Origin of the sequence: Sphingomonas panacis (genome assembly GCF_001717955.1) — a bacterium.
In the GTDB taxonomy this organism is placed as follows: Bacteria; Pseudomonadota; Alphaproteobacteria; order Sphingomonadales; family Sphingomonadaceae; genus Sphingomonas; species Sphingomonas panacis.
In genome coordinates this window covers 4,643,588-4,700,333 of the sequence record NZ_CP014168.1, presented here as the reverse complement: position 1 = coordinate 4,700,333, position 56,746 = coordinate 4,643,588, and the positions used below count along the sequence as shown (strand labels likewise).

The window sequence follows — 56,746 nt, the reverse complement described above, 5'->3', positions numbered from 1 at the left end:
CATGAAGGAGAAGCTCCAGGCGCAGCTCAACATCACGCCGCCGATCGACGACTGGCTCGCCGAAGAGGCGATCGACCCCGAGATCGTCGTGGAGCGCACCCGCGCCGCCGCAGACGCGCATGTCGCCGCCAAGGCCGAGGGGCTCGAGCCGGAGACGTGGGTGCAGATCGAGAAGTCGATCCTGCTCCAGAATCTCGATCATCACTGGAAGGAGCATCTCGCCACGGTCGAGGCGTTGCGTCAGGTCGTCCACTTGCGCGCCTATGCGCAGAAGACGCCGATCAACGAATATAAGCAGGAGGCTTTCCAGCTCTTCCAGCGCATGCTCGACATGATCCGCGAGGAAGTGACGCGGACGATCGCTTATGCTGAATTCCAGTTCCAGGCCCCGCCGGAATTGCCCCAATTGCCGGACTTCATCACCACGCATTTCGACCCGTTCACCGGCGAGGACGACACCTACGATTTCGACGGTGCCGGCATGGTGACGAGCGCGATCCCGACCTTGTCGATCCCGCGCCCGGACGGCCACGAAATCGGCCAGGACCCGGCGCAGTGGGTCGGCAACGTCAGCCGTAATGCGCCATGCCCGTGCGGCTCGGGGCTGAAGTATAAGCACTGCCACGGCGCGGTTTGAGGGGCACAACGTCGCCCCGGCGCAGGCCGGGGCCGCTGTGTAATCCGGTGGGCCGGTTGCCCCAAACATGACGGCCCCGGCCTGCGCCGGGGCGACGCTTACCGGGCGGCCCCGACCGTCCGGGCCAGCGCAACGAACTCCGCGACCGACACCGTCTCCGCGCGGCGTGCCGGGTCGATCCCGATCGCGTCCAGCGCCGCCAGTGCGCCGGGCACGGGCTTGAGGCTCTGGCGCAGCATCTTGCGGCGCTGGCCGAACGCCGCCGCGGTCAGCCGTTCCAACACCGCGAGATCGACCTGCTCAGGCGCGTCGCCGGGCACGATATGCACCACCGCCGACATCACCTTGGGCGGTGGCGTGAAGGCCGAGCGATGCACCGGCATGGCGAGCCTCGCGCTGCTGCGCCACTGCGACAGGATCGCCAGCCGCCCGTAAGCACCGTCGCCCGCCCCGGCGACGATCCGGTCGGCGACCTCGCGCTGAAACATCAGCGTCAGGCTCTGCCACCACGGCTGCCATTCGGCGCTCAGCCACCGCACCAGCAAGGCTGTGCCGATATTGTACGGCAGGTTGGAGGCGATGTGCGGCTTGCCTTCGAACAAGGCGGGCGCGTCGATCTCCAGCGCATCGCCCTCGATCACGCGCAACCGCCCCGGAAACGCCTCGCCGAGTTCGGCAAGCGCGGGGATGCAGCGATGGTCGCGCTCGATCGCGGTCACCCGCGCACCGGCGCCAAGCAACGCGCGCGTCAGCCCGCCGGGGCCGGGGCCGATCTCCAGCACTTCGGCGTCGGTCAGATCGCCCGGCACCCGCGCGATCCGCGCCAGCAATTGCGCGTCGAGCAGGAAGTTCTGCCCCAGCGCCTTGCTCGCGGCGAGCCCGTGGCGCGCGATAACCTCGCGCAGCGGCGGCAGATCGTGGACCCGCGTCACGCGCCGGAAATCGTAACTGCCGCGCGCCGCGTCGCCGCATCGCCCGCCATCGCGATCGCCGCGATCATCGCGCCCGGCTCGGCGACGTCCTTGCCGGCGATGCCGAAGGCGGTGCCGTGGTCGGGCGAGGTCCGCACGATCGGCAGGCCGAGCGTGATGTTGACGCCGTCGTCGAAGTACAGCGTCTTGATCGGGATCAGCGCCTGATCGTGGTAGCAGCACAAGGCCGCGTCGTAGCCGGTGCGCGCGCGGCCATGGAACATCGTGTCGGCGGCGAACGGCCCGCTCGCGTCGATACCTTCGGCGCGAAGCACCTCGATCGCGGGCATGATCAGATCGATCTCCTCGCGGCCGATCTTGCCGCTCTCGCCGGCATGCGGGTTGAAGCCGGCGAAGGCGAGGCGGGGATTGAGGATGCCGAAGTTGCGCGCCAGCCCGCGTGCGGTGGATCGGCCCTTCGCGGCGATCAGCTCGATCGACAGCAGCCCCGCCACGCTCGCCATCGGCACGTGCGTGGTGATCGGCACGACACGCAGGTCCGGCCCGGCGAGCATCATCACCGCATTCTCGCCCGAGATGCCGCAGCGTTCGGCGACGAACTCGGTCTGGCCGGGATGGCTGAAGCCGATCTGATAGAGTTGCGCCTTGGACACCGGCCCGGTGACGATCGCGCCCGCCGCGCCCGATCGGACCAGCCCGACCGACATCTCCAGCGCCCGAAGCGCACAGCGCGCGCCTTCGACGTCGGGGATGCCCGGCGTGATCTCGCCGCCATCGGCGACACCGAGCACGGGCAGTCCCGTGTCGAACGCGCCGGCCGCTTCGGCTGGATCGCGGATGACGCGAACCGGCCCCTGCCAAACCTTTGTCACCGCGCGCGCATCGCCGACCGCGAAGAACGGCGGCAGGCCGCGCACCGCGCGCTGCTCCCAGGCTTTGGCGATGATCTCCGGGCCGATCCCGGCCGGATCGCCCATCGATACGGCGAGCGGCTGGATCATCCCCGGCTCCTTTCGATCAGCGATATTCGATCACGGCGTCACGCCGCAGATCGCGCAGCATCTGCTGGGCGCGCCGGTTGACGCGCTGCTGCTCCATCTGGTTGCGGATCTGGTCGACTCCGGGCAGGCTGCTGTCCTTGGGGTCGTCGCGGCCGCACATCACGAGTGCGCGCACGCCATCCTTCTGCGAGCCGAACGGCGGGGTGGATTCGCCGACCTGGAGCTTGAGCAGGATCTCCTGCAACTGCGGCGGCAGGTCGCGGATCTTGACCGCATCGTTGTCGACCACGTCGGCGCCGATCGTCGAGGCGACCTTGGCCACGCCGCCGCAGCCGTGGATGTTCTGGATCTCCTTGGCGAACAAAGCGACGCGAGCGTTGGCGTCGGCCTGAGTCAGATTGGGCGCGAATTTCACGCTGATCTGCTTGAGCGACAATTTGGCATCGCGCGGATCGGCCTCGAGCACCTTGCGCTTGTCGACGAGGTACAGGATCGAGAAGCCGCCCGGCACCTCGATCGGCCCGGCGATCTGGCCGACGCTCATCTGCCGCGCGGCTTCGGCGAGGCTCTGCGGCAGCGCGCCAAGCTGGCTCGCGCTCACCCAGTCGAGATCGCCACCGGTGCTGCGCGTCGTCGCCTCGGAATATTGCGCGTAATATTCGAACGGCTTGGTGCCCTTCTGAATTTCGGCGATCATCTGCTTTTCCTGGTCGAACACCTGCTGCGTGCGGTCCGGCCCGGCCGAGAGATAGATTTCCTTGAGGTGATATTCCTCGCTGCCCTTGGACTTGGTCATGCGGTCCATGATGATCTTGATCTCTTCATCACCGACGTTGACCTGCGGCTCGACCTTGCGGCGGAGGTAGCGGCTCCATGCCAGTTCGGCCTCGATCTGGCGCTTGAGCGAGCGATCGGAAGACCCCGACTGGCGCAGATAGGCGCGGAAATCGGTGGGCGATTTGCCGAAATTTCCAGCGACGCGGTTGAACGCCTGGGTGATCTCGTCCTGCGTGATCGAGACCTCGTTGGCCTTGGCATCCTGGATCTGGAGAGTCTCGTCGATCAGCGAGCGCAGCACCTGGAGCTTCAGGCGTTCCTTGTCCTCGGCGCTCAGGTTGAGCTGGTTGGCCGCCATGATGAGCCCGACCCGCTGGTCGACGTCGGTGCCGGTGATGACGCTGTCGTTGACGATCGCGGTCGCCTTGCGGACGTTCGGATCGATCTTGCCGAAGATCTGGAGGTTGTTGGGAATGTCGAGCGAGGTCTGCGGCGTGCCGTCGTCGCTCACCGTCTGCGCGATCGAGGATGCCGTCATCGACACCGCCGCGAGGCCGGTGCCGGCAAGGGCCAGGATGCGGCCGAACCGGGCAACCCCGACCGACTTTGACTTGATCGACATCATCTTCACGTGGTCAAAAATCCCATCCCGCGCCTGCCTGCGCAACCCCGAACGTACCCCGAAATGCCGGTACGCACCTGAACCACCGCTTAGCGGCCAAGATTCTTGAACGCCAGCGTCAACAGGTAGCTGTTGCCGCGCTGCGCATCGCCGGTGTTCTGGTAATCGCGTTTCCACGTCAATCCGAGGCGGAGGCAATCGTCCTCATATTGGAAGCCGAGCCGGTGGCGCACCGGGCTGAACCCGTCGGCGATCGAGAGCGGATCTTCCCGGCGATCGGTCAGGTCGATCACGGTCGATCCGAACACCGACCAGAAGCGCCTGATCTGCACGCGCCCGCCGATCCGCGCTTCCTCGCGATCCTGAAGATCCTCTAGGATCGGGGTGATGTCGCGATTGAGGCGAAGGTAGCCGAGCAGCAGATAGGTGCTGCGCGAGCCGACCGTCGCGTCGAGCTCGTTGCGGCGTACCGTGAGGTTGTCCTTGTCGAGCCGGTAGCGGTGAGTCAGCGAAACGAAGTCGTGGAAGCGGATCTCGGTGCGGCCGACGATGTCGGAGAAGCGGTCGGTCAGCCCGGTGCCGTTGAGGAACAGGCTCGGTCGGCTATCGAGTCGGTAACTCTGGCCGATCGTGGCGTTGATCGAGATGCCGGGCAGGTCGACCGCCCAGTCCGCCCCGTAGGTGACCCGGCTCGAATCCTCGAACCGATCGTAGCCGGGGAAGCGGTTGAGCGCGAACAGGTTCGAATCTTCGAGGTCGATCGCGCGGGCATCCTCGTTGGGGATGTTGATGTTGGCGATGTGCGGCGACGCGACGATCTGCACGCGCGGCGTGAAGCGCTGCGTTCCGCTGAGGAACGTGCCGATGAACGGCCATTTCACATCCACCGCCAACGCGCCGATCGCGCGAGTCTGCCACCCGTCGAGGCCGCGATAGCTGGCCACGCCGGTCGAACCCACGTCGGTTGCGTGATAGACGTCGCCGCGGCCGAACGCGGTGAACGTCACTTCTTGGCCCCACGGCGTCAGCCGGCGCAGATCCCATTTGAAGCTGGCGAAGGCGCGCTGCGTGTCCTGGCCGGCGGTGCGCGATATGGCGAGGCTGTTCGCCTGCAACTGCACCTTGCCGCCAAGGATGCCGTCATCGAACCGGTAGCGCCAGTCGATTTCCGGCAGCGCGATCGGCTGCAAACCCTGCCTGTCGTTGACGCGAAGAGTCTGCACGTACCAGCCGTTGATCGCGAAATAGGCGTTCTGACTGATCCGCTCCAGGCTGACCGTCGAGCGCAGCCGCGCATCGCGCGAGATATCGTAACGCCGCAGGAAGGTCTTGTCGCTGGCGTAGCGCAGCGAGCCGCTGAGGCTCCAGTTCGGGCTGAGCTGGAAGCGCCCGACGCCATCGACATAGCCGCGCAACGCGTTCTGGGTCGGCACCGGCGTCGCCGACTGGAGATCGTCGCTGCGGCGGCTGACCGTCACATAGCCGCCGATCCGGTACGCGCCGCGATCGGTCAGCGCGCTGAAATCGGTCTTGAGCATCGGCGCCGTCGCGGTGAACAGCATCGGCGTGACGATCAGGCTGCGATTGGGGCCGAGCGCGACGTTATAGGGCTGCGCGAACTCGAAGCCGTTGACCCGGTCGTAGCGGAAATCGGGGCCGAGCAAGCCGCTTTGGTTGCCACCGCCGACGGGGTTGGAGAAGGCCGGCAACGGCAGCGTCGGCAGGCCGAACAGGTTGATCCGCGCGCCCTTGTAATAGATGCGCTGCTTGTCGGGCCGGTAGGTGACGCGCACGGCCGTGATCTTCCACGACGGCTCCTTCGGGCAGCCGGCGGCGCTCGACACCGCGCATGGGGTGTAAGCGGCGTCCTCCATCGTCACCGTCTCGTCGAGCGCGCGCGTGCCCTTGCGGGCGGCGAGGCGGCCGCCATGTTCGAGCACGATCAGCATGTTGTCGATCATGCCGTCCTTCAGCGCGTCGGTCAGTTCGATCGAATCGCCATATGCGGTATCGCCGCCGGGATTGGTGACGACGATGCTGCCATTCGCCATCACCTTGCCGGTCTTGCGGTTCCACACCACTTTGTCGGCGCGCAGCCGGTCGCCGGACCGGTACATGCGGACGTCGCCGGTCGCGGTGACGGTCTCGCCATTCACCTCATAGTCGAGCGAATCGGCGCTGAACTGCACCTGATCGTCACCCGCAGCCGGGGCCGACGAGGGCGGCGGCAGCGCGACATCGGGGGTCTGGAGATCCTGCGCGTGTGCTACGCCTACGGAGCAGGCGAACGGCAGCACGCAGGAGGCTAGAAACAAGGAACGCTTCACGTCGGCACTGCACCCCGGTGTCCGCGCGAAAGACGGCGGCTGAATGCTGCCCTATCGCATTGGCGAGGCGATGCTGCAACGGCGCTGCTTTGCCAGCACCGCGCGGCTGGCCTAGATACGCGCGACTCACCGCATTTGAACGAACCCGAGGGCTATCCCCATGAAGATCGAATTTTCCGCCGCCGCGCCCGATGCCGCCACGCCGCTCGCCCTCACGGTCGAGAAGGATGCGCTCGCGCGGCTCGCTTCGCCCGCGCTCGATGCGGCTGCGCTCGCGCTTGCGCAGGCGACGGCACGCGCCAGCCGGTTCGAGGGCGAGGCGGGTAGTGTCGTCGAGCTGTTCGTGGCTGCGGGCGGCGAGGCGCGACGCGTTCTGCTGCTCGGCGTGGGGGCGGGCGGCGAAACCGATTACGAACGCGCCGGCGGCGCGCTGACCGCCAGGCTGCTGACGTCGGGCGCGACTCAGATCTCGGTCGATCTCGGCGGCTCGGCACCGACTGCCCTCGCGACCGCGCGGTTCGCGGCGGCGGCAGTGCAGCGCGCGTGGCGGTTCGACGTGTACCGCACCAAGCTCAGCGACAAGGCCAAGCCGACGCTCGCCGCGATCACGCTGCACAACGCGCCCGAAGGCACCGCCGCCGCCTGGGCGCGGCAGGACGCGGTGACTCAGGGGCTGGACCTGACCCGCACATTGGTCGCCGAGCCGGCCAACATCATCTACCCGGAAAGCTTCGTCGATCGCGTGCTCGCTTCGGTGGAAGGTCTCGGCCTCGACGTCACCGTGCTGGGTGAGGCCGAGATGACCGAACTCGGCATGGGTGCGCTGCTCGGCGTCAGCCAGGGCTCGGTGCGCGAGGCCAAGTTGCTCGCGCTCAAGTGGAACGGGGCAGGGGACGGCGATCCCGCGCTCGCGCTGGTCGGCAAGGGCGTGACGTTCGATACCGGCGGCATCTCGATCAAGCCCGGCGCGGGCATGGAAGACATGAAGTGGGACATGGGCGGCGCGGGTGCCGTCGTCGGCGCGATGAAGGCGCTCGCGCTGCGCAAGGCCAAAGCCAATGTGATCGGCGTCTGCGGACTCGTCGAGAACATGCCTGACGCGGCGGCGCAGCGCCCCGGCGACGTGGTGACATCGATGTCGGGGCAGACGATCGAGGTCATCAACACCGATGCCGAGGGGCGGCTGGTGCTGTGCGACGTGCTGACCTGGGTGCAGCGCACGCACCGGCCCAAGACGATCGTCGATCTCGCCACGCTGACCGGCGCGATCATCATCAGCCTCGGCACCGAACATGCCGGCTGCTTCGCCAACGATGATGCGCTGGCCGATCAGTTGCTCGCCGCCGGCAAGGCCTCGGGCGACCTGCTGTGGCGCTTCCCGCTGTCGGACGGCTACAACAAGCTGATCGACTCGCCGATCGCCGACATGAAGAACGTCGGCCCGCGCGGCGCGGGTTCGATCACCGCCGCGCAGTTCATCCAGCGCTATATCGACGCCGGCGTGCGCTGGTCGCATCTCGACATCGCCGGCATGGTGTGGGCGGACAAGGCCGGCGCGACCTTCGACAAGGGCGCGACAGGATACGGCGTGCGGTTGCTCGACCGGTTCGTTGCGGATAACTTTGAAGCGTGATCTCGTCGCCCCGGCGAAGGCCGGGGCCGCTGCGTTTGGGGCAGCCGGTTTGCCAAATCGCCCAGCGGCCCCGGCCTTCGCCGGGGCGACCAAGCAGCCGACGGAGCCGATGTGAAGGTCGATTTCTACCATCTCACCGTCACCCCGCTCGAACGTGCGCTGCCGCAGATCGCGGAGAAGGTGCTGGCGAGCGGCGGCCGGCTGCTGATCGTCAGCGAGAGCGAGGCGCAGCGCGCCGCGCTCGACCGGCTGTTGTGGACCTACACGCCCGAGAGCTTCCTGCCGCACGCGCAGGCGGGCGCGGGCGATGATGCCGCGCAGCCGGTGCTGATCGCCCCCGCGCCCGAACCCGCCAACGCCGCGCGCAATGTCGCGATCGTGGACGGCGTATGGCGCGACGCCGCGCTCGGCTTCGATCGCGCGTTCCATTTCTTCGATGAAGACCGCATCGTCGAGGCGCGCGCCGCCTGGCGTGAGCTCGGCGATCAAGGCGCTGTCGAGCGGCGCTATTGGAAGCAGAACGACTCGGGCCGGTGGGAACAGGCCGCGTAATACACGGCCTTGCGTTGGTTTCCCCGCCCGACTAGGGAGCCGCGACTTCCCGCTATTCAAACACAGGAGCTTCACGGTCATGGCCGCGAACCGCACTTTCTCGATCATCAAGCCCGACGCCACCCGCCGCAACCTGACTGGCGCCGTCACCAAGATGCTGGAGGAAGCCGGCCTGCGCGTCGTCGCCTCGAAGCGCATCCACATGAGCCGCGAGCAGGCCGAGGAATTCTACGGCGTCCACCGCGAGCGCCCGTTCTTCAACGATCTGGTGACGTTCATGATTTCCGGTCCCGTCGTCGTGCAGGTGCTCGAAGGCGAGAACGCCGTGCAGCGCAACCGCGACATCATGGGCGCGACCAACCCCGCGAATGCCGATGCCGGCACGATCCGCAAGGAACTCGCCGAATCGATCGAGGCGAACTCGGTCCACGGTTCGGACAGCGACGAGAACGCCGCAACCGAGATCGCGTTCTTCTTCAAGCCGGAAGAAATCGTCGGCTGATCGACCACCTGGGGTGACGAAACGGGCGGCACGCGTCGCCTCGTTTCGTCACCCCGGCGATGCCCACCGCAAAGCTCCACCGCGCGGTATCGCGGCGCATCTGCGCGCATTCCGACGCGGGCACGGGTTCAGCCGACCCCGAACGTCCACCCCTCGGTGCGCGCGATCACGGGGGTGAGCGCAGGCGGTTTCCACAGGTCCGCACGCGCGGCGTTCGCGCGGAGCCACGCCGACGCGAGGATCGCATCGGTGGCATGATCGGTATAGCGCGCGAGTGCCGCGTGCGGGCGTGACCCGGTGGCGGCCAGCGCGGTATCGAGCGCGGCGCCATCACGCAGCTTGCTCAGCCCTTTACGCATCCCCGCCGCGCGCGCCGCGATCGTCGTGTAGATCTCGACGACCAGCGCGCCGGAGGCGGGCACCCGATCGAACGGCCACACCGGAACGGCGGGGCCGAGATGGTGGAGCAGCCGCATCCCCGCGAAGCTCGCCTTGGCGACCTGCGATGCGCCGATCGCGTCGTACAGGGTCGAGAGCTTGCCGCCGCCTTGCGCCTTATACGCCATCTCGCAGCGGCGATGGTGCAGGAAGTCAGCCTTCGGCCCGTCCGCCGCGCCGAGATAGAAATGCGTGCCGCGCCGGGTTTCGAGGAACGAGGCCGCGCCGAGATCCGCGTCGGGGCTGTGCGTATCGACATAGCCCCAGAACGCGCGCGCGGTGACAGGGGTGTCCTCGCCGGGCAGATAGGCGCCGCGTTCGAGAAACGGCGGTGCGAAGCTGAAGTCGAAGCCGACCAGCATCGGCGCATCGGCATGCGCCTTCAACCATGCGAGGATTTCCGTGCGCGACCATGCGCCGCCCGGTGGATCGACCAGCACCGGCGCGGCATCGCCACGCTCGCACACCGCGAGCGCGATACCAGGATGCCGCGCACCCTTTGCGCCCGACCAGTCGATCGCGGCGAATGTGGTGAAATGGCTCACACTCTTACGTCACCCAAGCGCACACGAAGCCGGTGCGAACGCCCTTTTCTTGTTCTCCCGCGCAGGCGGGTGTCCAGAGTCTCAAGAGCTGTAATCGTTGTTTTGCTTGGCCCTGGATTCCCGCTTTCGCGGGAAAACATGATAAAATGCGCTGGGGGGTGGCTTCCGCGAAGATCGCGCGTGCTGGCATGACGAATGGGACTCAAGGCCGCGCCCCAAAATCCTTACGGTGCGCCTTGTTCGCTTTGTCCCACCACGCGCGGCGGATCACGGTCGCGACACGCTCGGGATCGGCGCTGCCGTAACGGCCCACGCTCACGGCTTGCCCTTCAACTCCGCCCACCACGCCATCCGCTCGGCGATGCGCTTTTCGAGGCCGCGGTCGGTCGGCGTGTAGAAGGTCTGCGGCGCCATTTCCTCGGGCCAATAGTTCGATCCCGAATAGCCCGCGTCGGTGTCGTGATCGTAGGCGTAATCCTTGCCGTAGCCGATGTCCTTCATCAGCTTGGTCGGCGCGTTAAGGATGTTCTGCGGCGGCATCAGCGAGCCGGTCTCCTTCGCCACCCGCCACGCCGCCTTCTGCGCGGTATAGGCCGCGTTCGATTTCGGCGCAGTCGCGCAATAGAGACACGCCTGCGCGATCGCGAGTTCGCCCTCTGGGCTGCCGAGGAATTCATACGAATCCTTGGCGGCGAGGCACACCACCAGCGCATTGGAATCGGCGAGGCCGATATCCTCCGACGCGAACCGCACGATCCGCCGCAGCACGTACAGCGGCTCCTCGCCGGCGGTGAGCATCCGCGCGAGATAATAGAGCGCCGCCTGCGGATCGCTGCCGCGCAGGGATTTGTGCAGCGCCGAGATGAGGTTGTAATGCCCCTCGCGATCCTTGTCGTACACCGCGACGCGGCGTTGCAGGAACGCCGACAGCCCGGCCGCATCGAGCGGTTCGGGCAAATCGACCGAAAACAACGTCTCCGCCTGGTTGAGCAGGAAGCGCCCGTCACCGTCGGCGCTCGCGACGATCGCCTCGCGCGCCTCGGGCGTGAGGGGCAGCGGCCGTTCCTCCAAAGCTTCCCCCCGCGCGAGAAGCAGTTCGAGCGCGGCAGCGTCGAGCCGGCGCAGGATCAGCACCTGCGCGCGGCTGAGCAGCGCCGCATTGAGTTCGAACGACGGGTTCTCGGTGGTCGCGCCGACGAGGGTGACGGTGCCGTCCTCGACATAGGGCAGGAAGCCGTCCTGCTGCGCGCGGTTGAAGCGGTGGATCTCGTCCACGAACAGCAACGTGCGCTTGCCGATCCGGGCATGGTCGCGCGCCTCGGCGAACGCCTTCTTGAGATCGGCCACGCCCGAGAACACCGCCGAGATCGCGACGAAGCGTAGGCCCACCGCATCGGCGAGCAGCCGCGCGATCGTCGTCTTGCCGGTGCCGGGCGGCCCCCACAAGATCATCGACGACAGCCTTCCGGCCGCGACCATCCGCCCGATCGCGCCTTCGGGGCCGGTGAGGTGATCCTGCCCGACGACATCCTCCAGCCGCTGCGGGCGCAGCCGGTCGGCGAGCGGCGCGGTGTCGGGCACCTCCGTCGGGGCGGGGGGATCATAAGCGGCGAAGAGGTCGGCCATTGCGCCAAGATAGGGCGCGCGAAAAAAAATGCACGGCGGCTCTTGCGTAAAAATGCTCAAGATATATCTTAGTGGCATCGTGTTATAGAAAAGGAACGATATGTTTGGTTTTAACAAACGGGCTGGCGGCTTCGGCCACGGCCATCATCACCATCACGGCATGGGCCGGGGTGGTTTCGGCGGCGGTTGGGGCGAAGGTCGCGGCGGCGGGATGGGCGGCGGGCGTGCCCGCCGCATGTTCGACGGCGGCGAGCTCAAACTGGTGCTCTTGAAGCTGATCGCCGACACGCCGCGCCACGGCTATGATCTGATCCGCCAGATCGAGGAACTGACCGGCGGCGCCTATGCGCCCAGCCCCGGCGTGGTGTATCCCACGCTCACCCTGCTCGACGACATGGGGCTGATCGAAGCCGGCAAGAGCGAGGGCGCCAAGAAGCTCTTCACCGCCACCGAAGCGGGCACCGCCCACCTCGTCGAAAACGCCGAACTGGTCGAAACGCTGTTCGCGCGCCTCGCCGAAGTCGGCAAGCACAGCGCCCGTACCGACGGCGCGCCGATCCGCCGGGCAATGGGCAACCTGCGCATGGCGCTACAGAACCGGCTGACGGCGGAGGATGTCGACACCGAAACGCTTCACCAGATCACGGCGCTGCTCGACGACGCCGCGCAGAAGATCGAGCGCCTCTGAGATGACCCGCTTGCAGATACTGCGCAAGCGGCTCGCAATCGTTACGCCGGGGCCACAAACCCCGGCGAGAAAGGACTTGAGTATGACCATCAGCGCAACCGCCACCGTGCCGACCGAGAGCGCGAGCAAATATCTCCAACAGGTGTGCAAGCACTGGCAGCACAACCTCGCGGTCGAATTCACCCCCGATCACGGCACGATCGTTTTCCCCAAGGATGCGCGCGGTGCCGATTGGCCGGCCGATGCGCTGGTGACGTTCGATGCGCGCGAGGCTGGCCTCGACGTGCGGATCGACGCGAGCTCGGGCGAGCAGCTCGACGGGTTGAAGGGCGCGGTCGCGCGCCATCTCGACCGCTTCGCCTTCCGCGAGGCGCCCTTGCCGTTCGACTGGAAGCCGGCCTGACCGCGCCCTATATTCGGCGGCGAACGGAGATTCATCATGGCTAAATATGAAAAGACCGACGCCGCCGTCGCGGCGCTGACTCCCGAGCAGTTTCGCGTGACCCAGCAATCGGGCACCGAACGCCCCGGCACCGGGCCTCTGCTCTACAACAAGGAGCCGGGCATCTACGTCGATATCGTCTCGGGCGAGCCGCTGTTCGCCTCGTCGGACAAGTTCGAATCCGGCTGCGGCTGGCCGAGCTTCACCAAGCCGATCGAGCCCGCCAACGTCGCCGAACTGCGCGACGCGACGCACGGCATGGTTCGCACCGAAGTCCGCTCGGCGCATGGCGACAGCCACCTCGGCCACGTCTTCGATGATGGCCCGCGCGATCGCGGCGGCTTGCGCTACTGCATCAACTCCGCCTCGCTCCGCTTCGTCCACCGCGACGACATGGTCGCGCAAGGCTATGGCGACTATCTGCCGCAGGTCGAAGAGGTGGCGTAACGGTCTCCCAGACCGAGAGCCCCCATCACCCGTTCGTGCTGAGCTTGTCGAAGCACGTGCGCAGAGCGCGGGGCTTGTGGCACGCCCTTCGACGGGCTCAGGGCGAACGTAGGTGTAGGGACGGGTTTGTCGCGATTCCGATCGGCCCGCCGTCCTCCGCAATCACCAGCGCGCCCGAATAGCCTTCCGCCAACGCAAAGCCAGCGATGCGCCACCCGTCCGCCCCCGAGAGCAACCGCGCCTCGGGCGTCACCGAGACAGCGAACGCATCGAGCGGATACGCCAGCCCCATCCCGATCGCCTTGACGAACGCCTCCTTGCGCGCCCAGCAATCGAAGAAGCCGCGCACCGCGTCATCCTTCGTGAGCGCATCGAGCGCGGCGCATTCGTCCGCCCCGAACAGCCCCGCCGCGAGATCGCGCCAGTCGATGCCGGGCTGGCGATATTCCACATCCACGCCCAATTCGCGATCAGACACCGCCACCACCCACAACTCATGCGAGTGCGAGGCGCTGAACTGCGGCCCGCCCGCCAGCGCCGGCTTGCCATAAGCGTTCGCGCGGAAGACGAGCCGCTCCGCCGCGACCCCGGTCATCGCTGCCAACGTCTCGCGCAACCGCGCGCGCCGCACGATGAAGCGGCGCCGGTCGCGCGCGAAGGCGAAGCGTGCCGCGCGTGCCCGCTCGGCCGGATCAAGCACCTCCGCCAGCCGCCCAACCTCGTCCTCGCCGACATCAAGGCTGCCGAAGTGAAGATCGGCCGCCGCCACCCGATCAGGCGCTGCGCTGGAACGCCGCCTCGGCATTCGCCCGCGCCAGCCGCGCGCGCAGCAGATCGGCGAACATATCGACATTGGGCGGTTCGAGCATCGTGCGGTGCCCGCCGGGGATGATGTGCGCGTCGAACTGCCCACGCACCTGCGCGCGCCAATCCTCGACGAAATCGAGCACGCCGGGATGGTCGTCGGGCTGGAACAGGATCACGTCGCCGTCATATGCGGGCGGCGTGTAGTGGCTCGCGGCATAATCGAGCCGCGACTGGATCTTGGGCTGCAACACCGCCTCGCGCCCACCCGCCAGCGCCGCCGCGTCGGAGAGGCCGCGCAAGCGATCGACGAAATAGTGCCAGCGCTTGCCCTTGGGCTGCGCGAACGTCTTGTCGAGGTGATATTTGAACTTGCTGAGGAAGAACCGCGCCGCCCCGATCTGGCGCGCACGCACCGGATGGAATGGATGCGCGAGCATCAGCAATCGCACCTCGTCGCCCGCCGCCTCGAGTTGAGTCGCGACGGCGTAGGCGAGGATTCCCGAGGTACACCAGCCGCCGATCCGGTACGGCCCGTTCGGCTGGATCTGGCGCAGCGTGGCGATGATGAGATCGGCGGTCTTGCGGAAATCCTTGCTTGGCGTGCCACCCGCCGCCTCGATGATCGCGGCGGTCGAGATGCCGTAGAACGGCTGGTCGTGGCCGAGCCGCTCGGCGAGCGGGCGGAAGGTCGAGCCGCCGTCGAGCCAGAGGATCGGCGGTTGCGATCCGTTCGGCTGGATCTGTGCGACGGCCGGGTTCTCGATGCCTTTGCCGCCCGAGATGATCTCGGCCATGTCGGCAAGACGCGGCGCCTGGAACAGCGCCGCCATCGGCAGCTTGACGCCATAATCCTTGGCGATCCGCCGGATCAGCCGCGCGATCAGCAGCGAATGCCCGCCGAGATCGAAGAAATCGGCGTTGCGTGACGTCACCTCCGCCTTGAGCACGTCGCTCCAGATCGCGGCGAGCTTCGTTTGCTCGGGCGTTTCCAGCGGCGCGTCGTCCGTGATCGAGGCTTTGCCCGGTTCCGGCAGCGCGTTGCGATCGATCTTGCCGTTGGGCGTCTGCGGCAGTTCGTCGAGCACCACGAACCGCGTCGGGATCATGTAATCGGGCAGGGTGGCGCCGAGCAGTTCGCGCCATTCCGCGATCTCGCCGGTGCCGACCAGATAGCCGACCAGCGCGCGTTCGCCGCTCGGGTCGGGCCACGCCTTCACCACCGCCGCCGAAACGCCGGGCAGCGCCGCGAGTGCGCCCTCGACTTCCTCGATCGCGACGCGGAAGCCGCGGATCTTCTCCTCATGATCGGTGCGGCCGAGGCATTCGAGCATCCCGTCGGGCCGCCAGCGCGCAAGATCGCCGGTCTTGTACAGCCGTTCGCCATCATGCTCGATGAACTTGGCTTCGGTCAGGTCGGGTCGCCCGCGATAGCCGATCGCGACGCCGCGCCCGCCGATGCACAATTCGCCGACCGCGCCGACCGGGCGATCGTTGCAGTGGCTGTCGAGGATGCGGATCGTCGTGTTGGCGATCGGGCGACCGATCGTGATCGGGCCTTGCTCGACCTTGGCGACGGTCGACCAGATCGTCGTCTCGGTCGGGCCGTACATGTTCCAGAGCGTGCCCACCCGCGGCAGCACCTGATCGGCAAGTGCGCGTGGCAGCTTCTCGCCGCCGCACAGAGCAATGAGGGCGGGCGAGCCTTCCCAGCCCGCTTCGATCAGGCCGCGCCACGTCGCCGGAGTCGCCTGAAGGATATCGGGCTTGAGCCGAGCGACATCCTCGGCCAGCGCGATCATGTCGGTCGCGGTCTCGCGCGTGGCGAGATGGACCTTGCCGCCCGTCACCAGCGGCAGCCAGATTTCCAGCTCGGCGATATCGAACGACAGCGTCGTGATCGCGAGGATCGACTGGCGCGGCGCAAGCCCAAGGCTGTCCTCCATGCCGACGAGGAAGTTGACCAAAGCCGCGTGCGGGATCTCGACGCCCTTGGGCTTTCCAGTGGAGCCCGACGTGTACAGCACATAAGCTGGCGCTTCGGGATCGATCGCAGGCGCCGTGAACGCGCGGTGCGGCCAGTGCCGGTCGAGCCGTACCAGCGGCGCGGCGTCCTGCGGCAGCGCGTGTTCGGTGGTGGGTTCGACGAGGATCAGCACCGGCTCCGCGCTCTCGACGATCATCGCCAGCCGCGCTTGCGGGAAGCTGGGGTCGAGCGGCAGATATGCTGCGCCCGCCTTCACCACGCCGAGCATCGCCGCGATCATATACGGCGTGCGTTCGAGCGACAGCCCGACCAAAGCGCCCGGCCCGACGCCGCGCGACACCAGTTCGGCGGCGATCGCATCGGCGGAATGCGCAAGTTCGGCATAGGTCCAGCCCTCGCCGGATTGCTCGATCACCACACTATCCGGTTCGGCGGCGGCCTTCGCCGCCACCCAATCGACCACGCTCGCATAGGGTAGTTCGCGAGTCGTCTGGTTCCATTCGGCGGCGAGCCGGTCCTGCTCGTCCGCAGCCAGCATCGGCAGCTTGGCCAGCGGTGTCCCCGGATCGGCGGCGACGCCCTCGAGCAGCCGCACCCAATGGTCGGCCATGCGGCGGATCGTGGACGCGTCGAACAATTCGCTCGAATAGAGGAAGCGGCCGGCCATACCGCCCTCGGGCCGCTCGTCGAGTTCGAGGTACAGATCGTATTTCGCCGCGCCGACGGTCACGTCCATCTGCGTCAGATCCCAGCCCGCCGGGAACGGATCGACCGGCGGCTCGATCGAGAACAACGTGTTGAACAGCGGATGCGTGCCGGTGCCGCGCTTGATGTCGAGCGCGCGGACCAGCTTGTCGAACGGAATGTCGCTCGCGCCGAGCGCGCCGATCACGCTGCGCTTCACCTCGGCCAGATAGTCGCGGAACGGCGTGCCCCCCAGCGGACGGCTGCGGATCGCCATCGTGTTGAGGAAATAGCCCATCAGCGGCTGGAGTTCGGGCCGCCGCCGCGTGTCGGTGACGCCGCCGACGATGATGTCCTCGTCGCCGGTATAGCGGAACAGCATCGCCTTGTAGCCGGCGAGCAGCACCGAATAGAGCGTCGCGTTCTCGGCGCGCGCGATCGCCTTGAGCCGCTCGACCAGCGGCGTGTCGAGCTCGAACACCTCCATCGAACCGGCATGCGTCGGCAGCGCGGCGCGCGGGCGGTCGCCGACCACTTCGAGGCGCGGGATCGGCGCGGCGAGCTGGCCGCGCCAGAAATCGAGCTGGCGGCGATATTCGTCGCCCTGCTCGCGGTCGGCCTGCCATACGGCGTAATCGGCATATTGCAGCGCCGGCTCGGGCAGCGGCGAGGGCTTGCCCGCCTCATACGCATCGACCAGTGCCGCCAGTTCGGGCACCAACGTCTTGTAGATCGAGACGCCGTCGAAAATGACATGGTGAAGCGTCAGGTACAGCCGATGCTCCTGATCGCCCAGCTTGACGACGCGGGCGCGGAACAGCGGCGCCACGTCCGGCGCGATCGGCGCGCGCGCATCTTCGGTGGCGAGCCGAACCGCCTCGGCTTCGCGATCGGCTTGCGGGACATGGCTGATGTCGATGATCGCCAGCGAGATCGGCGTCGAGGGCGCGACCTGCATGACATAATCGCCATCGACCTCGACTATCGCCGAGCGCCAGATCGCGTGGCGGCGCACGATCTCGGTCAGCGCGCGCTCCATCGCGGCATGATCGTAGCGGCCGAGCCGGTGGATCGTGATCGACTCGTTGTAGAGCGGCATCTCCGGCGCCATCTGCGCGTGCAGCCAGAGCTGGTTCTGCTCGGCGGTGAGCGGGATGGTACGCGCCGGGTCGCGCGGGCGGATCGGCTCGGGGACGGATGCCGCGGTCGCGGCATTGCCGGCGAGCATCCTGGCGAGCAGGTCGCGACGCGCCTGAGTAGCGTCGATCTTGGCAGGCATGTTCATGCGAAGGTCACCCGTAAAGCCTTGAGGCCGCGCAGGCCGAGATTCTCGCGCCATTCGAGCTTTTGCTCAGGCAAGGAGAGGGCCTTGAGCCGGTCGAGCAGCAGGCGGAACGCGATTCGCCCCTCCATCCGGGCGAGTGGCGCGCCGAAACAGAAATGCGCCGCCCAGCCGAACGCCATGTGGCGATTGTCCGCGCGCTCGAAATCGAGCGCGTCGGGATCGGCGAAGCGTTCGGGGTCGCGGTTGGCGGCGGCCATCACCGCCATCACCGGCGTACCCTTCTTGATGAGCTTGCCGCCCATCAGCGTATCCTCGGTGGCGATGCGCGAGGTGTGCTGCGACGGGCTTTCGTAGCGCAGCAGTTCCTCGATCGCGCTCTCCATGATCTCGGGCCGGTCGCGCAGCTCGGCGAGCTTATCGGGCTGGCGCAACAGCGTCAGCAGCCCGCAGCCGATCAGATTGGTGGTGGTTTCCTGTCCGCCCACCATCGTGACGATGGCATTGGCGATCACCTCTTCCTCGGTCAGTTTCTGGCCGTCGATCTCGGCCTCGACCAGCGATTTGACGAGACCGTCCTTGAGCGAGCCGCTGTGGATGGCATGCTGGAAATAGGCGATCATGTCGGCGGTACTTTTCAGCACCTGCGCGATCCCGTCCGGGTTGTGCGAGAAATTGCCGAGCATCTGCGCGTAATCGGCCGACCATTTCTTGAGCTGCGCATGATCCTCCTCGGGCACACCCATCAGATGCGCGAACACGATCGAGGGGAACGGTTCGGCGAAATCCGCCATCACGTCCATTTCGCCCTTGGCGAGCGCGGCGTCGATCAGCCGGTTGGCGACCGACACCACGCGTTCCTCCAGCGCCTCCACCCGGCGCGGTGTGAACGCGGTCGAGCAGAGCTTGCGCAGGATCGTGTGGTTGGGCGGATCGAGGAACAGCATCTGCTTGACCATCACTGCCGCGATCGGCTCGATCGAGCCGAGGCCGAGCGAGCGCATCAGGTCGGGCGAGGGGGTACGATCCGCCGAGAAGCGGTGCAGCACGGCATGGACGTCGCTGTAGCGCGTCACCACCCAGCTATGCAGATACGGATCCCAATAGACCGGGTCTTCGCTGCGCAGCCGCGCGTAGAGCGGATAGGGATCAGCCAGTACGGTTGGATCGAGCAGCCGGAACAGGCTGAGTGAGGGGTCGGAGACGGGGCGGGTCGCCATTATGCCGACAGCCTCTCGATGTCGGCATCGCTCATCGCTTCGATTTTCGCGAAGATCAGCGTCTCGACCACCTCGGCCAGCTTGGCGACGGTCGCCGCCTCGAACAGATGGAACAGCGACAGATCGATCCCGAACGCATCACGCGCGCGGATGATGACCTGCGTGCCGAGCAGCGAATGTCCGCCGAGCAGGAAGAAATCGTCGTCCACCCCGAAATCGCGGTGGCCGAGCACGTCGCTGACGATCTCGAACAGCCGCAGTTCGGTCGGCGTGGCCGGTGCGCGCGCGCCGGTGCTTTCCGCCATCGCAACACTGGCCGGATCAGGCAGCGCGCGCACGTCGATCTTGCCATTCGCGGTGAGCGGCATCGCGTCGAGCCGCGCGAAATGCGCCGGCACCATATAATCGGGCAAAATCTCCCCGAGCGCGGCGCGGAGCGCACCGGCGGTAGCCTCGCCGTTCAGCGTGACATAAGCGACCAGATCGCCGTCGCGCACCAGCACATGGCTCGCCGCGATCTCGGGCAGGCGGTTGAGCGCCGCGGCGACTTCGGCCGGTTCGATGCGGTGCCCGCGCACCTTCACCTGTCCGTCGACACGACCGAGGAAAGCATAGTCGCCATCCTCCAGCCGCAGCGCGAGGTCGCCGGTGCGATAGAGCCGACCGTACTTCGGATGCGAGACGAAGCGCGCCTCGGTCAGCGCCGGATCGCCACGATAGCCGCGCGCGACCTGCGCACCGCCGATGTACACTTCGCCGGGCGCACCGCGCATCACGTCGTCGCCGCCCGGATCGAGCAGATGGATCGTCGTGCCGCTGATCGCCGTGCCGATCGACGGCAGCGCGCTGCCCTCCGCCGCGACCACGCCCGATGTCGCGACGACGGTGCATTCGGTCGGGCCGTAATTGTTGACGAAGACGAACGGCTGGCCCGGCCTGGGCCGCACCGTCAGCTTGTCCGCGCCGGTGAGCAGCACGCGCAAGCGGGCGTCCGCCGGCCAGTCCATCGTGACGAGCGGCTCGGCCAGCGCGGTCGGCGCGAACGCCACGTCGATGCGCTCACGCACCAGCCAGTCGCGCAACGCGACAGGATCGAGTCGCACCGCATCGTCGGCGAGGCAGAGCGTGCCGCCCGCCGCCAGCGTCGGCCACACCTCCCACGCCGCCGCGTCGAAGCCCAGCCCGGCGAGGTGCGCGCTGCGCGTGCCCGCACCGACCGCGAACGCGTCGAGATGCCAATCGACCAAAGCGGCGAGATTGTCGTGCCCGACCTCGACCGCCTTGGGCTCGCCGGTCGAACCCGAGGTGAAGATGACGTAGGCGAGATCACCCGCCGCGACCTCAACGAAGTCACCGCGATCGTCCGGCGCCACCGTGCCTAGGCCCGAACCGCGCGGCGCGATCACCGCCGCACATCCGGCGCGTTCGACGAACGACTCCAGTCGCGCCTCGGGCCACGCCGGATCGAGCGGCAGATAGGCGGCGCCCGCATACCACACCGCGAGCAGCGCGACGATCTGCTCGGCCGAACGCGGCAGGCCCACCGCGACGGTCGCGCCCGGCGTCACGCCGCGCACGGCGAGCGCTCCGGCCAGCGCGGCGGCGCGTGCATCAAGGTCGGCATAGCTCAGCGACATGCCACCCGACTCGATCGCCACGGCGGGGCCAGCGTCCCGCACGATCTCACGGATTCGCAGGCTGATAGGGTGCGACAAGGTAGTCGTCGCCGGCAGGTCGCGCATTGGTATCTCCCCAGTTGCGCGCACCAAACCAAAAAAAGGTGAGTTATCCCTTAATCACCCCCACGCTTTGACAATCGAACGGCAGCGTCATGCCCTCTCGCGGCCCCGATCTTCGCGGATTCTGGCCAGATCGGACGGAAAACGCTGGACCGCGCCAGCCGTCTCGATACACGCCGCATTCATCGCCGCAGCGCGAAAGGCGTCCGCTTCAATGCGGATCATGGAACAGGATCGAACGTGACTTCGGGTTTCGGCACAGTGCGCGCGTGGGCAGGTCTGGCGGTATGGGCGATGGCCACCGCGCCGGCGCTGGCCGGCGGCGCGGCTGGCACGGGCACCTTGCACGTCGAGATCGGCAACGTCCGCACCGCGCACGGCCGCGTCCATATCGACGTCTGCACGCAGGCGCAGTTCCTCAAGGACTGCCCGATCTCCGCCGATGCGCCCGCGCGGGTTGGCGTCACGACCGTGTCGGTCACCGGCCTGCCGCCGGGCCGCTATGCGGTTCAGGCTTTTCTCGACGAGAATGGCAACGGCAAGGTCGATCAGGCGTTGTTCGGCATTCCCAAGGAAGGCGTCGGCTTTTCGAACGATGCGCGGATCAAGCTTGGTCCGCCGAAATGGACGGATGCGATGTTCGATATGACCGGCGGTGAACAGACGATCAGGTTCAACCTGCGCTATTTCCTCGGCGGCGACGCGAAGCGTTGATCGCCACCCTGATCCTGCGGCTGGTTGCGGCCAGCGTGCGTCGTCCGGTGCTGGCCGTGCTGGCGTGCCTCGCGCTGACCGGCGTCGCGCTCGCTTATGCGGCGACCAGCTTCTCGATGACCACCGACACCGCGGCGCTGATCTCACCCAAGGTCGCGTGGCGGCAGAACGAGAAAGCGGTCGAGACGGCGTTCCCGAACCTCACCGACGTGCTGCTCGTCATCGTCGACGGCAAAACCCCCGAACTCGCCGAAGCCGGTGCCGCCAAACTCACCGACGCGCTCGCCGCAGACACCAAACACTTCCGCCGCGCCGAACGTCCCGACGGCGGCGCATACTTCGCCAAACAGGGGCTGATGTTCGGCTCGGTCGCCGAGGTCAAAAACGCGACCGATGCGCTCATCAAAGCCCAGCCCCTGCTCGGTCCGCTCGCGCGCGATCCGTCGCTGCGCGGCATCGCCGGTGCGTTCGGCACTGCGCTGATGGGGGTGGAGCAGGGTGCCGCCAAACTCGCCGATTTCGATACGCCGATGCGTTCGCTCGGCGATGCGCTCGACACGACGCTCGCCGGCAAGCCCGCCTATTTCTCGTGGCAGGAGCTCATGGCTGCGCCCGGCAGCGGCCAGGCGCCGCCGCGTCGCCGCCTGATCCTCGCCCAGCCCAAGCTCGATTACGGCGCGCTCCAGCCCGGCGAGGATGCCGTCGCGGCGATCGACCAGCAGGCGGCGAAGCTCGGGCTCGACGCGGCGCACGGCGTCTCGGTGCGGACCACCGGCGAGGTGCCGCTCGCCGACGAGGAGTTCGCCACGCTCGAAGAGAATATCGGTATCGTCGGCCTCATCATGGCGCTGGCGATGCTGGTCACGCTGTGGCTGGCGACGCGATCGGCGAAGATCGTCGCGGCGATCGTCGTCACCATCATCGCGGGTCTCGTCATCACCACCGCCGCCGGTATGCTCGCGGTCCACACGCTCAATCTGATCTCGGTCGCGTTCATCCCGCTGTTCGTCGGGCTGGGGGTCGATTTCGGCATCCAGATCAGCGTGCGCTACAATGCCGAGCGGCTCGACGGCCACGCCACGCCCGAGGCGCTGCGCCGCGCGGCGACCGCTTTGTCCGCGCCGCTGGCGTTGGCGGCGGGCGCGGTGTTCCTCGGCTTCGGCGCGTTCCTGCCGACCGACTATATCGGCATCTCCGAACTCGGCATCATCGCCGGCATCGGCATGGTCATCGCGCTGCTGCTGTCGATCACCCTGCTGCCCGCGCTGCTCACCCTGTTCAAGCCGGGCACCCCACGCCGAGAGGTTGGGTTCCGGGAGGCCGCGCCGCTCGATCGCTGGCTGCACACGCATCGCAAGGCGGTCTTATGGGCGTTCGCGCTGTCGATGCTGGTCAGCATCGCACTGCTGCCGTTCGTTCGGTTCGACTTCAACCCGCTCCACCTGCGCAACCCCAACGGTCCGGCGATGCGCGCGCTCGCCGATCTGATGCACGATCCGCTGCGCACCCCCAATACGATCAACCTGCTCGCCCCTAACGCTGACGCGGCGAAGACGCTGGCGACGCGACTCGCCAAGCTGCCCGAAGTCGACGCGGCGGTGACGGTCGATGGCTTCGTGCCTGAGGATCAGCCGCAGAAACTCGCGCTGCTTCAGGACGCATCGTTGCTGCTCGACGCGACGATCAACCCGTTCGATATGGCGGCCACGCCCTCGGATGCGGAGAACGTCGCCGCGCTCAACGCCACCGCCGCGCAACTCCGCAAGGTCGCCGGGAGCGTGGCTGACAAACCCGCGCAGGACGCGCGCCGACTCGCCACTCTGTTCGCGCGGCTCGCCTCGGCGTCGCCGCAAATCCGCGCGCGCGCGCATGACGTGCTGGTGACCCCGCTCGGCGTAATGCTCGATCAGGTCCGCGCGACGCTGCAGGCCGAACCCGTCACGCGCACGACCTTGCCGCCCGAAATCGCCGGCAATTGGGTCGCCAAGGATGGCCGCGCGCTGATCCAGGTCTTCCCGCGCGGCGACAGCAACGACAATGCGGTGCTGCGCCGTTTCACCAAGGCGGTGCGCACGGTCGCGCCCGATGCCTCCGGCCTGCCGGTCGCAACTCAGGAGGCGGCGGGCACGATCGCCTGGGCGTTCATCGAGGCGGGCGTGCTCGCGCTGGTGCTCATCAGCGGCTTGCTGTTCATCGTGTTGCGCGATGCCCGCGAAGTCGCGTTTACGCTCGCGCCGGTGGTGCTGTCGGGCTTCCTGACGCTGGGCAGTTGCGTGCTGATCGGCCAGCCGATCAACTTCGCCAACATCATCGCCTTCCCGCTGCTGTTCGGCGTCGGCGTCGCCTTCCACATCTATTTCGTGATGGCATGGCGGGCAGGGGCGACCGACCTGCTGCAATCGAGCTTGGCGCGCGCGGTGCTGTTCAGCGCGCTCGCCACCGGCAGCGCGTTCGGCAGCCTGTGGCTGTCGCACCATCCCGGCACCGCGAGCATGGGCAAGATCCTGATGATCTCGCTGGCATGGACTCTGGTATGCGCGCTGATCTTCGAGCCGGCGTTGCTCGGCCCGCCGAGGAAGACGGAAAAGGCGTAACGGCGGCTGAAAAGGCGCTCCTCCCGCCAATCGTCACTCCAGCGCAAGCTGGAGTCTCTTGAGGCCGGGCGAGTGTTTCGCGTCTCACCGAGAGACCCCAGCTTGCGCTGCGGCGATGGAGCGGGGCTTAGGGCTTGCTCGCCGGGTCGGCCAACGGATCGCTCAACTCCGGCGCAGCCGGCTTCGCATCCGGGGTAGAGGATGGCGGGGCGGCCGAAGGCGCGGCGGGATCGACCAGCGGATCGCTCAACGCCGGGGACGGCGCCGCTTGCCCGACCGGCGCCGCCGGATCGGTCAGCGGATCGATCATCTCCGGGAACGTCCCGCCGCCGGCCGCTGGATCGGCCAGCGGATCGTCGAGCGGGCTGGCGCTTGCCCCGCCACCGTGTCGAAGCGCGTAGACCTCCGCCGCGCGCGTCTGCAAAAAGGCTGATCGCAGCGTCGCATATGGGTCGACCGCGCCGCCGAGCAGCGCCTTGAGGTCGGCATCCGACTCGGCGCGCAAGTCCAACCCAACCAGCACGCCCTGCGGGATCTGATATTCCACGCGGTTGAACGGAAAACCGATCGCGACGGGCAGCACCGCGCCGTCGACGGGCGCAGCGCCGAGGTCACGGAAGTCGGTTGGCCCGAGGAACGGCAGGAACAGATACGGCCCCGGCCCGACGCCGTAGCGGCCCAGCGTGTTGCCGAAGCCGTTGGAATGGTGCGGCAGCTTGAATCCGTCGGTCTTGGCGACATCGACCAGCCCGCCGACGCCGATCGTCGTGTTGATCGCGAAGCGCGCCACCGTTCGCACCGCCCGCTTGGGCTTCAATTGCAGCATGTCGTTCACGAACACCACCGGCTCGCCGATGTTTGAGAAGACGTGACGGATGCCGCCCCGGATGATCTTGGGAACCACCGCCTTGTACGCCATGGCGACCGGCCGGAAGAGGATTCGTTCGAAAAAATTATGGATCGAGAACAGCTTGCGGTTGAGGTTCTCCAGCGGGTCGCCCTGGAAATGCGCTGGCCGCGCCGCCTTCACCGCAGGCGATACCGCGGTCGGCGACAGCGGCTTGGGCGCGATGACCCCCGCTGGCGCGGCTTGCTGCTGCGCGCTCGCCATGATTGGCGTCATCAACGATGCGGCGAGCGCCAAGGCGCTCGCGCCCCCGGAAAATCCCATGCGGATCAGTTCGCCGCCTTGGCGGAGAGCTGGTCGAGGTGCTTCACCAGCGCCTTGGCACCGCCCTTGCCGAGAATGCCGGCGAAGTCCGAGCGACGCGTGGCGAGTTGGCTGACCGAGTTCTGGTAGAACACGTCGATGATCTTCCACTGCCCGCCACTCTGGCGCAGGCGATAGGCGATCGCGGTCGGTTCGCCCTTCGGCGCGACCAATGTCGTGCGCACCAATTTGTCGGTGCCGCGCGTCTCGACCTGCGGGGCGATCTTGAAGCTCTCGCCCGACCAGCTATCGAAATTGCCGGCATATTGCGCGATCGTCAGCTTGCGGATCGCGGCGACCAAGGCGGTCTGGTCAGCCGGCGCGGTCGTCGTCCAGGCGGGGCCGACAGACAGCCGGGTCATCAGCGGAATGTCGAACGCGCGATCGACGATAGGCGCGATTTTGGCCGAACGCCCCGCCACGCCGAGCGCCTTGCCGCCCTTCATGATCGCGAGCAGCCCGTCGTCTAGCGCCTGCACGGTCGCGCCAGCGGGATCGCTGGTCTGCGCGGTGGCGGGGGCAGTGATCGAGGCTGCGAGCAGCAGCGCCGCCAGGCCGGAAACGCGGATCATGCGATACTCCATCATATTGGGCCGTCAAATAGGGACGCCGTGGGCCGATACCAACCACAGTCGATAAGCACAAACCGCTGACGCGTGGCTGAACGGGCACAGTTCAGTACCGATCGGTACGGGTCTGCCCTTTTTCCGCTTCATTTTTCGGGCATCCCTTCGCATATGCAGCGTACAGGGGCGGCGATGCGGGATTTCAGACCGTCTGTCTCGTCGCAGGAAATGGTCCAATTCGGAAAGGACGGCGCCTTGCGCGTGATCTTGGCGAACCCGCGCGGATTTTGCGCGGGCGTGGTGCGGGCGATCGAGATCGTCGAACGTGCGATCGAGCGTTACGGCGCGCCGGTCTACGTGCGCCACGAAATCGTCCACAACAAGCATGTCGTAGATACGCTGCGCCGCAAGGGCGCGGTGTTCGTCGAGGAACTGTCGGAAGTGCCGGCTGGCGCGATGACGGTGTTCAGCGCGCACGGCGTCGCGCGCACCGTGGAGGAAGAGGCGGCCGCGCGCGGTCTGCCCGTGCTCGACGCGACCTGCCCGCTCGTCACCAAGGTGCATGTGCAGGGGCGTCGCTATGCCCAGGCCGGCCGGGCGCTCGTGCTGATCGGGCACGAAGGCCATGCCGAAGTGGTCGGCACGGTCGGCCAGGTCGATGCGCCCGTGCATCTCGTCTCCTCGGCAGCGGCAGTCGCCGATCTCGATTTGCCCGACGACGGCGAGATCGCCTATATCACCCAGACGACGCTCAGCGTCGACGACACGCGCTCGATCATCGCCGCATTGAAGGCGCGCTTCCGCAACCTGATCGGCCCCGACGTGTCGGAAATCTGCTATGCCACGCAGAACCGCCAGACCGCGGTGCGCGACCTGTGCCGGGTCGCCGATCTGCTGCTCGTGGTGGGCGCGGCGAACAGCTCCAATTCGAGCCGCCTGCGCGATCTCGGCGTGGACGAGGGGCTGCCGAGCTATCTCGTCGCCGATGGCAGCGCGATCGACCCCGCCTGGTTCGACGGGGTAGAGACGGTCGGGCTCACCGCCGGCGCTTCCGCACCCGATGCGCTGGTCGATGATGTCATCGCCGCGCTGCGCCGGATCGGCCCGGTCGAGGTCAGCCAGCTCGACGGTATTGAAGAGACACTGGAATTTGCCCTGCCGCGTGAGCTAAGAGGGCCGATGACCGCCGCCAGCCGCCCCGCGATGGCGAACTAGGACGAACAGACCATGAGCCTTCCGCTTCCCGCGCTCGCCCGCATCGGCAGCTACACGCTGCGCAAGCATATCGGCGGCGGCAAATATCCGCTCGTGCTGATGCTCGAACCGCTGTTGCGCTGCAATCTGGCCTGTCCCGGCTGCGGCAAGATCGATTATCCCGACGCGATCCTCAACCAGCGGCTGAGCTACGATCAGTGCATGGAGGCGATCGACGAATGCGGCGCCCCCGCCGTGTCGATCGCCGGCGGCGAGCCTTTGCTCCACCGCGATATGCCCAAGATCGTCGAGGGCTATATCGCGAAGAAGAAGTTCGTGATCCTCTGCACCAATGCGCTGCTGCTCAAGAAGAAGATTGATCAGTACAAGCCGTCGAACTTCTTCACCTGGTCGATCCATCTCGATGGCGACAAGGGCATGCACGATCACGCGGTCGATCAGGACGGCACCTATGAGGTCGCGATCGAGGCGATCGAACTCGCCAAATCGAAGGGCTTCCGGGTCCAGGTCAATTGCACCGTGTTCGACGGCGCCGATCCGGTTCGGCTGGCGTCGTTCTTCGACGAGATGGAGAAGCGCGGCGTCGAGATCACGCTGTCGCCCGGCTATTCCTACGAGCGCGCCGCCGATCAGGAGCATTTCCTGACTCGCGAACGCACCAAGACCTTCTTCCGCGACGTGTTCCGGCGCGGCAACGGCGGCAAGGCGTGGACCTTCACCAACTCGCCGCTGTTCCTCGATTTCCTCGCCGGCAACCGCTCTTACGAATGCACGCCCTGGTCGATGCCGTTGCGCACCGTCTTCGGCTGGCAGAAGCCGTGCTACCTCGTCGGCGAAGGCTATGTGCCGACGTTCGCCGAACTGATGGAGGGCACCGACTGGGACCAGTACGGCGTCGGCAAGTACGAGAAATGCTCGAACTGCATGGTCCATTGCGGCTTCGAGGGCACCGCGGCGAGCGAATCGATCCGCAACCCGCTCGCGATGTTCAACGTCGGCCGCAAGGGCGTGCGGACCGAAGGCCCGATGGCCCCCGACATCGACCTCTCCCGCGCCCGCCCGGCCGAGGACGTGCATTCGACTCACGTCGAACGCGAACTCGCCAAGATCAAGGCGGCGGACCCGGAAGGCTTCCGGCGGACGCAACGGGCGGCGTAACCGACGAGCGGGTCAGATCTCGACCGAGGTCCAGGCCCGCTCCAGCGCGCTGAACGCCCGCCCGGCATCGCACCCGGTGCGGATCAGCGCCGGCAATTGCGCCGGATGCCGCGCCAGCGAGGCGAGCACCGCGCCGAGCGCCATCCCACCATCGGGCTTCATGCCGACCAGCGCGGCGGGCGGCAGCACGTGGTCCGCCCCATCCGAAATCGTGCGCAGGATCGCGAAGGGCAGGGCGTGGCGTGCGGCGACGCGCGCGGCGATGTGCGATTCCATATCCACGGCGAGCGCTCCGGTCGCTGCGTAAAGCGCGCGCTTCTGGGCGAGCGTGGCGACGATCGTGTCGCTGCCGACGATGCAGCCGAAATGCGCGTTCGGGAATATCTCCGCTGTTCTCCCGCGAAAGCGGGAGTCCAGGGCCGCGAACGCTTGGCCTTGTTGCTCTGAACTCCCGCTTTCGCGGGAGAACAACGTGCCGATCACCACATCCCCCGGCCTGAGCGCCGGATCGAGCGCACCGGCGATGCCGCCCGACAGGATCGCGGTCACGCCGCCCGCCGCGATCGCCGCCTCAAGCCCGGCCTCAAGCCGCGCCACATCACCGCCCCCGGCGACCGCCACGACACCAGCACCCGCGAAAATCCGCGCCTCGCGCGTCAGCCCGCAGGCGACGAGCAAGGTCACATCCCCACCGTAACCCGCCGGTCGTTCGAGCGTTTCAGATTGCGATAGCGCGCCAGCGCCCACAGCGGGAAATACTTCGGGTAGCCGTGATAGCGCAGGTAGAACACGCGCGGGAAACCGCCGCCGGTGTACATTTCCTGCCCCCACAGCCCGTCCTCGGCTTGCGTCTCGGCCAGATACCGCACACCGCGCTCCACCGCCGGATGATCGACCTCGCCCGCCGCCATCAGCGCGAGCAACGCCCAGCCGGTTTGCGACGCGGTCGAAGGGGCAGGGGTATGGCCCGTGTAGGCGAGGTCGTAGCTGTCGCAATCCTCGCCCCAGCCGCCATCGGCGTTCTGGATCGCGACCAGCCACGCCACCGCCTTGCGCACCATCGGCGACTGCGAATCCACGCCAGCGGCGTTCAAAGCACACAGCACCGACCAGGTGCCGTAGATGTAATTCACCCCCCAGCGCCCGAACCAGCTCCCGTCCGTCATCTGTTCGCGTTCGAGAAAGCCGATCGCCTCGCGCATCCGGGGCGTGTCGAGCGGTTCTCCCAATTGCCCGAGCATCGACACGACTCGCGCGGACACGTCGCTGGTCGCCGGATCGAGCAACGCACCATGATCGGCAAAGGGGATGTTGTTGAGATAATGGTGATGGTTGTCGGCGTCGAACGCACCCCAGCCGCCGCCCTTGCTCTGCAACCCGACCGTCCACTCGACCGCGCGCTCCACCGCCATGCGGTAGTCGGCGCCCGAACGCGGCGCGGCGCGGTCCATCGCCATCACCACCACCGCGGTATCGTCGAGATCGGGGTAATGCGCGTTGTTGTACTGGAACGCCCAGCCGCCCGGGCGCACATCGGGGCGCTGCTCGGCCCAGTCGCCCTTCACGTCGAGCACCTGCAACGGCCGCAGCCATTCGAGCGCGGCATCGGCCCTCGCCTCATTCTCCGCGCCGCCCGCTTCCAGCATCGCGTGCGCGGCGAGCGCGGTGTCCCACACCGGCGAGACGCAGGGCTGGCAATAGGCCTCGTCGTCTTTCACGACGAGCAGGTTCTCGACCGATTGCCGCGCAATCGCCCGGTGCGGATGGTCCTCGGCATAACCGAGGCAATCGAACATCATCACGCTGTTCGCCATCGCGGGATAGATCGCGCCGAGGCCATCCTCGCCGTTCAGCCGCTCGACGGTGAAGTCGATGCACGCCTGAATCGCCCGCGCGCGCAGCCGCTTCGGCCACAGCCCCTCGACGCCCTTCAGCACCACGTCGAGCCCGTTGAAGAACATCGTCCAGCCGCGCTTGGTGTCGGCGGCCTTGCTCTCGGGCGGCTTGGGCCGGCCGGTGTAAAGCTCATCCACCGTGATGCCGAGCGGGTTGCGCGCCACCGGCTGCTTCGCCGCCAGCACCAGCAACGGCACGATCACCGTGCGCGCCCAGTACGACATCTTCGAGAGATGCACCGGGAACCAGCGCGGCAGCAGGATCAGCTCGACCGGCAAGGTCGGCACCGCTTTCCACGGCCCGGCACCAAACAAGGCAAGCTGGATTCGCGTGAAGACGTTCGCCGCCTCGGCGCCGCCCGCCGCGAGGATCGCGCGCCGCGCCGCCGCCATGTGCGGCGAGTCGATATCGTCACCGATCATCTTGAGCGCATAATAGGCCTTCACGCTTGCGCTCACGTCGAACGCGCCACCGTGGAACAGCGGCCAGCCGTGATGCGCGCCCTGGATGCGGCGCAGGTAGCGCCCGATCTTCGCCTCCAGCTCAACGGCACGCGGCTCGCCGAGATAATGGCGCAGCAGCACATATTCGGCCGGGATGGTGGCATCCGCCTCAAGCTCGAACACCCAATGCCCGTCTGGCCGCTGCGCATCGGCCAGCGCGGCGGCGGCGCGGGTGGTGGCGGCGTCGGCGATCGCGACGAGGTCGGGGGTTTCCAGCAGTGTAGCCATCGTCGCGCCTATACCAGCCGTGCGTCCCGCGCCAAGCGCGCGGCGGTCGCGCCGGAGCGCAGCGCGCCCTCGATCGTCGCGGGCAGCCCGGTCTCAGTCCAGTCGCCGGCAAGGAACAGGTTGCGCCAGCGCGTGCGCGATGGCGGGCGGCGGCGTTCCTGCGCCGGTGTCGCGGCGAAGGTCGCGCGCTTTTCCTTGACGATCTGCCAGCGCGGCAGTTCGGGCGGCAGGTTGTGGATCGCGGCGATATCGGCCCAGAACGCGGCGGCCAGCTCGGCGCGATCGGTGTCGATCAGCCGGTCGGCGCCGCTCACCGTTACCGACAGGCGATCGGGAAACGCGAAGATCCACTCCGCCGCGCCACCGACCACGCAGACCATCGGCGGCGTGCCCGGCGGCGGCGTGAATGCGAAATGCGCGTTGACGATCGCCCGGAAATCGAACGGGACGATGAGGTCGGGAACGAGGGTCTCGGCGATCCAGGGCGGCACGGCGAGGACGATCGTCTCATCGGACGCGATCGCCTCCGCACCTCTGCCGAAATCGAGCGTCGTCACGCGGTCGCCTTCGAAGCCGATCGCGCGCAACCGCTTGCCGAGCGTGAGGTTCGCGCCCTGCGCGGCGAGCCATTCGGTCGCCGGGTCGACGAACGCGGCGGCGAGCGTCGGCTCGGCGATGCGCGGCTTCATCGCCCGCCCGCCACGCCCGAGCGTCTGGTTGATGATCGCCGCGGTCAGCGTCGCGTCACCGCCTTGCGGAGCGGTGTTGAGCGCCGCGAGCAGCACCGGTTCCAGCAACCGGTCCCACAGCAGCCCGCGCGTGTCGATCCGGTCCGCGACGGTCTGCCCCGGTTTGCCCGAGGTCAGCCCGGCCAGCCGCAGATAATCGCGCGCGCGCGTGCCCGGCACACGCCGCGCCTTGGAGAATATCCACCACGGCACCCGCCCGCCATTGGGCCGGAAGTTCCAGCGTTCGCCGGTGCGGCGGTCGGCGAAGGCGAATTCGGCATAGTCCGGTCCAGCCAGCCGGTCGCCCGCGCCGATCGTCGCCAGGAAATGCTCGACCGCAACGTTGCCCGACAGGACAAGATGGTTGCCATTGTCGATCACCCGGCCAAGCTGTGGATCGTGATAGCTGCGGCAGCGCCCGCCCGCCTGCGCCGCGCTTTCGGAGATCGACACCGCGAACCCGGCACGCGCCAGTTCCACCGCCGCCGACAGTCCGGCCATGCCGGCACCGATCACGCGCGCGCGCCGGCTCACCGGAACAGCCAGAGCCGCAGCGCGGTCAGGATCAGCGCGGGCTTGTTGGTTCGGATGCGGGTGCGCGGTGCGGTCCAGCCGGCCTTCTCCATGCGCGACAGGATCGGCGCATACACCGCCGCCATCAGCCGCGGCGCGATCAGATGGCCATGCGGGCGGGTGGCGAGGATCGCGTTCGCTTTCGCATAATGGTCATGCGCGATGACTGCCAGCGGCCGGCAGGCGGCGTCTATGCGCGGATCGTTGGCGACTTGCGGGGGCGAGGTGAGGGGAATCCCCGCGGCGCTGAGATGCTCGCTCGCCAGATAGACCCGGCCGATCGCGGCATCCTCGTCGATATCGCGCAGAATGTTGGTGAATTGCAGCGCGCGGCCGAGATGGTGCGACAGCGCGACGCCGGTCGCGCGCTCCATCCCGAAAATGTTGACCGACAGCCGCCCCACCGCCGACGCCACCCGGTCGCAATATAGATCGAGCGTCTCGAACGGCGGCCAGCGGACGTCATCGGCGACATCCATCGCCATGCCGTCGATCACCGCGACGAAATCGTCCTTTTGCAGATCGAACTGCCGCACTGCATCCGCCACCAGCGCCGCTTGGCCGGGATCGCCGCCCGCGTACAAAGCCTCGATATCGTCGCGCCACTGTTGGAGCGCGACGGCGCGGCTCGCCCGGTCGCCCTGCTGGTCGTCGGCGATGTCGTCGACCGCGCGGCAGAACGCATAGACCGCGTACATCGCCTCGCGCTCGGCTTTGGGCAGCACGCGCATGCCCGCATAGAAGCTGCTACCCGAGACCTGCGCCTGGAGCGAAGCGGGGGTCGCCTTGGGGTTCATGCCCGGCCCACCAGATAGGACAGCACCGCGCCGCCGGCGATTCGCGCCATCTCGATCTTGCCGTGGTGAACCTTGTCGCACAGCGGATCGCGCTTCTTCACCCGGCGGGTAAGGTCTTCGGCCAGTCGTTGAATGATCGCCACCTCCATGCCAAGCCGCCGGTCGCGGATGCCGCGCGCGAACCGTTTCGAGTCTGCGAGCAGCCCAAGCGTCTGGTTGCCGATGTCGATGATCGTCCCGTGCAAAGCCGGGGTCGAGGCGTCGAGCCCGAGATCGCTCACCTGAGCGCCGCGCCGCGTAAGCGCCGCGAGCGGAATATAGACCCGGCCGATCGCGCGGTAATCCTTCCCGCAATCCTGCAGATGGTTGATGACCTGTAACGCCGCGCACAGGGCGTCGTTCGCGGGCCATAGGGCACGGTCCTCGCCATGCACGTCGAGCACGTAGCGCCCGACCGGCATCGCCGAATAGCGGCAATAATCGATCAGATCGTCCCAGGTCTGATAGCGGTCGATCGTGCAGTCGCGCTCGAACGCGGTGAGCAAATCGAGCGCATGGACCGGATCGAGCCGGTGCGCCGCCATCACCCCGCGCAGGTCGACCGAAACCGCGTCGGCATCGTTGGTGCCGGCGATGCTTGTGCGCATCGCGTGAAGCAGCGCGAGCTTCTCGTCCGCGCTGGCGCCCGCGTTGTCCGCGACATCGTCGGCCGCGCGCGCGAAGCGGTAGAACGCCAGGATCGGCGCGCGGTGCTGCGGCTTGAGCAGCGATGCGACCGGGAAATTCTCGTCCTTATGCCCCTTGCCAGAGGCGAGATCGGTTGCTTTGCTCATGCGTGCAGATCCGCCTGTGCGCGGCCCTTCCACATGCCGCCGCGCCCGCGCGCATGTTGCCATGCCGACAGCAATGTACAACCCGCGTAGAAGCTCGCGATCCCCGGAAGCGCCACGCCCCACAGCGGCGAACGGCGATAGAATCGCAACATTGGCTGAAACAGTATCGCCATCAAAATCCAAGCCATGATCCCGAGCGCCTGCGCATAGCCCCGCGCGAACACCGCAAGCAATGGCGGCGCGAGATAGGTGAGCGCGAGCCCGATGGTTGTGCCTGCCAGCAGCCAAAGCGAATAGCGTAGTTGTGCGTAAGCCGATCGGGAGATCATCGCCGCGACCGACTCGGCGGTATCGTAGACGCGGATGCTGCGCGCGCGGTTGGTCAGCCCGAGCCAGATCGCGCCGTGGCGCTTCATCAGTGCGCCGAACGCGCAATCGTCGATCAGTGCACCCCGCACCGCGCCGATCCCGCCAGCCGCCTCGAGCGCGGTACGCCGCACCAGCATCACGCCCCCGGCGGCGCCACCGAGGCCACGCCCGCGCGCGTTCACCGTGGCGAACGGGTAGAGCATCTGGAAGAACCACACGAACGCCGGGATCAGCGCGCGCTCGGCAAGGCTCTCGCACCGCAGCCGCGCCATCAGCGACACCAGCACGCGGTCGTCACCTTCGGCGCGCGCGACGAGGCTGGCGAGCGTATCGGGCGCATGCGCGATATCGGCATCGGTGAGCAGCAGGTAATCCGCATCCCCCGCCGCCGCGATCCCCTGCGACACCGCCCACAGCTTGCCCGTCCACCCCCGCGCGAGCGGCGCGCCGGGCAGGATCGTCAGCCGATCCGACCCTCGCGCGGCTGTGCGCGCGGTCGCGGCGGTGCCGTCGCTACTGCCGTCATCGACGAGAATGATGCGAAAATCGCCCGGATAGTCCTGCGCGACAAGGCTGCCGATCGACTCGGCGATCACCTCGGCCTCGTCCCGCGCAGGGACAACCGCGACGACCGTGGGCCAGCGTCCTTCTTCACCCATCCCTGAAAGGGAGGGGCCGGGGGTGGGTTGGTATGGGGCGAGCGCCGCGCTCCCACGAGAGGAACCCACCCCCGACCCCTTCCTGTCAGGGAGGGGAGTGCGGTTGCGCACAAGGATCGGTTGTGAATCCCGCTCGCGCGCCAGCCAGAAGCCGTCGCGTGTCAGCGCGATCCCCAGCCAGATCGCCACCGTCAGCGCGCCCAGCCAGATCACCGGATCATCCCCGCGCCCCGGAACCAGTCGATCGCGTCGCGCACCGCCTCGACATGCGGCCGCGCGCGATAGCCAAGCTCGCTTTCCGCGCGCGCACTCGAATAATACATCGCGTGCCCCGCCATCTTGAGCGAATCGATCGTCAGGAACGGCTCCTTGCCCGTCACCCGCGCGAGCAGCTCATTCGCCCACGCCAGCGGATACAGCGGCCCGCGCGGCAGCGCCACGGTCGGCGGCTTGCGCCCGACCAGCGCCGCGATCTCGCCGAGCATCGCCCCCAGCGACACGTCCTGCCCGCCCAGAATATAGCGTTCGCCGATCCGCCCCTTCGCCAGCGCGAGCAGATGCCCCTCTGCCACGTCATCGACATGGACGAGGTTCAGCCCGCTATCGACGAACGCCGGCATCTTGCCCGACGCCGCCTCGACGATGATCCGCCCGGTCGGGGTGGGGCGCACGTCACGCGGACCGATCGGGGTGGAAGGATTGACGATCACCACCGGCAGCCCCGCCGCCGCCATCGTCTCGACCAGCCGCTCGGCGACCACCTTGCTGCGCTTGTACGCGCCGACCGCCTGTTCGGGCGTGGCGGGCCGCGTCTCGTCGGCCGGGCGAGCGGGGTCGGGCAGGAGCGTCGCGACGCTGCTGGTATAGACGATCCGCTCGACCCCGGCATCGCGCGCCGCTTCCATGACGGCACGCGTGCTGGCCAGATTGTTGCGGACGATCTCCTCGGGGTCGGGCGCCCAGATGCGGTAATCGGCGGCGACGTGGAACAGGTGCCGCACCCCGGCCATCGCCCGCGCCATCGCCTGCGGGTCGCGCGCATCCCCCTCGACCAGTTCGCCCGGGAAATCGACGAGATTGGCGCGCGCGCTGCTCGCCCGCACGACGCCGCGCACGGCGCGCCCCTCCGCCGCCAGCCGCCGCGCGACCGCCGAGCCGACGAACCCCGACACACCCGTGACGAGAACCAGATCGCTGCTGTCCATCCGCGCCCCTTTACCCAAAGTCATGGCGGAAGGAAGGCGCTGACATTCACGCGCGAGGCGGGTAGGGGGCGGGAGGAAGCGCTCCCCTCCGGTTCGTGCCGAGCGACGTCGAGGCACATGGCGAACCGTAACCGTGTTCCTCGGCTTCGCTGGGGACGAACGGCTGGGGGCGTGTGCGGCGCGCAACGATTGGGACGTTCGGACGTGGGGTACATCACCGCAATCCTCGGTTCGCTCGCGCTGGCGCTCGCCGCGATCGGAATCGGATGGATGCTCGCGGCGACGTTGGTTTTGCGCCGCTTCTTCGCGCACCCGGCACCCGTGAGCGCCGCGACCACCGGCGTCACCATCCTCAAACCGCTCCACGGCGCCGAACCGCGCTTCCTCGATACGCTCGCCAGCTTCCTCGCCCAGTCGCACACCGGCCCGGTCCAGCTCCTGTGCGGCGTGCAGCGCGCCGACGACCCCGCGATTCGCGCCATCGACGCGCTTCGCCGCCGCCACCCGCAAGCGACGATCGACCTCATCATCGACTCGACCCGTCATGGATCGAGCGGCAAGATCTCCAACCTCGCCAATCTCAAACCGCACATTCGCCATCCGGTGGTGATGCTCAGCGACAGCGATATCGCGGTCGGCCGCGACTATATCGCGCAGGTGCTGGCGGCGCTCGACCAGCCCGATGTCGGCATCGTCACCTGCGCCTATCACGGTCGCGGCGACGCCGGCTTCTGGTCTCGGCTGGGTGCGGCCGGGATCGACTGGCAATTCCTGCTCGGGCTGATCTTCGGCGTCGCCAACCGCCTCGCGACACCGTGCATGGGATCGACCATCGCAATGCGCCGCGACACGCTGGAGCGGATCGGCGGCTTCGCACGCTTCGCCGACGTGCTCGCCGACGATTACGCAATCGGCGCGGCGGTGCGCGGCCTCGGCCTCTCCGTGGTCGTGCCGCCGCTGCTGGTGACTCACGCCTTCGACGAGCGGTCCGCCCGCGCCTTGTGGCGGCACGAACTGCGCTGGGGCGTGACCGTGCGCGATCTCGGCCTCGCGCCATACCTCGGGCTGATCGTGACCTTCCCGCTGCCGATCGCGCTGCTCGCCGCATTATGGTGGCCGGGCGCGGGAATGACACTTGCGTCATTCGCGCTCGCCGTCCGCCTTTTCGCCGCAATTTCCGTGGAACGGGTCGCGGGTGCGCGGGCTGCGCCGCTCTGGGTGTTGCCGATACGCGACACTTTCGGATTCGCGGTCTATTGCGCCAGCTTCTTCGTCCGCTCGGTTGATTGGCGCGGCGCGACGCTTAGAATAGGACCAAACGGCCACATCGCTGCGGCCCCGGAGACTTTACCATGATGCGTTCGCTTTTCCTGCAAGGCCCCTCGTTCGACGGTTATGACGGCGGGGCCGGTGCGCGCTATCAGATGAAGCGCGAGGTCAAGTCGTTCTGGTACCCGACCTGGCTCGCGCAGCCCGCCGCGATGGTGCCAGGATCGAAGCTGATCGACGCGCCCGCGCACGACCAGTCGTGGAACGACATCAAGCACGAGGTCGACGGCATGGAGCTGATCGTGCTTCACACCTCGACGCCCAGTTTCGCGCAGGACGTGAAATGCGCCGAGCTGATCCGCGCGCGCAACCCCACCGCGCTGATCGGTCTCGTCGGTGCCAAGGTCGCGGTCGAGCCGGACAAGAGCCTCGCCGCCACCGCCTCGGTCGATTTCGTCGCGCGCGAGGAATATGATTTCACGATCCTCGAAATCGCCGAGGGCAAGCCGCTCGCCGAAGTCGATGGCATCACCTGGCGTGCGCCGGACGGCACGTTCGTCCGCAACAAGGACCGGGCGATGATCGAGGACATGGACTCCCTCCCGATGGTTTCGCCGATCTACAAGCGTGATCTCCAGATCGAAAAATATTTCGGCGGCTATCTCAAGCACCCGTATGTCAGCTTCTATACCGGCCGTGGCTGCAAGAGCCGCTGCACTTTCTGCCTGTGGCCGCAGACCATCGGCGGGCACAACTACCGTGGCCGCTCGGTTGCCAAGGTGGTCGAGGAAGTGAAGTACATCATGGAGAACATCCCCGAGACCAAGGAGATCTTCTTCGACGACGACACGCTGACCGACATCCACTCGCGCGTTGAGGAAATCGCTGTCGCGCTCGGCGAACTGGGTTTCGGCAAGCCCGGTTTCCCGATGACGTGGAGCTGCAACGCGAAGGCCAATGTGCCGCGCAAGACTTTGGAAATCCTCAAGGCCAACGGCCTGCGCCTGCTGCTGGTCGGCTATGAGAGCGGCAACCAGCAGATCCTGCACAACATCAAGAAGGGCCTGCGCGTCGACGTCGCCAAGCAGTTCACCAAGGACTGCCACGAACTCGGCATCGTCATCCACGGCACCTTCATCCTCGGCCTGCCGGGCGAAACCGAAGAGACGATCGAGGAGACGATCAACTACGCCAAGGAGATCAACCCGCACACCATCCAGGTGTCGCTGGCGGCGCCATATCCGGGCACCTTCCTCTACAAGCAGGCGACCGAGAACGGCTGGTTCGACAACAGCAACAGCCTCTTGACCGACGACGGCAACCAGATCGCGCAGCTTTCCTACCCGCATCTCCATGCGAAGGTGATCTTCGACAAGGTCGAGGAATTCTACAAGCGCTTCTACTTCCGCCCCTCCAAGATCGGCTCGATCGTGTGGGAGATGTTGCGCGATTGGGACATGATGAAGCGCCGCCTGCGCGAAGGTGTCGAATTCTTCGACTTCCTGCGCCGCCGCAAAGAGGCCGCGTAAGCCACTGATAACAAGGCGCTTATCGTGAGCACGGCTTCGGACATGACGGTGAACGAACGGCTCGCCGCGCGCGGGCTGTTCGAGGATTGGGAACATGCGGTGCGCGACGGCGACCGCGCGACGATGGTGCTGTTGCTACGCCGCATCGGCATCCCCAACGCCCCGCGCGTCGCTGATATCGTGCTCGCCGATCCCGCCTTCTACGGCATCGGCGCGGCGTAAGGGACGGGCGTGAAGACGGTCATTCTCAACGCCGATGATTTCGGCGTGTCGATCCCGGTCAACGCGGCGATCGAGCAGGCGCACCGCGACGGCATCCTCACCACCACCAGCCTGATGGTGACGGGCGAGGCGTGTGCCGATGCGGTGGCGCGGACGCGGACGATGCCGCAGCTCGGTGTCGGCCTGCACATCGCGCTCGCCGAGGTGCCGCCGGCGCTCCCGCCCGAGCGGATTCCGGATCTCGTCGATTCGAGCGGCATGTTCCGCATCGAGGCGCTCGGCACCAGCCTCGCGATCCTGCTGCGCCCAAGCGTACGGCGCCAGCTCACCGCCGAGATCGAAGCGCAATTCCGCCTGTTCGCCGCGACCGGCCTGCCGCTCGATCATGTCGATTCGCACAAGCACATGCACATGCACCCGGCGATCGCCTCGGTCGTCATCGCGGTCGGCCAGCGGTTCGGGATGCGCGCCGGGCGAGCGCCGGTCGAGCCGCGCGCGGTGCTTCGCAAGGTCGAGCCGGTTAAGGGCGTGGACATCGCCGGTCCCTTCGCGCGCCGCGTCCGCACCAAACTGCGCCGCGCCGGCATGAAAGCACCCGATCATGTCTTCGGGCTCGCCTGGTCCGGCGCGATGACGCCCGACCGGCTGCGCGGCATCCTGCGGCATCTGCCCGACGGGGTCAGCGAAATCTATCTCCACCCCGCCACCGGCGACTATGCGCTCGCCGCACCGGGGTATAGATATCAGGAAGAATTGGCGGCGCTGCTCGATCCGGTCGCGCGCGAGATCATCGTGCGCGGTGGCATCCGGCTGGCGCGTTTCGCCGATTTGTAGACGGAACACGCGAATGAATTATATCCCCGGCAAGATCGAAGCCGCCGGCCCCGCGCTCGGCGAGCGCGTCAAGCTCGGCAGCCAGGCGCACAAGATCCTGTTCTGTCGCGCGCTGCTCGACACGCATGATCCCTACACGCCCGCGCTGATCGACTGGCCGGTGCTGGAAGATGATGTGCGCGCCAAGATCGTGTCGTTGCCGATCTGGGACATGGCGGTGCAGACCGAAGGGCGTACCGGGCTGTTCGTCCAGACCTTCGCGGATTTCGTGCGCGATCCCGAACTCAAGACCGCGCTCGAAATGGATGCCTTCGAGGAGAAGCGCCACAAGATCGTGCTCGCCGACATGGTCCAGCATTATGGCATCGTGCTCGAACCCGAGCCGCCCTATATCAAGCCGAAGGACGCCGAATGGGCATTCATGCGCTCGGGCTTCTCGGAGTGTATCGACAGCTTCTTCGGCTTTGGCCTGTTCAAGATCGCCAAGGACACCGGCTTCTTCCCGCCCGAGTTGATCGATACGTTCGAGCCGGTGATGCGCGAGGAGGGGCGGCACATCCTGTTCTTCGTCAACTGGGTGGCGTGGTGGCGGCGCAACATGCCGTGGTGGCGGCGCCCGTATTTCGAACTCAAGGTCTGGGCGGTGTGGTGCTTCCTGTTCTGGGAGCGGATCGACATGGCCAAGGGCATGGGCGACAACACCAAGGCGCAGGAAAACAATTTCACGCTCAACGGATCGAAGGAACTCGGTGTCGAGATCGAGTTCGCCGATCTGGCGGCGATCTGCCTCGCCGAGAACGACCGCCGGCTCGCGCCGTATGACGCGCGGCTCATCCGCCCCAAATTCGTGCCCGGTGCGATCCGGCTCGTGCTCCGGCTGATGCGGAAGAAGATCCCGGCCACCGCATGAACCGCTTCGCGCGCGCCGGCCTGCTCGCCGCCACCCTGATTGGCATTGCGGTCGCTGGCTGGACGGTCGGGGCGGTTGGCGCGCGGCAGGTGTTCGTGGCGATGGCGGCGATCGGCTGGCTCGGCATGGGCGCGTTCCTGCTCTGCTCGGTGGGCGTGCTGTTGCTGCTTGGCGGCGCGTGGCTCGTCACCGCGCCCGGCCAGCCGCTGCGTCGGCTGCCGTTGTTCGTCTGGGCACGCACGACGCGCGAGGCGGCGACCGACGTGCTGCCCTTCTCGCAACTCGGCGGCCTCGTCGTAGGCGCGCGCACGCTGGGCGTACGCGGCGTGCCCGATTCGCTGATCTACGCCTCGATGGTCGCGGACATGACCACCGAAATGGCGGCGCAATTGCTGTTCACCATCGGCGGGGTCGCGGCCCTGCTGGTCGTGCTGACCAGCGGTCCGGTCCATGCCGGGCTGGTGCCGCTCGCGATCGGTGGGTTGGGGGTGATGGCGGTGCTGATGATCGCTTTCGTGGTCGGGCAACGCCCGGTGCTCAAGCTGATCGGCGCGCTGGCGGCGCGCATGATCCCCGGCTCGGTCGAGGCGGTCGGCGCGGTGCGCGTGCAGCTCGACGCGGTCTATCGTCAGCCCAAACGGATTCTCGCCGCCTTCGCGCTCAACCTGCTCGCCTGGGTCGGCAGCGCGGCGGGGGCGTGGGTTGCCTTGTGGTTCATGGGCTCGCACGTGCCGCTGTGGGCCGCGCTGACGATCGAGGCGCTGATCTTCACCTTGCGCAGTGTCGCCTTCGCGGTGCCCGGCGCGATCGGCATTCAGGAAGCCGCTTACGCGCTGATCGGCCCGGTGTTCGGCTTGCCGCCGACCACCGCGCTCGCGCTCTCGCTGCTCAAGCGCGCGCGGGATCTCATCATCGGCGTGCCCGCGATTCTCGCGTGGCAGGCGGGCGAAGTCGGCGCGCTCGTCGCCAAGCGGGCCGAACCCGCCTGACCGCCCGCGCGCCCCGCATCGTCGCGGCCGTGCTGGTGCTGGCGGCGGCGCTCCAGCTTGCCGCCTATTGGCCCGGCATCATGTATTGGGACGCGGTTCGCCAATATGGCCAGGCGGTCAGCGGCGCCTTCGACGACTGGCATCCGCCCGCGATGGAATGGGTGTGGCGGCAGATGATCGCGCTCCGGCCCGGCCCCGCGCCGATGCTGCTGCTGCAAGCCGGGCTGTACTGGCTCGGCTTCGCCCTGCTCGTCGCGCGCGCGCAACGCCGATGGCTGATCGTGCTGGTCGCGCTGCTGCCGTTCGCGCTGGCGACGCTCGGGTCGGTGCTCAAGGACAGTCTGATGGCGGGCGCATTGCTCGCGGCAGCGGGGCTGGCCGCATGGGCCGGGCGCGAAGGCCGCTGGGGCCTGCGCATCGCCGCGATCGCGCTGCTGCTGTTCGCCGCCACGTTGCGCTTCAACGCCTTGCTCGCCGCGCTGCCGCTGCTCGTCGCGGTGCTGCCGGCGCACTGGCGGCGGACCCCCGCGCGATGGGCGGTCTGCACGCTCGTCGGCGGTCTCGCGCTCGCGGTGGCGATGCCGCTCGCCAACCACGCGATCGGCGCCAAGCCCAGCGGCGTCGCGCTGTCGCTGGTGATCTTCGATCTCGGCGGCATCACCGAACACGGCAGCGTCGACGCCTTCCCGCCGCTGCCGGTCGCGTCGCCGGTCGCGGTCAACCATCGCTGCTATGATCCGGTCCGGTGGGACAGCTACGCATGGTGGGTCGCCGAGCCATGCCCGATCGGCTTCGCGCTGATCCGCGACACCTTCGCCGCCCACCACCAGAGCCCCTATGTGTTCTGGCTGGAGGCGATCGCCGCGCACCCGATCGCCTACGCCGAACACCGCCTGCGCCACGCCAACCAGAACATGCGCTTCGTGATCGGCCACGAATTCGAACGCCCCGTCCAACCGCAATCCGCCCCCAACGACTGGGGCTACCGAATCGCGCAGAACCCGCTCCAGCGCGCGCTCGACTGGCTTGCGGTGCAGACCTGCCGCACGCCGCTCGGCTGGCCGATCTGCTGGATCGCGCTCGCGCTCGGCATGGTGTTCGCGAGCCGCGGCGTGCCGGGCATGGCGATGCCGCTGGCGCTATCGGCAGCGCTCTACGGCGGCGGCTATCTCGTGCTGAGTGTCGCCTCGGACCTGCGCTACCACCTCTGGACGATGCTCGCAGCCGGCCTCGCCGTCGCGTTTCTCGTCGATGCGGGCGTGCCACGGCGTCGCCTCGTGCTCGCGGCCTTGCCCGCCATCGGCGTGGCGCTGATCGGGACCGCCGCGCGCCTGCTCTGGTGATCGCGCGTTAATCGAGGACCGACTCGCCCGTCTCCAGCACCTCGACTCGGTCGCCCGGCACGATCACCCCGTCGTTCTCGGGGATGGCATTCTGCCCGAACACCACGCCGCTCTTCGTCATGCGGCCAAGCGTGCGCAGCGTGGTGAGCGGCTCGTTCCCCTCCAGCCGCTCCCCGGTCAGCGGCTGCTGGGTGACGATGATGCAGCGCGAACACAGCTTGGGTGTGCGAAACGTCACCCCGCCAATGCGAATCCGCCGCCAGCGATCTTCGCTCCACGCATCACCGCCATCGACGACGAGGTTCGGGCGAAACCGTTCGACCGCCACCGGCACCGCCAACGCGGCGTTCAGCGAGTCGAGCGAGGCGCGCGACACGATCAGCAGCGGATAGCCGTCCGACAGGCTGACATGATCGCCCGGCGCGGCATGTTTGGGGCTGACCGGCCGCAGGCCCTCGTCGCCCTGGAACACCAGCCGCACCGGCTTCCCCAGCGCGCGCGACAGATAGGCGTTGGTCTCCGCATCCGCCATCCGCACGCTGACGCTGTCGTTCCAGATCCGCGCATCGATCCGCAAAGCGGCGTCGGTGGGGCAGGGCGCCCGGTGCCTACCGACGAGGGGATGATCGAACACCAGCGCGTCCCGCTCCATCCGCACGTCGAACAGCGCCATCGCGGGCGTCTCGCGGCGGGTGAGGAAGCGGCCGTTCGCATCGACGATCATCCACCGCCGGTCGCCGTCGATCCCGCGCGCGCTGATCGCCGCCGCGTCGAGTGCGTGGCCGCGCAGGCTCTTCACGGGGTAACGGTACAGCGCGGTCACGGTCGGGGGCGTCGTCACCACCCAGCCTTAGGACAGGAAAGCGCCTCGCGCGAAGGGCTTTCTGTCAGGGGACGCGCCGACTGGGGCAGCGCGTGGAAGTGGAGGCCCGACCGGGAATCGAACCCGGGTGCAAGGATTTGCAGTCCTCTGCGTCACCACTCCGCCATCGGGCCGGAGGCGGGCAGATGCGCGGACAATGCGCGCAAGTCAACCGCGACATGCGAAAAATCCGTGCGTGGCTTGGCGGCGCCCCGCCACCACGATACAAGCGGCAATCTCGACAAGTGCATTGCATAAGCAACACAGTTATGCGACAGGGGCGTTATGACTTCGACGGCATCTCAACCGACCCACGAAACCATGCGTCACGCGATGGTCGCGAGCCAATTGCGGCCCAATGCGGTCAACGATCCGCGTGTCGTCACCGCGATGGACCGGGTGCCGCGCGAGGCGTTCCTGCCCGCCGCCGCCGCGGAGATCGCGTACCGCGATACCGCAGTGCCGCTCGGCCACGGCCGTTTCCAGAACGTGCCAATCGCGACCGGTCGTCTCCTGACCGAAGCCTATCTTCAACCGACCGACCGCGTGCTGCTGATCGGCGCGGCGGGCGGCTATACCGCCGCGGTGCTCGCGCAGCTCGTCGCCTCGGTCGTCGCTGTCGAAAGTGACGCGACGCTCGCGGCCGATGCGCGCGCCGCGCTCGCCGGCTATCCGTCGGTCACCGTCGTCACGGGGCCGCTCGAAGCCGGTCACGCCGCCGGCGCGCCCTACGACGTGCTGGTGATCGACGGCGCGGTCGAGCAGGTGCCCGACGCGATCGTCGCTCAGGTCCGCCCCGGCGGCCGCGCCGTCGCCGGCATCAGCGATCGCGGCGTGACCCGGCTCAGCTCCGGCCGGCGCACGGCTGGCGGCTTCGGGCTGGTCGGTTTCGCCGACATCGAATGCGTACCGCTGCCGGGCTTCGCACGCCCGAAAACCTTCTCTTTCTGACGGGATACTCCGCCGGCAATGCGATATTCTCTATCTGTTGCCGGCGCGGGGCTGCTGCTCGCCGCTGCGCCGGCGGGTGCCGAAACACTCCGCGAGGCGCTCGCCAAGGCGTATAACACCAATCCTACGCTCACCGCCGATCGCGCCAATGTCCGCGCGATCGACGAGAATGTGCCGATCGCGCGCGCGCAGGGGCTGCCCGCCGCCAACGCGTCCGTGCAATATAGCGAAAACGTCTACAACGACGCCAATACGCTCTCCAACCCCAAGCGCCAGATCGGCTTGCAGCCGCAGCTCTCGGTGCCGCTCTACGCGGGCGGTGGTATCCGCAGTTCGATCAACGCGGCCAAAACCCGCGTAGATGCCGGGCGGCTGTCGCTGCGCGATACCGAAGCGAGCGTGTTCAGTTCGGTGGTCGGCGCGTATATGGACGTGATCCGCGACGAGGCGATCGTGTCGCTCAACGCGCAGAACGTCCATGTGCTCGAGGTCAATCTTCAGGCCAGCCGCGATCGCTTTCAAGTCGGCGACCTGACCCGCACCGATGTTGCCCAGTCCGAAGCGCGGCTCGCGCTCGCGCGCAGCCAGTTGCAGAGTGCGCAGGCGCAGTTGATCTCCAGCCGGGAGGGCTACATCCGCTACGTCGGCACGCCGCCCGGCGCGCTCGAAGAGCCACCGGCGCTGCCCAATCTGCCCGCCGACCCGGAAGTCGCGGTCGATGTCGCGCTCAAGGACAATCCCGCGCTTCTCGCCGCGCAGAAGAGCCGCGATGCCACGGTGTTCGATGTCGGCACCGCAGCGGCGGCGCGGTTGCCACGCGTCAGCGCGGTGGTGAGCGGCAACTATTTCAACTATTTCGATTCGCTCGGGTCGGCCACGCAGTTCGGCCTGACCCAGACCGGCAAGTCGGCGACGATCGGCGTCCAGCTAAACCTGCCGCTCTATCAGGGCGGCGGCCCCACCGCGCAAATCCGGCAGGCGCAAGCGCGGCGCGGTCAGGCGATCGAACAAGTCACCGAGGTCGAGCGCAGCGTCATCGCGCAGGCGCGATCGGCCTATGCGATCTGGAAGTCCTCGCTTCAGGTGATCGCGTCGAGCGAGACCGCAGTCAACGCCAACAAGCTTTCGCTCGAAGGTGTCCGCGCCGAGAACAGCGTCGGCAGCCGCACCATTCTCGACATCCTCAATGCCGAGCAGGAATTGCTCAATTCGCAGATCACGCTCGTTTCCGCCCAGCGCGACGCCTATGTCGCCGGCTTCTCGCTGCTCGCGGCGATGGGCAAGGCCGAAGCGCGCGATCTCGGGCTGGACGGCGGTGCGCTGTACGATCCGGTCGTCAACTACAGACACGTCAGCCATACGATCTGGGATTATGCGCCGGCGCCCGCGCCCAAGCCGGTCGCGACCCGCACCACCGCCACCCCGCCGCAAACCGCGATTGTGACCAAGCCGCTTGACCCGTTTCTCGATACACCAGTTGACAGCCCTGCTACAAATCCCACAGACAGCACGGTCAGAAAACGTTAACCAAGATGCCGGGGCGAAAAGGTTGATCGCAATGGGGGATATCAGCTCCGAGCCGTCGATGGAGGACATCCTCTCCTCGATCAAACGGATCATCGCCGAAGAGGGCGATGTCGGTGCCGTGCGCAATCGTCGCCCGCTGCGTCCGGCCGGCGGTCGTCCGCTGCCGCGTGACGTGCTCGAACTGAGCGATCCTGTCGAGTATGATGCCGAAGACGAGGCCGAGGAGCCTGCGAAGATGACCGCGCCCGAGCCGACCCCCATCCAGTCCGTCAACGCGATGGCCAAGCCTGATTCGCCCGGCGAGCCGCTGCTGTCGCGCGGTGCCGAGAGTGCCACGCTCGATGCGCTCTCGCGGCTGATCGTCAAGCCCGAGGTGTCGGGCTCAGACACGCTCGAAGGCATGGTGCGTGAGATGCTTAGGCCGATGCTGCGCGAGTGGCTCGATTCGCATCTTCCCGCGATGGTCGAGCAGATGGTCGCCAAAGAGATATCCCGCATCACCAGCCAGGGCCGCTGAAGCGCGTTGCGGTCCATCATCCGTTCGTGCTGAGCGTGTCGAAGCACGTGCCCCAAACGCTGACGCGCATTGCACGCCCTTCGACAAGCTCAGGACGAGCGGAGCTATCTAAAACCATCGCCCTCCGACCCCGGTTGCGTAGCGAAGGTCGCTCTGCTTTATCTGGCGCATGAAGACCTTTCTCGCTGCGGGCACCGCGTTGCTCGCCGTAACCGCGACCCCGGTCGCCGCCCGCCAACTCACCATCGATGATGTGATCGCGCTGTCGCGCGTGTCGGCGCCCGACGTCTCCGGCGACGGGCACTGGCTGGTGTGGCAGCAGCGCGAAACCGATCTCGACGCCGATACTGGCCATTTCGATCTGTGGCGGCTCGATCTGAGCGCTCGCGGCGCCAAGCCCGAGAAGCTCGTCGCCGAAACGCAAGTCAACGAAACCGCGCCGCAAGTCTCGCGTGACGGCAAGACCGTCTATTTCCAGTCCGACAAGGGCGGCGACGATGCCGTCTGGTCGGTGCCGGTGGCGGGCGGAACACCTACGCGCCTCACCGATTTCAAGGGCGGGATGGGCGGCTTCCTTGTCGCGCCGACCGGCGACAAATTGCTGATCTACGCCGATCGCCGCATCGGCGCGCCGAGCCTCGAACTGCCGATGGTCAAGAAGGATTCGCGCGCGGGCAACGGCCGCACCTTCGACCAATTGTTCGTGCGCCATTGGGCGAGCTGGTACGAGGGGTTGCGCTCGCAACTCTTCGTGCTGCCGCTCACCGCAGCGGGCGCGAAGGGCAATGGCATCGCGATCGAACACGGTCTGGTCGGCGATACGCCGTCCAAGCCGTTCGGCGACGGCAGCGAGATCGCCTGGGGCGCGGACGGCAAGACCGTCTATTTCGCGCTGCGCAAGGGCGACGCCAAGGAGCCGCTCTCAACCAATCTCGACATCTATGCCGCGCCGGCGGACGGGTCGGCCGCGCCGGTCAATCTCACCGAAGCCAATCTCGCGACCGACACGATCCCGAGCGTATCGCCCGACGGCAAATGGCTGGCGTATGCGGCGATGAAGCGCGCCGGTTACGAAGCCGACCGGCAAGTGCTGATGCTGCGCGATCTCGCCACGGGGCAGGTGAGGGCGCTCACCGAAAGCTGGGATCGCTCGATCGAATCGATCGCCTGGGCGCCCGACGGCAAGAACCTGATCGTCACCGCCGAGGATACGCAGGAAAACCCGATCTGGTCGGTCGATGCCACGAGCGGCAAGGTGACGCGGCTGACCGGGCAGGGCAATGTCTCCGCCGTCGTGCCGACCGCCAAGGGGCTGGTCTATGCGATGAACAGCCTGACCGCGCCCGACGATTTCTGGATGCTCACCGGCAAGACGCCGGTGCGGCTCACCAGCGTCAACGCCGACAAGCTCGCCGGTATCGACATGCCGAGCGTCACCCGCTTCAGCTTCGCCGGCGCGAACAACGATAAAGTCTGGGGCTATGCGGTGAAGCCGGCCGGCGCGACCGGCAAGGTGCCGCTCGCCTATATGGTGCATGGCGGCCCGCAAGGGTCGAGCAACAATAGCTGGTCGTACCGCTGGAACCCGGCGCTGTTCGCGGGCGCCGGCTACGGCCTCGTCGCGGTCGATTTCCACGGCTCGACCGGTTACGGGCAGGCGTTCACCGATGCGATCCGAAACAATTGGGGCGGCTGGCCGCTCGAAGACCTCAAGGCCGGGCTGAAAGCCGCGACCGAGAGGTTCGGCTGGCTCGACGGCGACAACGCCTGCGCGCTCGGGGCGTCCTATGGCGGCTATATGATGAACTGGATCGAGGGCAATTGGCCCGATCGGTTCAAGTGCATCGTCCAGCACGACGGCGTCTTCGACGCGCGCGCGATGGCCTATGAAACCGAGGAATTGTGGTTCGACGAATGGGAGCACGGCGGGCACCCCTATTATGAAGACCCGCAGGCGTTCGAGAAGTGGAACCCGGTCAACCACGTCACCGCGTGGAAGACGCCGCAACTCGTCATCACCTCCGAAGGCGATTACCGCATTCCCTACACGCAGGGCATCGCCGCCTTCACCGCGCTCCAGCGACGCGACGTGCCATCACGGCTGGTCGTGTTCCCCGGCGGCAGCCATTGGGTTCAGAAGCCCAAGGAGAGCCGCCAATGGTATCATGAGGTGCTCGGCTGGCTGGGGAAGTGGACCGGCAAGGCGGCGCAATAGACGTCAGAGCGTCGCCGCCAGCACCGGCCACAGCATCATCAATATCCCCGCCACGCTGATGAGGAAAACGAGCGAGCGGATGTAGGGAATCCCCGCCGCATAGAGCGGGATGTAGATGATCCGCGCGACCAGCCACACGATCGCGCCGATCGCGGTCCAGCGCGTGTGGATGTCGGCGACGCCGAGCAGCGCCACCGCCGCCACCACGATCGGAAACGTCTCGAAGAAATTCGCCTGCGCCCGCGCGAGCCGCCCGCCGAGCGGAGTCGGCGGCGGCATCGGCGCATCGCGGGGGCCCGCGTTCCATGCGGTGCCGAGCTGCGCCGTCCGCACCTGCGCCGCGCCGAAGATGTGAACGAAGCCGAGGATGCACCCCCAGGCGAGAACCGCATATTCGACGTGCATGGCTGTTTCCTTCGCGCGGTGAGACTACCACAACGTGCGGCAAGCCGCGACGTTGCTTTCATCTGCGGTTCAGCTTGGCGGAATAGATTTCCTACGGTTCTTCAAACGCTGAGGAGGCATGTCATGAACCTGTTCGCAAAGATTGCCTTGGCCGGTATCAGCACCGCCACGCTGGCCGGCAGCGCACTCGCCGCCGACCGCGCGATGCACCTGTTGGACGTCAACCTGCCCGACGGTTCTGTGGCTCACGTTCGCTATTTTGGCGACGTCGCGCCCAAGGTCGTTCTGGTGCCCGTCGCGCAGGTCGAACCCGTCGCGATGCTCGATTCGTTCGCCTCGTTCGACCATATGTTCGCCGATATGGATCGCCAGCAGCAAGCGATGCTCCAGCACGTCGCGGCGATGCAGCGCGCCACACCGCAGGACGGCAAGATCGACGAAGCCGCGATCAAGAACCTGCCCGCCGGGGGGGCGGTGAGCTATTCGTTCACCTCGTACAGCAGCGGTGACGGCAAGGGCGGCGGTTGCACCCAAAGCTACCAGATGACGTCGTACGGTGCGAACGCGCAGCCGAAGGTCGTCTCGCAAAGCTCAGGCGATTGCAGCAAGGCGCCGAAATTCGGCACCGCGCCAACGCCCGTGAAGGCGCCAGCGCCCGAACCCAAGACGGTGCCGCACGACGCCGTGTGAGCCGAGTCGCGCGCGTCGTCAGGCGCGCGCGAGCACCTCATAGGCCATCACAGCAGTGGCAACGGCGGCGTTGAGGCTGTCCGCCTTGCCGAGCATCGGGATCTTCACCAGCAGGTCGCATGCCTGCGCGTACTCGGCAGGCATGCCCTGCGCCTCGTTGCCGGTGAGCAGGAACGTCGGTGAAGCGTAGCGCGCCTCGCGGTAATGCTGATCGGTGTCGAGGCTGAGACCGACGAGTTGGCCCGGCCCGCTGCGCAGCCAAGCGAGAAAATCGTCCCACCCGCTCTGGACGATCGGCACCGTGAACAAAGCGCCCATGCTCGCGCGCACGGCCTCGACCGAGAAAGGATCGACGCATTCGCCGATGAGGATCAGCCCGCCCGCACCGACCGCATCCCCGGTGCGCAGGATCGTACCGAGATTGCCCGGATCGCGCAGCCGTTCGGCGACCAGCCATATCGTTGCGGCGGTGCGGTCGAGCGACTCCAGTTTGGCGGAAAACTCTTCGAAGACACCGACCACCGCTTGCGGATTGTCCTTGCCCGACAGCTTCGACAGGATATCGGGCACGGTTTCGATCGCCTCGCCCCCCGCCGCCTCGACATCGGCGACAAGTGCGCGAACCAACGGATGCGCCGCGCTGTCGCGCGCGAAGAACAGATAGACCGGCAGGCGACCGCTCTCACGCGCTTCGGTGAGGATGCGAAGTCCTTCAGCGAGGAACAGCCCTTCCTCGCGGCGATGGCGTTTCTCGCGTAGCGAGCGCACGCGTTTGATGAGCGGGTTCGAATAAGCGGTTATCTCGCGCGGCATCGCCCGCCTATGCCGCAACAAAAGCCGCGCGTCGATGATTGAGCGAGGCGCATCCGGTCTGCTACCGCGGGCCAAACCCGTGTTTCCAGAGGCCCGTCGATGAGTGTGATTGCCGCGTATCTCTATCGTGACGGCAAAAAGGTGCGGGAGGTCGAAATCGACGAGAAGGTCGATTGCGCACACAACAAGTCCGAATTCGTCTGGATCGGCATTGCCGAACCAGACGAGGCCGAACTGCGCATCTTGCAAAAGACCTATGATCTCCATCCGCTTGCGATCGAGGATGCGCTCAAGGCCGATCAGCTTCCGAAGGTTGATGTCTATGGCGATCAGCTCTTCGTCGTCGCGCGCACGGCGCATCTGGAAGGCGACAAGATCATCTATGGCGAGACGTCAATCTTCGTCGGGCACAGTCACATCATCAGCGTGCGCCACGGCTCACCACGCAAACATCTCTCTTTGCGCGATAATCTCGAGAAGGCGCCGACCCTGCTCGCGCAGGGTGTCGACTATGTCCTCCACGCGATCCTCGACTTCATCGCCGACGGCTATCTGCCAATCGTCGAGACCATCGAAGAGGATGTGATCGCGATGGAGCGCCGGGCGATCGATTCGTTTCTCAACCGAGACGAGGTCGCACGAATCTTCGCGCTGCGCCGCGAACTGATGCGCTTCCAGCGCGTGCTGGTGCCGATGGGCGAAGTCGCGGGCAAGTTCGTGCGGCTCGATCTGCCGTGCATCGATGTCGATGCCCGGCCGTATTTCAGCGACGTGCTCGACCATGTTCGCCGCGTGCAATCGATGGTCGAGGGGCTGCGCGAGGTGCTGACGTCGGTATTCGAATTCAGCAACCTGCTCGAAGGGCAACGTACCGGCGCGATCACCCGGCAGCTTGCCGCCTGGGCCGCAATCCTCGCCGTACCGACCGCGATTGCAGGCATCTACGGCATGAATTTCGAGCACATGCCGGAACTGAAATGGATCTGGGGCTACCCGTCGACGCTCGTGGTGATCGCTGGGGTATGCGGCGTGCTCTACTGGCGGTTCCGACGGCTGGGCTGGCTGTAGACAATCACCGCCGTGGGCGGCGGTTCCGCAGGATCAGCAAACCGCCCGCTAGGACCAATACCGCGCCATAAAGCACCCAGCGCCGCTCATCGATCATGAAGCTCGACGCCGGCCAGCGGATCAGGCCGATGCCTTGCCCGATCCACAGCACTCCCATCGCCAGCGCGAGCGCGCCAGCGATGAGGAGAACGATGCGCAGCGCGTTAGCGCGCGGCGACGGGGACATAGTCGCGCTCGGTCGCGCCGGTGTAGAGCTGGCGCGGACGGCCGATCTTCTGCGCCGGGTCCGAGATCATCTCGTTCCACTGAGCGACCCAGCCGACGGTGCGGGCGAGCGCGAACAGCGCGGTGAACATCGTCGTAGGGAAGCCGATCGCCGAGAGGATGATGCCCGAGTAGAAATCCACGTTCGGAAACAGCTTCTTCTCGATGAAGTACGGGTCGCTGAGCGCGATTTCCTCGAGCCGCAGTGCGGTTTCGAACACCGGATCGGTGACGTTGAGCGAGGCGAACACCTCGCGCACGGTCTTCTGCATCACCGTCGCGCGCGGATCGTAGTTTTTGTAAACGCGGTGACCGAAGCCCATCAGGCGGAACGGGTCGTTCTTGTCCTTGGCGCGTTCGATATAATGCGGAATCTTGTCGGGTGTGCCGATCTCGCGCAGCATGTTGAGGGCGGCCTCGTTGGCGCCGCCATGTGCGGGACCCCACAAACAGGCGATGCCCGCCGCGATACACGCGAAGGGATTGGCGCCCGACGAGCCGGCGAGCCGGACGGTCGAGGTCGAGGCGTTCTGTTCGTGATCGGCGTGGAGGATGAAGATCCGGTCCATCGCCTTCTCGACGATTGGGTTGACCTCATATTCCTCGGCCGGAACGCCGAACGTCATGCGCAGGAAGTTGCCGGTGTAGCTCAGGTCGTTCTTGGGGTGCATGAACGGCTGGCCGATCGAATATTTATACGCCATCGCCGCGATCGTCGGCATCTTGGCGATCAGCCGGTGGCTCGCGATCATGCGCTGCATCGGGTCCGACACATCGGCCGAATCCTGGTAGAAGGCTGACAGCGCGCCGACGACGCCGCACATTACCGCCATCGGGTGCGCGTCGCGGCGGAAACCGCGATAGAAGGTCGCGAGTTGCTCGTGGAGCATGGTATGGCGGCTGATCGTGTATTCGAACTTGGTGAGTTCGTCGCCCGAGGGCAGCTCGCCGTTGAGCAAGAGATAGCATGTTTCCATGAAGCTCGACTGTTCGGCGAGCTGGCCGATCGGATACCCGCGGTGGAGCAGCACACCTTCGTCACCGTCAATATAGGTGATCGCCGAGTCGCAGCTCGCCGTCGAGGTGAAGCCCGGATCGTAGGTGAACATTCCAGTCTGCGCATACAGCTTGCGAATGTCGATCACATCCGGGCCGACCGTGCCCGAAATCACCGCGTTTTCAACGTCCTTGCCGGCTACACTTAGTTTCGCGGTGTCGGTCATCGATGTCTCTTCCTCTATTCAGTTCTTTATCTGATCTGCAATCCGGCCGAGGCTTTCCTCGCGCCCGAGCAGCACAAGCACGTCGAAGATACCGGGAGAGGTCTTGCGTCCGGTCAATGCGGCGCGCAGCGGCTGCGCGACCTGGCCGAGTTTGACCCCCGCATCCTCGGCAACCTGCCGAACCGCAGACTCGAGAGCTTCCGTATCCCAGTCGTCGAGCGCGTCAAGCGCTGTGTGCAGTGCAGCGAGCAACGGTTGCGCGTTTCCGGCGATTAGCGGCTCAGCCTCTGCCGCAATGGCGAGCGGCCGCTGGCGGAACAGGAACTGCGCACCATCGACAAGCTCGATCACGCTGGCCGCGCGCGGTTTGAGCGATGGCATGGCTCGTTCGAGCAGCGTGAGCTGATGCCCGTCTAGTGCGGGATCGAACCGCGCAGCGACCAGCTTGGCCAATCGTGCGTCGTCCGCTTCACGGATATAATGCCCGTTGAGGTTTTCGAGCTTCTTTAGATCGAAGCGCGATGGCGACTTGCCGATGCCGTCCAGGTCGAACCACGCTACGGCTTGCTCGCGGCTGATGATCTCGTCATCGCCGTGACCCCAGCCGAGCCGGAGCAGATAATTGTCGACCGCCTCGGGCAGCATGCCGAGTTCGTCGCGATAATATTCGACGCCGACCGCGCCGTGCCGCTTGGAAAGCTTGCCGCCGTCCGGCCCGTGGATCATCGGTACGTGCGCATAGACCGGCTCGGGCCAATTCATCGCCTTGATGATCGGCAACTGGCGGAAGGCATTATTGAGATGGTCGTCGCCGCGGATGACGTGCGTCACGCCCATGTCGTGATCGTCCACCACCACCGCGAGCATATAGGTCGGCGTGCCATCCGAGCGCAGCAGGATGAGATCGTCGAGTTCCGAATTCTGGACGGTGATGCTGCCCTGAACGCGGTCGACGATCGTCGTGGCGCCTTCGGTCGGCGCCTTGAGGCGAATGACATAGGGCTTCTCGCCCGCTTCCGGTGCGCGATCACGCCACGGGCTGCGAACCCGCAACGGACGCTTGGCGGCTTCCGCCTGGGCGCGCATCGCGGCGAGTTCCTCGTGCGTCATGTAGCAGCGGTAGGCGTGGCCGCTTTCAACCATCTGATGCGCGACCTCCGCATGGCGCACGGCGCGTTCGAACTGGAACACGGCATCGCCGTCCCAATCCAGCCCGAGCCACTGCATCGAGGTCAGGATCGCATCGATCGCCGGCTGGGTCGAGCGCGCGCGATCGGTATCCTCGATTCGCAGCAGGAACTTGCCGCCCTTTGCTTTCGCGTACAGCCAGTTGAACAAAGCCGTGCGCGCGCCGCCGATGTGCAGATAACCGGTCGGCGAGGGCGCGAACCGGGTGACGATGTTTGCGGTTTCGGGCGTGCCGGATACGGCCGCCGCGCTATCAGATGTTGCGCCCAACCGCGCTTGCTCCCAGACATGAATATCGATGGCCAACTCAGCCGCCGACGCCCCTAGCACGCGACCTTCGCCGCTTCAAATCGGCTGGCAGCGCCCGTGCCGCGCGGCGCTGGAGCGATGGCTGGAGGCCGAGCGGGACCAACTCGTGCTCTGGCTGCCGGTGATGCTGGGCGCGGGCATCACTGCGTGGCTGGTGCTGCCCGATCCGCTGACATGGCGTGTCGCGGCGTTGGGGGCAGGAGGCGTGTCGCTCACCGCAATCGCGGTCGCGCGCGGTGATCGGGCGGGGCGAGCGGTTGCGGTGGCGGCACTGCTCGTCGTGTTCGGCATCATTTTGATCTGGTGGCGCGCCGAGTCAGCCGATGTTGCGCCGCTTGCCGGCCCCGTGCTGGCGCGATTCGAGGCGAAGGTCGAACGGATCGATCCGATCGCCGCGCGCGATCTTGTGCGGCTGCGGCTGGCGCCCTTGCGCGTGATCGCGGACGGCAAACGCGCCGCGCCAGTCTTGCCGGCGCACCTGCGCGTCAACCTCGCGGTTGCGGATGTGCCGCCGGGGCTGGGCGTCGGCGCGACGATCCGGTTGCGCGCGCGGCTGCTCCCGCCGCCAGCGCCCGCCGTACCGGGCGCCTATGATTTCGCGCGGGTCGCCTGGTTCGATGGGATCGGGGCGACTGGGCGCGGGATCGCGCCGGTGGCGGTGCTAAGGCACGGCGCGCCAGCGAATGACGGGCTTCGGCAGCGGTTGTCCCGCCACATCCAAGCGAGCGCGCGCGGCGGCACCGGCGCGATCGCGGCCGCGCTCGCTACCGGCGATCAGGGCGCGATCCCGGAGAAGGACGCTGAGGCGATGCGGAGGTCCGGTCTCGCGCATCTGCTGTCGGTGAGCGGGTTGCACATCACCGCCGTGGTCGGCGCGGTGATGTTGATCGTGACGCGCCTGCTCGCGCTGGTGCCGTGGATCGCGCTGCGCTGGCGGGTGCCGCTGATCGCCGCCGGCGCGGGGGCGCTAGCGGCGATTGGTTATACGGTGCTGACCGGCGCCGAGGTGCCGACCGTGCGATCGTGCGTCGCCGCGCTGCTGGTGCTGGTCGCGCTGGCGATGGGGCGCGAGGCGATCACGCTGCGGCTGGTCGCGGCGGGGGCGTTCGTGGTGCTGTTGCTCTATCCTGAAGCACTGGCAGGGCCGAGCTTTCAGCTTTCGTTCGCGGCGGTCGTGGCGATCGTGTCGCTTCACGAACATCCCGCGATGAAGCGCTGGTTCGGGCCGCATGAGGAAGGGCGCGGGCGGGCGATGTTGCGTGGGCCGGCGTCGCTGTTGCTGACCGGAATCGTCGTCGAACTGGCGCTGATCCCGATCTCGGTGTTCCACTTCCACCGGGCGGGCGTGTACGGATCGGTCGCCAATATCGTGGCGATCCCGCTGACGACGTTCGTGACGATGCCGTTCGAGGCGCTGGCGTTGCTGTTTGATTGCGTCGGCGCCGGAGCGCCGTTCTGGTGGGTTACATCGCGGTCGCTCGATGT

General features: G+C 67.1%; 50 protein-coding genes, 1 tRNA gene and 1 pseudogene (2 of these 52 cut by a window edge). 25 read left to right on the top strand and 27 right to left on the bottom strand.

Annotated features, from left to right (window positions below):
- Positions 1-637: the final stretch of a preprotein translocase subunit SecA gene (gene secA / locus J0A91_RS21770; protein ID WP_069206655.1), read on the top strand. It extends 2,096 nt beyond the left edge of the window; the window shows 637 of its 2,733 coding nt (coding positions 2,097-2,733); its start codon lies beyond the left edge, outside the window; it ends in the stop codon at positions 635-637.
- A 98-nt stretch (positions 638-735) separates the two neighbouring features.
- On the opposite strand, the gene rsmA is transcribed toward secA, so the two are convergent.
- From rsmA to J0A91_RS21750, 4 genes are all read right to left on the bottom strand, one after another.
- On the bottom strand, positions 736-1,569 hold the full coding sequence (gene rsmA, locus J0A91_RS21765) for a 16S rRNA (adenine(1518)-N(6)/adenine(1519)-N(6))-dimethyltransferase RsmA (protein WP_240502121.1): 834 nt from the start codon (positions 1,567-1,569) through the stop codon (positions 736-738).
- Positions 1,566-2,570: a 4-hydroxythreonine-4-phosphate dehydrogenase PdxA gene (gene pdxA, locus J0A91_RS21760; protein ID WP_083224853.1), complete on the bottom strand. Its 1,005-nt coding sequence runs from the start codon at positions 2,568-2,570 to the stop codon at positions 1,566-1,568. The genes rsmA and pdxA overlap by 4 nt, the downstream gene beginning before the upstream one ends.
- Before the next feature lie 16 nt (positions 2,571-2,586).
- The gene (locus tag J0A91_RS21755; RefSeq protein WP_083225001.1) at positions 2,587-3,972 is read right to left on the bottom strand and encodes a peptidylprolyl isomerase; all 1,386 of its coding nucleotides are present in this window, start codon (positions 3,970-3,972) and stop codon (positions 2,587-2,589) included.
- Between the two features lie 86 nt (positions 3,973-4,058).
- Positions 4,059-6,296 carry an LPS-assembly protein LptD gene (locus tag J0A91_RS21750; RefSeq protein WP_069206654.1) on the bottom strand — a complete coding sequence of 746 codons (2,238 nt, stop codon included), beginning with the start codon at positions 6,294-6,296 and terminating at the stop codon, positions 4,059-4,061.
- Positions 6,297-6,456: 160 nt separating this feature from the next.
- Here J0A91_RS21750 and J0A91_RS21745 point away from each other — a divergent pair, with 160 nt between their 5' ends.
- The 3 genes from J0A91_RS21745 to ndk all read left to right on the top strand — a co-directional run bounded on the left by J0A91_RS21745 (position 6,457) and on the right by ndk (position 8,983).
- Positions 6,457-7,929, top strand: a complete 1,473-nt coding sequence (locus tag J0A91_RS21745) for a leucyl aminopeptidase (RefSeq protein ID WP_069206653.1) — start codon at positions 6,457-6,459, stop codon at positions 7,927-7,929.
- A 111-nt stretch (positions 7,930-8,040) separates the two neighbouring features.
- Entirely contained in the window at positions 8,041-8,481 is a 441-nt protein-coding gene (locus J0A91_RS21740; protein WP_069206652.1) for a DNA polymerase III subunit chi, read from the top strand.
- 79 nt (positions 8,482-8,560) lie between these two features.
- Positions 8,561-8,983, top strand: coding sequence for a nucleoside-diphosphate kinase (gene ndk, locus J0A91_RS21735; protein WP_069206651.1), 423 nt, complete (start codon positions 8,561-8,563; stop codon positions 8,981-8,983).
- Positions 8,984-9,111: 128 nt separating this feature from the next.
- Here ndk and J0A91_RS21730 read toward each other — a convergent pair whose 3' ends face one another.
- Both J0A91_RS21730 and J0A91_RS21725 read right to left on the bottom strand, forming a co-directional pair.
- Positions 9,112-9,966: a hypothetical protein gene (locus J0A91_RS21730; RefSeq protein WP_069206650.1), complete on the bottom strand. Its 855-nt coding sequence runs from the start codon at positions 9,964-9,966 to the stop codon at positions 9,112-9,114.
- Between the two features lie 315 nt (positions 9,967-10,281).
- Positions 10,282-11,592 (bottom strand): replication-associated recombination protein A, encoded by a 1,311-nt coding sequence (locus tag J0A91_RS21725; RefSeq protein ID WP_069206649.1) that lies wholly within the window; start codon positions 11,590-11,592, stop codon positions 10,282-10,284.
- Between the two features lie 100 nt (positions 11,593-11,692).
- Between J0A91_RS21725 and J0A91_RS21720 the strand changes: the two genes are divergently transcribed.
- From J0A91_RS21720 to msrB, 3 genes are all read left to right on the top strand, one after another.
- Positions 11,693-12,280, top strand: coding sequence for a PadR family transcriptional regulator (locus J0A91_RS21720; RefSeq protein WP_069206648.1), 588 nt, complete (start codon positions 11,693-11,695; stop codon positions 12,278-12,280).
- An 82-nt stretch (positions 12,281-12,362) separates the two neighbouring features.
- The gene (locus tag J0A91_RS21715) at positions 12,363-12,683 is read left to right on the top strand and encodes a DUF2218 domain-containing protein (protein WP_069207558.1); all 321 of its coding nucleotides are present in this window, start codon (positions 12,363-12,365) and stop codon (positions 12,681-12,683) included.
- 36 nt (positions 12,684-12,719) lie between these two features.
- Positions 12,720-13,169, top strand: coding sequence for a peptide-methionine (R)-S-oxide reductase MsrB (msrB, locus tag J0A91_RS21710; protein ID WP_069206647.1), 450 nt, complete (start codon positions 12,720-12,722; stop codon positions 13,167-13,169).
- 97 nt (positions 13,170-13,266) lie between these two features.
- Here msrB and J0A91_RS21705 read toward each other — a convergent pair whose 3' ends face one another.
- From J0A91_RS21705 to J0A91_RS25090, 5 genes are all read right to left on the bottom strand, one after another.
- Positions 13,267-13,974 (bottom strand): 4'-phosphopantetheinyl transferase family protein, encoded by a 708-nt coding sequence (locus tag J0A91_RS21705; protein ID WP_169833204.1) that lies wholly within the window; start codon positions 13,972-13,974, stop codon positions 13,267-13,269.
- Entirely contained in the window at positions 13,943-17,929 is a 3,987-nt protein-coding gene (locus J0A91_RS21700) for a non-ribosomal peptide synthetase (RefSeq protein WP_069206645.1), read from the bottom strand. Before J0A91_RS21700 ends, J0A91_RS21705 begins: the two co-directional genes overlap by 32 nt.
- A complete protein-coding gene (locus J0A91_RS21695; protein ID WP_069206644.1) occupies positions 17,926-19,146 on the bottom strand; it encodes a cytochrome P450 in 1,221 nt (406 codons plus the stop codon). Before J0A91_RS21695 ends, J0A91_RS21700 begins: the two co-directional genes overlap by 4 nt.
- Positions 19,146-20,888, bottom strand: coding sequence for a non-ribosomal peptide synthetase (locus tag J0A91_RS21690; RefSeq protein WP_069206643.1), 1,743 nt, complete (start codon positions 20,886-20,888; stop codon positions 19,146-19,148). The genes J0A91_RS21695 and J0A91_RS21690 overlap by 1 nt, the downstream gene beginning before the upstream one ends.
- An 87-nt stretch (positions 20,889-20,975) precedes the next feature.
- A complete protein-coding gene (locus J0A91_RS25090) occupies positions 20,976-21,110 on the bottom strand; it encodes a hypothetical protein (protein WP_276204593.1) in 135 nt (44 codons plus the stop codon).
- Positions 21,111-21,125: 15 nt separating this feature from the next.
- Here J0A91_RS25090 and J0A91_RS21685 point away from each other — a divergent pair, with 15 nt between their 5' ends.
- Together J0A91_RS21685 and hpnN are read left to right on the top strand one after the other, a co-directional pair.
- On the top strand, positions 21,126-21,599 hold the full coding sequence (locus J0A91_RS21685; protein ID WP_240502120.1) for a DUF2141 domain-containing protein: 474 nt from the start codon (positions 21,126-21,128) through the stop codon (positions 21,597-21,599).
- Positions 21,596-24,193, top strand: a complete 2,598-nt coding sequence (hpnN, locus tag J0A91_RS21680) for a hopanoid transporter HpnN (protein ID WP_069206641.1) — start codon at positions 21,596-21,598, stop codon at positions 24,191-24,193. The genes J0A91_RS21685 and hpnN overlap by 4 nt, the downstream gene beginning before the upstream one ends.
- A 127-nt stretch (positions 24,194-24,320) precedes the next feature.
- On the opposite strand, the gene J0A91_RS21675 is transcribed toward hpnN, so the two are convergent.
- Positions 24,321-25,364 carry an MlaA family lipoprotein gene (locus J0A91_RS21675; protein WP_069206640.1) on the bottom strand — a complete coding sequence of 348 codons (1,044 nt, stop codon included), beginning with the start codon at positions 25,362-25,364 and terminating at the stop codon, positions 24,321-24,323.
- 5 nt (positions 25,365-25,369) lie between these two features.
- Complete coding sequence (locus tag J0A91_RS21670; RefSeq protein WP_240502119.1) at positions 25,370-25,975, bottom strand: ABC transporter substrate-binding protein; 606 nt, start codon at positions 25,973-25,975, stop codon at positions 25,370-25,372.
- A 222-nt stretch (positions 25,976-26,197) separates the two neighbouring features.
- Here J0A91_RS21670 and ispH point away from each other — a divergent pair, with 222 nt between their 5' ends.
- The gene (gene ispH, locus J0A91_RS21665) at positions 26,198-27,184 is read left to right on the top strand and encodes a 4-hydroxy-3-methylbut-2-enyl diphosphate reductase (protein WP_069206638.1); all 987 of its coding nucleotides are present in this window, start codon (positions 26,198-26,200) and stop codon (positions 27,182-27,184) included.
- A gap of 12 nt (positions 27,185-27,196) precedes the next feature.
- Complete coding sequence (gene hpnH / locus J0A91_RS21660; RefSeq protein WP_069206637.1) at positions 27,197-28,342, top strand: adenosyl-hopene transferase HpnH; 1,146 nt, start codon at positions 27,197-27,199, stop codon at positions 28,340-28,342.
- A gap of 12 nt (positions 28,343-28,354) precedes the next feature.
- Here the strand turns inward: hpnH and J0A91_RS21655 are convergent, their stop codons facing one another.
- The 7 genes from J0A91_RS21655 to hpnA are packed head-to-tail and all read right to left on the bottom strand — an operon-like array spanning position 28,355 to position 36,133.
- Positions 28,355-29,026 (bottom strand): phosphorylase family protein, encoded by a 672-nt coding sequence (locus tag J0A91_RS21655; protein WP_069206636.1) that lies wholly within the window; start codon positions 29,024-29,026, stop codon positions 28,355-28,357.
- Entirely contained in the window at positions 29,023-30,969 is a 1,947-nt protein-coding gene (gene shc / locus J0A91_RS21650; protein ID WP_069206635.1) for a squalene--hopene cyclase, read from the bottom strand. The genes J0A91_RS21655 and shc overlap by 4 nt, the downstream gene beginning before the upstream one ends.
- 8 nt (positions 30,970-30,977) lie before the next feature.
- Positions 30,978-32,231 (bottom strand): hydroxysqualene dehydroxylase HpnE, encoded by a 1,254-nt coding sequence (gene hpnE / locus J0A91_RS21645; RefSeq protein WP_276204591.1) that lies wholly within the window; start codon positions 32,229-32,231, stop codon positions 30,978-30,980.
- The gene (gene hpnD, locus J0A91_RS21640) at positions 32,228-33,067 is read right to left on the bottom strand and encodes a presqualene diphosphate synthase HpnD (RefSeq protein ID WP_069206634.1); all 840 of its coding nucleotides are present in this window, start codon (positions 33,065-33,067) and stop codon (positions 32,228-32,230) included. The genes hpnE and hpnD overlap by 4 nt, the downstream gene beginning before the upstream one ends.
- Positions 33,064-33,900 carry a squalene synthase HpnC gene (gene hpnC / locus J0A91_RS21635; protein WP_069206633.1) on the bottom strand — a complete coding sequence of 279 codons (837 nt, stop codon included), beginning with the start codon at positions 33,898-33,900 and terminating at the stop codon, positions 33,064-33,066. Before hpnC ends, hpnD begins: the two co-directional genes overlap by 4 nt.
- Entirely contained in the window at positions 33,897-35,141 is a 1,245-nt protein-coding gene (locus J0A91_RS21630) for a glycosyltransferase (RefSeq protein WP_150127025.1), read from the bottom strand. Before J0A91_RS21630 ends, hpnC begins: the two co-directional genes overlap by 4 nt.
- Positions 35,138-36,133 (bottom strand): hopanoid-associated sugar epimerase, encoded by a 996-nt coding sequence (gene hpnA / locus J0A91_RS21625; RefSeq protein ID WP_069206631.1) that lies wholly within the window; start codon positions 36,131-36,133, stop codon positions 35,138-35,140. Before hpnA ends, J0A91_RS21630 begins: the two co-directional genes overlap by 4 nt.
- Before the next feature lie 117 nt (positions 36,134-36,250).
- On the opposite strand from hpnA, the gene hpnI reads away from it, so the two are divergent.
- The 7 genes from hpnI to J0A91_RS21590 are packed head-to-tail and all read left to right on the top strand — an operon-like array spanning position 36,251 to position 43,229.
- On the top strand, positions 36,251-37,489 hold the full coding sequence (gene hpnI, locus J0A91_RS21620; RefSeq protein ID WP_083224850.1) for a bacteriohopanetetrol glucosamine biosynthesis glycosyltransferase HpnI: 1,239 nt from the start codon (positions 36,251-36,253) through the stop codon (positions 37,487-37,489).
- Positions 37,486-38,931, top strand: a complete 1,446-nt coding sequence (gene hpnJ, locus J0A91_RS21615; RefSeq protein WP_069206629.1) for a hopanoid biosynthesis associated radical SAM protein HpnJ — start codon at positions 37,486-37,488, stop codon at positions 38,929-38,931. The genes hpnI and hpnJ overlap by 4 nt, the downstream gene beginning before the upstream one ends.
- A 24-nt stretch (positions 38,932-38,955) precedes the next feature.
- The gene (locus J0A91_RS21610; protein ID WP_069206628.1) at positions 38,956-39,153 is read left to right on the top strand and encodes a hypothetical protein; all 198 of its coding nucleotides are present in this window, start codon (positions 38,956-38,958) and stop codon (positions 39,151-39,153) included.
- Positions 39,154-39,162: 9 nt separating this feature from the next.
- Complete coding sequence (gene hpnK / locus J0A91_RS21605; RefSeq protein WP_069206627.1) at positions 39,163-39,987, top strand: hopanoid biosynthesis-associated protein HpnK; 825 nt, start codon at positions 39,163-39,165, stop codon at positions 39,985-39,987.
- A gap of 13 nt (positions 39,988-40,000) precedes the next feature.
- Positions 40,001-40,897 carry an aminomethyltransferase gene (locus J0A91_RS21600; RefSeq protein WP_069206626.1) on the top strand — a complete coding sequence of 299 codons (897 nt, stop codon included), beginning with the start codon at positions 40,001-40,003 and terminating at the stop codon, positions 40,895-40,897.
- Positions 40,894-41,886, top strand: a complete 993-nt coding sequence (locus tag J0A91_RS21595) for a lysylphosphatidylglycerol synthase domain-containing protein (protein WP_069206625.1) — start codon at positions 40,894-40,896, stop codon at positions 41,884-41,886. The genes J0A91_RS21600 and J0A91_RS21595 overlap by 4 nt, the downstream gene beginning before the upstream one ends.
- The gene (locus J0A91_RS21590) at positions 41,832-43,229 is read left to right on the top strand and encodes a hypothetical protein (protein ID WP_240502118.1); all 1,398 of its coding nucleotides are present in this window, start codon (positions 41,832-41,834) and stop codon (positions 43,227-43,229) included. Before J0A91_RS21595 ends, J0A91_RS21590 begins: the two co-directional genes overlap by 55 nt.
- A gap of 7 nt (positions 43,230-43,236) precedes the next feature.
- Here the strand turns inward: J0A91_RS21590 and J0A91_RS21585 are convergent, their stop codons facing one another.
- Entirely contained in the window at positions 43,237-44,070 is an 834-nt protein-coding gene (locus J0A91_RS21585; RefSeq protein WP_069206624.1) for an MOSC domain-containing protein, read from the bottom strand.
- Positions 44,071-44,151: 81 nt separating this feature from the next.
- A tRNA-Cys gene (locus J0A91_RS21580) sits at positions 44,152-44,225 on the bottom strand.
- 199 nt (positions 44,226-44,424) lie between these two features.
- Between J0A91_RS21580 and J0A91_RS21575 the strand changes: the two genes are divergently transcribed.
- From J0A91_RS21575 to J0A91_RS21560, 4 genes are all read left to right on the top strand, one after another.
- Positions 44,425-45,042: a protein-L-isoaspartate O-methyltransferase family protein gene (locus tag J0A91_RS21575; protein ID WP_240502117.1), complete on the top strand. Its 618-nt coding sequence runs from the start codon at positions 44,425-44,427 to the stop codon at positions 45,040-45,042.
- A gap of 18 nt (positions 45,043-45,060) precedes the next feature.
- Positions 45,061-46,569, top strand: a complete 1,509-nt coding sequence (locus tag J0A91_RS21570) for a TolC family outer membrane protein (protein ID WP_069206622.1) — start codon at positions 45,061-45,063, stop codon at positions 46,567-46,569.
- A gap of 31 nt (positions 46,570-46,600) precedes the next feature.
- Positions 46,601-47,086, top strand: coding sequence for a DUF2497 domain-containing protein (locus tag J0A91_RS21565; protein ID WP_069206621.1), 486 nt, complete (start codon positions 46,601-46,603; stop codon positions 47,084-47,086).
- Between the two features lie 169 nt (positions 47,087-47,255).
- Positions 47,256-49,301, top strand: a complete 2,046-nt coding sequence (locus J0A91_RS21560; protein ID WP_069206620.1) for an alpha/beta hydrolase family protein — start codon at positions 47,256-47,258, stop codon at positions 49,299-49,301.
- Between the two features lie 3 nt (positions 49,302-49,304).
- Here J0A91_RS21560 and J0A91_RS21555 read toward each other — a convergent pair whose 3' ends face one another.
- Complete coding sequence (locus tag J0A91_RS21555; protein WP_069206619.1) at positions 49,305-49,706, bottom strand: MAPEG family protein; 402 nt, start codon at positions 49,704-49,706, stop codon at positions 49,305-49,307.
- Positions 49,707-49,829: 123 nt separating this feature from the next.
- Here J0A91_RS21555 and J0A91_RS21550 point away from each other — a divergent pair, with 123 nt between their 5' ends.
- Complete coding sequence (locus J0A91_RS21550; RefSeq protein WP_069206618.1) at positions 49,830-50,396, top strand: hypothetical protein; 567 nt, start codon at positions 49,830-49,832, stop codon at positions 50,394-50,396.
- 18 nt (positions 50,397-50,414) lie between these two features.
- On the opposite strand, the gene J0A91_RS21545 is transcribed toward J0A91_RS21550, so the two are convergent.
- On the bottom strand, positions 50,415-51,209 hold the full coding sequence (locus J0A91_RS21545) for a TrmH family RNA methyltransferase (protein WP_069206617.1): 795 nt from the start codon (positions 51,207-51,209) through the stop codon (positions 50,415-50,417).
- A gap of 99 nt (positions 51,210-51,308) precedes the next feature.
- Between J0A91_RS21545 and J0A91_RS21540 the strand changes: the two genes are divergently transcribed.
- Positions 51,309-52,277: a magnesium and cobalt transport protein CorA gene (locus tag J0A91_RS21540; protein WP_069206616.1), complete on the top strand. Its 969-nt coding sequence runs from the start codon at positions 51,309-51,311 to the stop codon at positions 52,275-52,277.
- Positions 52,278-52,281: 4 nt separating this feature from the next.
- Here the strand turns inward: J0A91_RS21540 and J0A91_RS21535 are convergent, their stop codons facing one another.
- Genes J0A91_RS21535 through gltX form a run of 3 tightly spaced genes read right to left on the bottom strand, consistent with a single transcriptional unit; the run spans position 52,282 to position 55,222 of the window.
- Positions 52,282-52,503, bottom strand: a complete 222-nt coding sequence (locus tag J0A91_RS21535; protein ID WP_083224848.1) for a hypothetical protein — start codon at positions 52,501-52,503, stop codon at positions 52,282-52,284.
- Positions 52,481-53,764 carry a citrate synthase gene (locus tag J0A91_RS21530; protein WP_069206615.1) on the bottom strand — a complete coding sequence of 428 codons (1,284 nt, stop codon included), beginning with the start codon at positions 53,762-53,764 and terminating at the stop codon, positions 52,481-52,483. The genes J0A91_RS21535 and J0A91_RS21530 overlap by 23 nt, the downstream gene beginning before the upstream one ends.
- Before the next feature lie 18 nt (positions 53,765-53,782).
- A complete protein-coding gene (gltX, locus tag J0A91_RS21525; RefSeq protein WP_069206614.1) occupies positions 53,783-55,222 on the bottom strand; it encodes a glutamate--tRNA ligase in 1,440 nt (479 codons plus the stop codon).
- Between the two features lie 28 nt (positions 55,223-55,250).
- On the opposite strand from gltX, the pseudogene J0A91_RS21520 reads away from it, so the two are divergent.
- Positions 55,251-56,746 (top strand): annotated as a pseudogene (locus tag J0A91_RS21520) (ComEC/Rec2 family competence protein) (its annotated part continues 622 nt past the right edge of the window); the annotation flags it as partial.

What these genes read in the sequence shown, in the direction of transcription:
- pdxA (WP_083224853.1), bottom strand. Translation starts at nt 2,570, where the DNA reads ATGATCCAGCCGCTCGCCGTATCGATGGGCGATCCGGCCGGGATCGGC.
- J0A91_RS21755 (WP_083225001.1), bottom strand. Translation starts at nt 3,972, where the DNA reads ATGATGTCGATCAAGTCAAAGTCGGTCGGGGTTGCCCGGTTCGGCCGC.
- J0A91_RS21745 (WP_069206653.1), top strand. Translation starts at nt 6,457, where the DNA reads ATGAAGATCGAATTTTCCGCCGCCGCGCCCGATGCCGCCACGCCGCTC.
- ndk (WP_069206651.1), top strand. Translation starts at nt 8,561, where the DNA reads ATGGCCGCGAACCGCACTTTCTCGATCATCAAGCCCGACGCCACCCGC.
- J0A91_RS21725 (WP_069206649.1), bottom strand. Translation starts at nt 11,592, where the DNA reads ATGGCCGACCTCTTCGCCGCTTATGATCCCCCCGCCCCGACGGAGGTG.
- J0A91_RS21720 (WP_069206648.1), top strand. Translation starts at nt 11,693, where the DNA reads ATGTTTGGTTTTAACAAACGGGCTGGCGGCTTCGGCCACGGCCATCAT.
- J0A91_RS21715 (WP_069207558.1), top strand. Translation starts at nt 12,363, where the DNA reads ATGACCATCAGCGCAACCGCCACCGTGCCGACCGAGAGCGCGAGCAAA.
- msrB (WP_069206647.1), top strand. Translation starts at nt 12,720, where the DNA reads ATGGCTAAATATGAAAAGACCGACGCCGCCGTCGCGGCGCTGACTCCC.
- J0A91_RS21705 (WP_169833204.1), bottom strand. Translation starts at nt 13,974, where the DNA reads ATGCCGAGGCGGCGTTCCAGCGCAGCGCCTGATCGGGTGGCGGCGGCC.
- J0A91_RS21700 (WP_069206645.1), bottom strand. Translation starts at nt 17,929, where the DNA reads ATGAACATGCCTGCCAAGATCGACGCTACTCAGGCGCGTCGCGACCTG.
- J0A91_RS21695 (WP_069206644.1), bottom strand. Translation starts at nt 19,146, where the DNA reads ATGGCGACCCGCCCCGTCTCCGACCCCTCACTCAGCCTGTTCCGGCTG.
- J0A91_RS21690 (WP_069206643.1), bottom strand. Translation starts at nt 20,888, where the DNA reads ATGCGCGACCTGCCGGCGACGACTACCTTGTCGCACCCTATCAGCCTG.
- J0A91_RS25090 (WP_276204593.1), bottom strand. Translation starts at nt 21,110, where the DNA reads ATGATCCGCATTGAAGCGGACGCCTTTCGCGCTGCGGCGATGAATGCG.
- J0A91_RS21675 (WP_069206640.1), bottom strand. Translation starts at nt 25,364, where the DNA reads ATGGGATTTTCCGGGGGCGCGAGCGCCTTGGCGCTCGCCGCATCGTTG.
- J0A91_RS21670 (WP_240502119.1), bottom strand. Translation starts at nt 25,975, where the DNA reads ATGATCCGCGTTTCCGGCCTGGCGGCGCTGCTGCTCGCAGCCTCGATC.
- ispH (WP_069206638.1), top strand. Translation starts at nt 26,198, where the DNA reads ATGGTCCAATTCGGAAAGGACGGCGCCTTGCGCGTGATCTTGGCGAAC.
- hpnH (WP_069206637.1), top strand. Translation starts at nt 27,197, where the DNA reads ATGAGCCTTCCGCTTCCCGCGCTCGCCCGCATCGGCAGCTACACGCTG.
- shc (WP_069206635.1), bottom strand. Translation starts at nt 30,969, where the DNA reads ATGGCTACACTGCTGGAAACCCCCGACCTCGTCGCGATCGCCGACGCC.
- hpnD (WP_069206634.1), bottom strand. Translation starts at nt 33,067, where the DNA reads ATGAACCCCAAGGCGACCCCCGCTTCGCTCCAGGCGCAGGTCTCGGGT.
- hpnC (WP_069206633.1), bottom strand. Translation starts at nt 33,900, where the DNA reads ATGAGCAAAGCAACCGATCTCGCCTCTGGCAAGGGGCATAAGGACGAG.
- hpnA (WP_069206631.1), bottom strand. Translation starts at nt 36,133, where the DNA reads ATGGACAGCAGCGATCTGGTTCTCGTCACGGGTGTGTCGGGGTTCGTC.
- hpnI (WP_083224850.1), top strand. Translation starts at nt 36,251, where the DNA reads ATGGCGAACCGTAACCGTGTTCCTCGGCTTCGCTGGGGACGAACGGCT.
- hpnJ (WP_069206629.1), top strand. Translation starts at nt 37,486, where the DNA reads ATGATGCGTTCGCTTTTCCTGCAAGGCCCCTCGTTCGACGGTTATGAC.
- J0A91_RS21600 (WP_069206626.1), top strand. Translation starts at nt 40,001, where the DNA reads ATGAATTATATCCCCGGCAAGATCGAAGCCGCCGGCCCCGCGCTCGGC.
- J0A91_RS21595 (WP_069206625.1), top strand. Translation starts at nt 40,894, where the DNA reads ATGAACCGCTTCGCGCGCGCCGGCCTGCTCGCCGCCACCCTGATTGGC.
- J0A91_RS21575 (WP_240502117.1), top strand. Translation starts at nt 44,425, where the DNA reads ATGGTCGCGAGCCAATTGCGGCCCAATGCGGTCAACGATCCGCGTGTC.
- J0A91_RS21570 (WP_069206622.1), top strand. Translation starts at nt 45,061, where the DNA reads ATGCGATATTCTCTATCTGTTGCCGGCGCGGGGCTGCTGCTCGCCGCT.
- J0A91_RS21565 (WP_069206621.1), top strand. Translation starts at nt 46,601, where the DNA reads ATGGGGGATATCAGCTCCGAGCCGTCGATGGAGGACATCCTCTCCTCG.
- J0A91_RS21560 (WP_069206620.1), top strand. Translation starts at nt 47,256, where the DNA reads ATGAAGACCTTTCTCGCTGCGGGCACCGCGTTGCTCGCCGTAACCGCG.
- J0A91_RS21555 (WP_069206619.1), bottom strand. Translation starts at nt 49,706, where the DNA reads ATGCACGTCGAATATGCGGTTCTCGCCTGGGGGTGCATCCTCGGCTTC.
- J0A91_RS21550 (WP_069206618.1), top strand. Translation starts at nt 49,830, where the DNA reads ATGAACCTGTTCGCAAAGATTGCCTTGGCCGGTATCAGCACCGCCACG.
- J0A91_RS21545 (WP_069206617.1), bottom strand. Translation starts at nt 51,209, where the DNA reads ATGCCGCGCGAGATAACCGCTTATTCGAACCCGCTCATCAAACGCGTG.
- J0A91_RS21540 (WP_069206616.1), top strand. Translation starts at nt 51,309, where the DNA reads ATGAGTGTGATTGCCGCGTATCTCTATCGTGACGGCAAAAAGGTGCGG.
- J0A91_RS21535 (WP_083224848.1), bottom strand. Translation starts at nt 52,503, where the DNA reads ATGTCCCCGTCGCCGCGCGCTAACGCGCTGCGCATCGTTCTCCTCATC.
- J0A91_RS21530 (WP_069206615.1), bottom strand. Translation starts at nt 53,764, where the DNA reads ATGACCGACACCGCGAAACTAAGTGTAGCCGGCAAGGACGTTGAAAAC.